The 57,671-nt window shown below is 61.8% G+C and carries 37 protein-coding genes and 1 other RNA gene (1 of these 38 running past the window's edge); 17 read left to right on the forward strand and 21 right to left on the reverse strand.

What is annotated here, in order from left to right:
- Positions 1–106: 106 nt before the first annotated feature.
- Positions 107–790 carry an NAD(P)H-dependent oxidoreductase gene (locus BN1130_RS11195; protein ID WP_084218191.1) on the reverse strand — a complete coding sequence of 228 codons (684 nt, stop codon included), beginning with the start codon at positions 788–790 and terminating at the stop codon, positions 107–109.
- 247 nt (positions 791–1,037) lie between these two features.
- On the opposite strand from BN1130_RS11195, the gene BN1130_RS11200 reads away from it, so the two are divergent.
- The gene (locus tag BN1130_RS11200; protein ID WP_033131994.1) at positions 1,038–1,934 is read left to right on the forward strand and encodes a LysR family transcriptional regulator; all 897 of its coding nucleotides are present in this window, start codon (positions 1,038–1,040) and stop codon (positions 1,932–1,934) included.
- Positions 1,935–2,407: 473 nt separating this feature from the next.
- On the opposite strand, the gene ffs is transcribed toward BN1130_RS11200, so the two are convergent.
- The 9 genes from ffs to BN1130_RS11245 all read right to left on the reverse strand — a co-directional run bounded on the left by ffs (position 2,408) and on the right by BN1130_RS11245 (position 11,813).
- Positions 2,408–2,504, reverse strand: an RNA gene (gene ffs, locus BN1130_RS21690) — signal recognition particle sRNA small type.
- Between the two features lie 109 nt (positions 2,505–2,613).
- A complete protein-coding gene (locus BN1130_RS11210; protein WP_042042107.1) occupies positions 2,614–3,402 on the reverse strand; it encodes a sulfite exporter TauE/SafE family protein in 789 nt (262 codons plus the stop codon).
- A gap of 106 nt (positions 3,403–3,508) precedes the next feature.
- Positions 3,509–4,945, reverse strand: coding sequence for an arginine-ornithine antiporter (gene arcD, locus BN1130_RS11215; RefSeq protein WP_042042108.1), 1,437 nt, complete (start codon positions 4,943–4,945; stop codon positions 3,509–3,511).
- Between the two features lie 408 nt (positions 4,946–5,353).
- A complete protein-coding gene (locus BN1130_RS11220) occupies positions 5,354–6,112 on the reverse strand; it encodes an SDR family oxidoreductase (RefSeq protein ID WP_042042109.1) in 759 nt (252 codons plus the stop codon).
- A 61-nt stretch (positions 6,113–6,173) separates the two neighbouring features.
- Positions 6,174–7,079 carry a 3-hydroxyisobutyrate dehydrogenase gene (gene mmsB, locus BN1130_RS11225; protein WP_042042110.1) on the reverse strand — a complete coding sequence of 302 codons (906 nt, stop codon included), beginning with the start codon at positions 7,077–7,079 and terminating at the stop codon, positions 6,174–6,176.
- Complete coding sequence (locus tag BN1130_RS11230; protein ID WP_042042111.1) at positions 7,076–8,212, reverse strand: enoyl-CoA hydratase/isomerase family protein; 1,137 nt, start codon at positions 8,210–8,212, stop codon at positions 7,076–7,078. Before BN1130_RS11230 ends, mmsB begins: the two co-directional genes overlap by 4 nt.
- Before the next feature lie 47 nt (positions 8,213–8,259).
- Positions 8,260–9,087 carry an enoyl-CoA hydratase gene (locus tag BN1130_RS11235; RefSeq protein WP_042042112.1) on the reverse strand — a complete coding sequence of 276 codons (828 nt, stop codon included), beginning with the start codon at positions 9,085–9,087 and terminating at the stop codon, positions 8,260–8,262.
- A gap of 40 nt (positions 9,088–9,127) precedes the next feature.
- A complete protein-coding gene (locus BN1130_RS11240) occupies positions 9,128–10,285 on the reverse strand; it encodes an acyl-CoA dehydrogenase family protein (RefSeq protein WP_042042113.1) in 1,158 nt (385 codons plus the stop codon).
- Between the two features lie 16 nt (positions 10,286–10,301).
- The gene (locus BN1130_RS11245; protein WP_042042114.1) at positions 10,302–11,813 is read right to left on the reverse strand and encodes a CoA-acylating methylmalonate-semialdehyde dehydrogenase; all 1,512 of its coding nucleotides are present in this window, start codon (positions 11,811–11,813) and stop codon (positions 10,302–10,304) included.
- 242 nt (positions 11,814–12,055) lie between these two features.
- Here BN1130_RS11245 and BN1130_RS11250 point away from each other — a divergent pair, with 242 nt between their 5' ends.
- The 8 genes from BN1130_RS11250 (at position 12,056) to BN1130_RS11285 (ending at position 24,284) form a co-directional block, all read left to right on the forward strand.
- Complete coding sequence (locus BN1130_RS11250) at positions 12,056–13,204, forward strand: isovaleryl-CoA dehydrogenase (RefSeq protein ID WP_042042115.1); 1,149 nt, start codon at positions 12,056–12,058, stop codon at positions 13,202–13,204.
- A gap of 94 nt (positions 13,205–13,298) precedes the next feature.
- The gene (locus BN1130_RS11255; protein WP_042042116.1) at positions 13,299–14,912 is read left to right on the forward strand and encodes a carboxyl transferase domain-containing protein; all 1,614 of its coding nucleotides are present in this window, start codon (positions 13,299–13,301) and stop codon (positions 14,910–14,912) included.
- A 21-nt stretch (positions 14,913–14,933) separates the two neighbouring features.
- Positions 14,934–15,776, forward strand: coding sequence for an enoyl-CoA hydratase-related protein (locus BN1130_RS11260; RefSeq protein ID WP_042042286.1), 843 nt, complete (start codon positions 14,934–14,936; stop codon positions 15,774–15,776).
- A gap of 335 nt (positions 15,777–16,111) precedes the next feature.
- Complete coding sequence (locus tag BN1130_RS11265) at positions 16,112–18,085, forward strand: acetyl/propionyl/methylcrotonyl-CoA carboxylase subunit alpha (protein WP_042042117.1); 1,974 nt, start codon at positions 16,112–16,114, stop codon at positions 18,083–18,085.
- A 76-nt stretch (positions 18,086–18,161) separates the two neighbouring features.
- Positions 18,162–19,139 (forward strand): hydroxymethylglutaryl-CoA lyase, encoded by a 978-nt coding sequence (locus tag BN1130_RS11270; RefSeq protein WP_042042118.1) that lies wholly within the window; start codon positions 18,162–18,164, stop codon positions 19,137–19,139.
- Positions 19,129–19,554, forward strand: coding sequence for a MerR family transcriptional regulator (locus tag BN1130_RS11275; RefSeq protein WP_042042119.1), 426 nt, complete (start codon positions 19,129–19,131; stop codon positions 19,552–19,554). The genes BN1130_RS11270 and BN1130_RS11275 overlap by 11 nt, the downstream gene beginning before the upstream one ends.
- Positions 19,555–19,727: 173 nt before the next feature.
- Positions 19,728–22,661, forward strand: coding sequence for a DUF748 domain-containing protein (locus BN1130_RS11280; RefSeq protein WP_042042120.1), 2,934 nt, complete (start codon positions 19,728–19,730; stop codon positions 22,659–22,661).
- Between the two features lie 1,026 nt (positions 22,662–23,687).
- The gene (locus BN1130_RS11285; protein WP_042042287.1) at positions 23,688–24,284 is read left to right on the forward strand and encodes an acetate uptake transporter; all 597 of its coding nucleotides are present in this window, start codon (positions 23,688–23,690) and stop codon (positions 24,282–24,284) included.
- A gap of 140 nt (positions 24,285–24,424) precedes the next feature.
- On the opposite strand, the gene BN1130_RS11290 is transcribed toward BN1130_RS11285, so the two are convergent.
- Positions 24,425–25,168 carry a M90 family metallopeptidase gene (locus tag BN1130_RS11290; RefSeq protein ID WP_042042288.1) on the reverse strand — a complete coding sequence of 248 codons (744 nt, stop codon included), beginning with the start codon at positions 25,166–25,168 and terminating at the stop codon, positions 24,425–24,427.
- Positions 25,169–25,299: 131 nt separating this feature from the next.
- Positions 25,300–25,758, reverse strand: a complete 459-nt coding sequence (locus tag BN1130_RS11295; RefSeq protein WP_157013983.1) for a GNAT family N-acetyltransferase — start codon at positions 25,756–25,758, stop codon at positions 25,300–25,302.
- Between the two features lie 266 nt (positions 25,759–26,024).
- Here BN1130_RS11295 and BN1130_RS11300 point away from each other — a divergent pair, with 266 nt between their 5' ends.
- A complete protein-coding gene (locus BN1130_RS11300) occupies positions 26,025–27,527 on the forward strand; it encodes an alanine/glycine:cation symporter family protein (protein ID WP_042042121.1) in 1,503 nt (500 codons plus the stop codon).
- A 76-nt stretch (positions 27,528–27,603) separates the two neighbouring features.
- On the opposite strand, the gene BN1130_RS11305 is transcribed toward BN1130_RS11300, so the two are convergent.
- The 5 genes from BN1130_RS11305 to BN1130_RS11325 all read right to left on the reverse strand — a co-directional run bounded on the left by BN1130_RS11305 (position 27,604) and on the right by BN1130_RS11325 (position 32,985).
- Positions 27,604–28,440 carry a crotonase/enoyl-CoA hydratase family protein gene (locus BN1130_RS11305; RefSeq protein ID WP_370736609.1) on the reverse strand — a complete coding sequence of 279 codons (837 nt, stop codon included), beginning with the start codon at positions 28,438–28,440 and terminating at the stop codon, positions 27,604–27,606.
- Between the two features lie 68 nt (positions 28,441–28,508).
- Positions 28,509–29,138 (reverse strand): exonuclease domain-containing protein, encoded by a 630-nt coding sequence (locus BN1130_RS11310; protein ID WP_084218192.1) that lies wholly within the window; start codon positions 29,136–29,138, stop codon positions 28,509–28,511.
- A complete protein-coding gene (locus BN1130_RS11315) occupies positions 29,135–30,952 on the reverse strand; it encodes a DUF294 nucleotidyltransferase-like domain-containing protein (RefSeq protein WP_042042123.1) in 1,818 nt (605 codons plus the stop codon). The genes BN1130_RS11310 and BN1130_RS11315 overlap by 4 nt, the downstream gene beginning before the upstream one ends.
- 42 nt (positions 30,953–30,994) lie before the next feature.
- Complete coding sequence (locus BN1130_RS11320; protein ID WP_042042124.1) at positions 30,995–32,710, reverse strand: sodium:solute symporter family protein; 1,716 nt, start codon at positions 32,708–32,710, stop codon at positions 30,995–30,997.
- An 8-nt stretch (positions 32,711–32,718) separates the two neighbouring features.
- Complete coding sequence (locus BN1130_RS11325; protein WP_042042126.1) at positions 32,719–32,985, reverse strand: DUF4212 domain-containing protein; 267 nt, start codon at positions 32,983–32,985, stop codon at positions 32,719–32,721.
- A gap of 239 nt (positions 32,986–33,224) precedes the next feature.
- Here BN1130_RS11325 and BN1130_RS11330 point away from each other — a divergent pair, with 239 nt between their 5' ends.
- From BN1130_RS11330 to BN1130_RS11355, 6 genes are all read left to right on the forward strand, one after another.
- Positions 33,225–34,817 (forward strand): ABC-F family ATPase, encoded by a 1,593-nt coding sequence (locus BN1130_RS11330; RefSeq protein WP_042042127.1) that lies wholly within the window; start codon positions 33,225–33,227, stop codon positions 34,815–34,817.
- A gap of 684 nt (positions 34,818–35,501) precedes the next feature.
- On the forward strand, positions 35,502–36,350 hold the full coding sequence (focA, locus tag BN1130_RS11335; RefSeq protein ID WP_042042128.1) for a formate transporter FocA: 849 nt from the start codon (positions 35,502–35,504) through the stop codon (positions 36,348–36,350).
- A 41-nt stretch (positions 36,351–36,391) separates the two neighbouring features.
- On the forward strand, positions 36,392–38,674 hold the full coding sequence (pflB, locus tag BN1130_RS11340) for a formate C-acetyltransferase (protein WP_042042129.1): 2,283 nt from the start codon (positions 36,392–36,394) through the stop codon (positions 38,672–38,674).
- 327 nt (positions 38,675–39,001) lie between these two features.
- Positions 39,002–39,967, forward strand: coding sequence for a tripartite tricarboxylate transporter substrate binding protein (locus BN1130_RS11345; RefSeq protein ID WP_042042130.1), 966 nt, complete (start codon positions 39,002–39,004; stop codon positions 39,965–39,967).
- A gap of 59 nt (positions 39,968–40,026) precedes the next feature.
- On the forward strand, positions 40,027–40,488 hold the full coding sequence (locus BN1130_RS11350) for a tripartite tricarboxylate transporter TctB family protein (protein ID WP_042042131.1): 462 nt from the start codon (positions 40,027–40,029) through the stop codon (positions 40,486–40,488).
- Positions 40,489–40,497: 9 nt separating this feature from the next.
- A complete protein-coding gene (locus BN1130_RS11355) occupies positions 40,498–42,027 on the forward strand; it encodes a tripartite tricarboxylate transporter permease (protein ID WP_042042132.1) in 1,530 nt (509 codons plus the stop codon).
- Between the two features lie 134 nt (positions 42,028–42,161).
- Here BN1130_RS11355 and BN1130_RS11360 read toward each other — a convergent pair whose 3' ends face one another.
- Genes BN1130_RS11360 through BN1130_RS11370 form a run of 3 tightly spaced genes read right to left on the reverse strand, consistent with a single transcriptional unit; the run spans position 42,162 to position 45,678 of the window.
- Entirely contained in the window at positions 42,162–42,827 is a 666-nt protein-coding gene (locus BN1130_RS11360) for a response regulator (RefSeq protein ID WP_042042134.1), read from the reverse strand.
- On the reverse strand, positions 42,828–44,414 hold the full coding sequence (locus BN1130_RS11365) for an ATP-binding protein (protein WP_042042136.1): 1,587 nt from the start codon (positions 44,412–44,414) through the stop codon (positions 42,828–42,830).
- Between the two features lie 43 nt (positions 44,415–44,457).
- The gene (locus tag BN1130_RS11370; protein WP_042042137.1) at positions 44,458–45,678 is read right to left on the reverse strand and encodes an ROK family transcriptional regulator; all 1,221 of its coding nucleotides are present in this window, start codon (positions 45,676–45,678) and stop codon (positions 44,458–44,460) included.
- 173 nt (positions 45,679–45,851) lie between these two features.
- Between BN1130_RS11370 and BN1130_RS11375 the strand changes: the two genes are divergently transcribed.
- Positions 45,852–46,316: a YchJ family protein gene (locus BN1130_RS11375; protein WP_084218199.1), complete on the forward strand. Its 465-nt coding sequence runs from the start codon at positions 45,852–45,854 to the stop codon at positions 46,314–46,316.
- Between the two features lie 55 nt (positions 46,317–46,371).
- Here the strand turns inward: BN1130_RS11375 and BN1130_RS11380 are convergent, their stop codons facing one another.
- Positions 46,372–57,671: the 3' portion of a retention module-containing protein gene (locus BN1130_RS11380; protein ID WP_198135266.1), read on the reverse strand. The gene runs 1,996 nt beyond the window's last position; the window shows 11,300 of its 13,296 coding nt (coding positions 1,997–13,296); its start codon lies off the right edge, out of view — the gene reads right to left on this strand; its stop codon occupies positions 46,372–46,374.

Consider the following 57,671-nt stretch of genomic DNA (forward strand, 5'->3'; position numbering starts at 1 on the left):
TGGCGGGTTGGCGGGTTGGCCAGTATTGTGGTCACTGGTGGCGACAGCTCATCGCACATCACAGGCCAAGGCAGAAGGTGAACGCCCAGCGACTGAGCGGTCACCGTCACCTCGTTGCCGACCAGCGTCCGACGTCGTCAAGGGGATGTGAGTGCCTCGTCCATCTTGCTCTCCACCTGAGGCGGGGGCTCGCCACGGGATCAAAGATGGCATCCAGATGGCCACGCAATTCTTCAATAGCGCCTGCAACATCCGGCTGCTTCATCACATCGAAGCACGAGAAGGAGGGCAACACCTCTACGCCACAGAACTTGTAGTTGGCCGTGTTGCTGACGAAGACGTCATCCACCGTTTTGCCCTCGAACAACATCTGCCCAGCATCGCCAAATGCCGCCCTCGGTGCATTCCAGGTCAGCGACAGCATGTACTGCTCGCCATGCATCTTGCCGCCAGAGCCATATTGCTTGCGCGGATCCTCGCGCGTCCTGCCATCACCCGACAGAAAACACTGCTGGAACATGCCCGCGGTAAATACCTCATCGACATACTTCTTGTAGATCCACGGCATGCCGAACCAGAAGACCGGCGATTGCAGGATGATGATGTCTGCCCACAGATGCTTGTCGACCTCGCCCTGAACGTCGTAGCCCTGCTCTATGTATGTCTCCTTCACCGCATAGCCGCGCGCTGCCATCTCTTGCTTGATGACGCCTGCCAGGGTGCTGTTCAGTTTGCCGCCGGAGATGCCTTCAAAAAACTGATGTGCGTTGATGATCAATACGTTTTTCATCGTCTTCTTTTCCTCAATAATCAATGGTCTGATGAGCCTTCTCACTTGCCTGTTGGTTTCGGCGTCGTGGGGTCCATCACACTGACCAGGGCGTCACGACACCTGAGGGAAAGAGGCCCGAGGGCATGGCAATCTTGCGGATTGGTTTTCATGGGTGCCTCCTTCACGGTGAAGGCAACTATAGGCGCCGCATTAGCGCAGAAAAATAGCTTAATCCTGCACACCATATGAAGTTATGCTTCAAGATATGAAACTCAATCAACTCGACGGCCTGATGGCCTTTTGGAAAGTCGCGGAGCATCGCGGCTTCACTGCCGCGTCTGCCGAACTGGAGGTATCGCCTTCGGCGCTGAGCCAGGCGATCAGGCAGCTGGAAGCGCGTCTCGGCGTACGCCTGCTCAATCGCACGACCCGCAGCGTGAGCCTGACGGAGGCTGGGGAGGACTATCTTGCCCGCATCGGCCCGGCACTCGGTCAGGTCATTGTGGCGGGTGAAGAGCTGAACGTCCTGCAAGGTGGGCCCACCGGCACATTACGCATCAATGCCGCACGCATTTCGACCTCAATGGTGTTGCAACCGCTGTTGGCAGGTTTCCTTCGTGAGCATCCGAACGTGAAACTTGAACTGACGAATGACGAAGGCTTCGTCGACATCGTCGAGCGGGGTTTCGATGCGGGCATTCGCATGGGAGAAGATCTGCACAAGGACATGGTCGCCCTTCCCCTTGGCGGCCCCATCACAGTCGCCATCGTCGCCTCCCCTGATTATCTCGCGCGCTTCCCCGCGCCCAGCCATCCGGACGACCTCGTGCAGCACAACTGCATCCGCTTCCGCTTCGCCGGAACAGGCGCGATCCACAAATGGGAGTTCAAGGTGAATGAGGAAATCGTCGAGTACGAGGTCAAGGGCAACCTGACCATTACGGACACCCTGTTCAGTACGGAGGCGGCACTGGAAGGCGTCGGGATCGCCTACACCTTTGAGCAGCTGGCCCTGCCACACATCAAGGCAAAGCGTCTGACGCGAGTCCTTGCACCGTTCTCGCCGACCTTTCCAGGCTTCTCTCTGTACTACCCCAGCCGGCATGATCAACCGTCCAAGTTGAAGGCATTCATCGAGTACGCGCGGCGGGCTGTCATCTGAGCAAGCCTGCTTTCAGCTGTTGCTGAAGGTGCTCAACAGCGCTCGTTCGCCCTTGTTGCTCCTGCATAGTCGCTTGGGCCGGGATACACATGTCACCGAACCGGCAGATACCAGAGAGGATCGGCCGCTTGCTCACAACAATCCAAACGCTCCCATCATAGGGGACGAAGGCTGGAACCATGGCAGAGATGATTGCTGGGTTTTACGCGAGCACGCGCACAGACAAATAACTGGGCGAGTTTGTTATGAGCTGCCAGCCTATCCCGTGTGCCGAGCGGTTTATGGATGTCCGTCGGCAACGACAGCAGGCGTGCCGATCTTCCGAGAGTCGCAAATGTCTTAGGGACTGATGTATCGGGAACTGAGCCAGAAACGCATTGCAGATGCGATCAGTCATCCACACAAAGTGGATTACCAAGAGGTCTGAAGGGGAATTGGAAGGTAACTTATTGAATTGCAGAAACAGGTGGTGGCCCCACCAGCCACATCCCGGCACTCGAGTCCCCCACCTTGGCTGCTTCCTTCCGGATCTGACCAGGTCGACGGGTTATCAATGCGAGAGGACCAATGGGACCACCGGCGCTGAGTCTACCAAAGCAGAGGGTCATTGCAACGGCTTTCTGCCCTGCCAGGGTGCGTTTGCCTGCTTTTTCGGCAACCCGCACAAAGAGTCGGCAATCTAGCTAAAAATCATGAATTTGGCGCCGACGCACAGCAGCAGCAGGGCAAATCCCATACGCAGTCGCTGGGGAGACAAACGGTGAGCCAGACGGGCGCCGAGTCGGGCGAACTGGGTACTGGTCAACACTATGCCTAACCAGGCAGGCAGATAGATGTAGCCCAGGCTCCACTCGGGTAACTGGCTATGACCCCAACCGGTATAGAGGTAACTCAGGCTGCCCGCCAGGGCGATAGGGATGCTGCCCGCCACCGAGACGGCCACCGCCTGCTTCATGGGCACGCTGTTCCAGGTGAGGTAGGGCACGGTCAAGGAGCCACCGCCGATACCGAACATGGCGGAGAGCCAGCCGATACAGGTCCCCGCGATCCCGGTGCCAAGGGGGCCGGGCAGATGGCGTTCTGCCTTGGGTTTCAGGTTCAGCCCCATCTGCAGGGCCATGATCCAAGCGAAACAACCGATGATGATGTTGAGGGTTGTGGCGCTGAGCAGATTCACCGTCAGGCCGCCCAGCCAGGCACCGACCATCATGCCCCCCGCCAGGCGACGAATGAGAGACCAGTCCACCACGCCCTTGGCATAGTGCACCCGCAGCGAGCTGAGTCCGGTGAAGATCATGGTGAGCATGGAGGTACCAAGGGCCAGGTGGGTCACTATTTCGGGGGCTATGCCCTGGGCATGAAAACTGACCACCAGCACGGGTACGATGATGAGACCGCCCCCTATGCCGAACAATCCACCCAACACACCTGCGAAGGCCCCCAGCAACAGATAACCCAGAAACAGCATCTTGCATCCTTATCAGAAGCCCTTGGCACGAGTCTGCTGACCCTGCTGGCTCGATCATCATCGGCAAAAAAGAGGTGGCCCATGGGCCACCTCGCTATTGTGCCGATTAACTCAGGGGAATGGTACCGTCCATCACCTTGTAAAACGCCAGCACCGCGAAGCCGAGCAGGGCCACCGTCATCCCCTGCTCCAGTCGGTTGAGACCACGCAGGCCGTGATGTTGGCGCGCCTTCCAGTAGATGAAGATGCCGGGGCTATAGAGCAGGGCCACCAGCAGCAGGTACTCCACCCCGGCGGCATAGACCAGCCAGCAGCCATAGAGGGTCGCCACCAGGGCCAACAACAGATCCCGCTTGCGCTGATATGGCTGCCCTTCATAGGTCTGGCCACTCAGGGCTAGTTTGAGGCCATAGGCCCCCGAGAAGACATAAGGCACCAGGGCCGCCGCCGTGGTGATGTTGACCAGCGCCAGATAGGTGCTGTTCTGGAAGTAGATGATGATGAGGAAGGCCTGCACCAGGCAGGTGGAGCACCAGAGGGAGACGCTGGGAGATCCCCGCTTGTTCTCTCGGGCAAACCAGGCCGGGAACACCCCCGTCTTGCCGGCGATGAAAGGCACCTCGGCGGCCAGCACTGTCCAGCTGAGCAGGGCCCCCATCACCGAGATGACCAGGCCGATATTGATGAGCCAGGCCCCCCAGGGCCCGACCACGGCCTCCAGTATCATGGCGGTGGAGGGATTCTTCAGGGCCGCCAACTCAGGCTGGCTCATGACCCCCAGGGAAAAGAGCGTCACCATCACGTAGAGCGTCAGGGCGCCGAGCAGGGCCAGCACAGTGGCGCGGCCCACGTCCTTGCGCTGGCGGGCCCGGGCCGAGACCACCACGGCCCCCTCGATACCGATGAAGACCCAGAGGGTCACCTTCATGGTGGATTTCACCTGATCCATCACGGACCCCAGCTCACCATTGCCCTGGCCCCAGAAGTCCAGGGTGAAGGTGTCCAGATTGAAGGCGAGCAGCACCGCGACGCAGAACACGATGAGGGGCACCATCTTGGCGATGGTGGTCACTATGTTGACCAGGGCCGCCACCTGCACCCCGCGCAGCACCAGCGCATGCACCGACCAGATGAGCAGGGACGCCAGCAGGATGGCGGTGGGGGTATTGCCATTGCCGAAGATGACATTGTCCGGGGTATCGAAGAAGTAGCTCAGGGCGCTGAACACCACGACGGCGTAGGAGACGTTGGCCAGCAGCTGGCAGATCCAGTAGCCCCAGGCGGCATTGAAGCCGATAAAATCGCCAAATCCGGCCTTGGCATAACTGAAGATGCCGCCATCGAGATCCGGGCGGCGCAGGGAGAGGCTCTGATAGACCAGGGCCAGGCAGATCATGCCAAGTCCGGTGATGGTCCAGCCCAGGGCCACGGCCCCGGCGCTGGCATGGGCGGCGATATTTTGCGGCAAACTGAACACACCGGCTCCGATCATGGAGCCAATCACCAGTGAGATGAGGGCACCCAGCCCGAGTTTCTTGTCCATCTCTATCCTGTTGCTTGTCTTGGCGGCGGTTGAGAATCCCTGCTCAATTCGACTCGCATCATGATGGAGCGACTGTCCCTGCCCCCTGAAAAAGGCGGCAACTATATTGCATGACTATACGGCTCGCAATCCTTCGCCATATCAATCGTTGGCCGCCTTGACCGGGCGCAATTTTACAGAAGTCACGGGCACGGCCTGTGAGCTGGCTCAAACTCTGCCGGATTGTCGCCACTTTCAGGGAATACCATGATCTGACCCCGGATCCTGGTGCCTTGCATAAGCACGCAAGCCAGGGTCGTCATGGTGCATCTGGGGGAAGAGCCGTGCCTCGCTCGCTGTGCGGGCCACAAAGCAGGCCACAAGGCGGGGCCTTCGCCCCGCTCTCACTGGTTTGATGATGCTGCCCCGCTACAAGCGCAGGCCACCATCGAGATCTATCATGCGCCCGGACAGGTAATCATTGCCGAGGATGAAGCGCACCGTATCGGCGAGCTGGTGCGCCTCCCCCAGGCAGGCCGCCGGAATGGCTTGCAGCATGCGTTCCATCGCCTCGGGCTTCATCGCCGCCGTCATCTCGGTGGCGAAGACCCCGGGAGCGATGCCCATCACCCGGATGCCATGGCGCGACAGCTCCCGCGCCCAGGTGACCACCAGGGCGGCGACCCCCGCCTTGCTGGCGGCATAGTTGCTCTGCCCCATGTTGCCGACCCTGGCAATGGAGGAGATGTTGATGATGACGCCCCCCTGACCATGGCGCGCCATCAGGGCGGCCCCCTCGCGGCCACACAGGAAGGTACCGGTCAGATTGACATCGATCACCGCCTGCCACTGGGCCAGGGAGAGTTTGTCGGTCAGCACCCCCTCTTTCATCTTGATGAGCAGACCATCGCGCAAGATCCCGGCGCAGTTGATAAGGCCAGCAAGGGGCCCCAGGTCATGGATGGCGGCGAAGCTTGCCTCCACCTCGGCCTCATCGGCCACGTTGCAGACATGGAGTGAACAGCGGCCACCCCGGCTCTGCAACTCGGCCTCGGTGATCTCCAGATCCGCTCGATTGACATCGATGAGTGCCAGGCTGGCCCCTTGTTCGGCCAGGGCCAGCGCAATGGCCCTGCCGAGGCCCCGTCCCGCCCCTGTCACGGCAATCAATTTATTATTCAGATCCATCAAGGCTCCTCGTTATCTCTGTGGAGGGGCCCAGTGCGGCCCGCTCCTTGGGGATGTCGTCTCAATCGGGTTCCCGATAGAGGTTGAGGATGCTGGAAAAATCGCGATCCCCCTCCCCTCGACTGGCGTGCAGATTGAACAAGTTACGCGCCAGCGCCCCCATGGGCACGGCGCTGTGGGCATGTTCGGCCAATCCCATGGCCAGTCCCAGATCCTTGACCATGAGCCGGGTCATGAAGCCGCCGCTGTAACCGCGGGATGCCGGGGCACTCTCCATCACCCCGGGCCAGGGGTTGTAGCGCTCCAGGCTCCAGTTATTGCCCGAGCTCTTGGCCATGATGCCGGAGAGCACGGCGGCATCCAGCCCCTCCTTGACCCCCAGTGCCAACGCCTCGGCGGTACCCGCCATGTGGATGGCAAGCAGCATGTTGTTGCACATCTTGGCGATTTGACCCGCGCCAAGGGGACCGGCATGAAACAGATTCTGCCCCATCAACCCAAGCACAGGGCGGGCGGATTCAAAATCCGCCACCTCGCCACCGACGATAAAGGTGAGGGTACCCGCCGCCGCCCCCACTACCCCGCCTGAAACGGGGGCATCGATGAAGCGATGGCCCAGCAAGCGGGCGGCGCCCCCCACGGCGCGGGCCGAGGCGACATCGATGGTGGAGCAGTCGATGATAAGGGTATTGGGGGCCAGGGCGGGGAGCAGGCCAGGATTGCCTCCCCCGTCACCGAGCCAGAGCCCCACCACGTGCTCCCCGGCAGGCAGCATGCTGATCACCAGCTCGCAGTCGGCTGCCGCCTCGGCGGCACTGGCGGCGCAGTGACAGCCCGCCTGCTTGGCCGCAATCAGATGATCGGGCAGCAGATCGAACACCTGTACCCGCAGCCCCCCCTTGGCCAGGTTGGCGGCCATGGGGCCGCCCATGTTGCCAAGGCCGATAAAACCTACCCCTGTCGTCATATGCTGCTGTCTCCATGAGTCGCTTGTCCCTTGAGCTCGCGCCAGAGGGGATTGCTCGCCCCCGCGCAGGCGGGCCAGCGATAGAATTCCGCGATAGCGGTCTGTTCGGCGTCTTGCCAGCGGGGCTGCTTGTCCTTGTCGATGAGCAGCGCCCTGACCCCTTCGATAAAGTCTCCCTTGAGGACGCAATTCACCGACAGGGTCAGCTCATTGGCGAAGGATCCCGCCAGTGATTGCTGACGCCCCTGCCAGTATTGGCGCCACAGCAAGGCGCGGCTCAAGGGGCTGCCGCTGCGACAACTGTCCCGCTGCTGTGCCAGCGACCCTGTCAGAGGGGCGTCGAATAGCCGATCGAGCACCCGCACCAGACTGCGGCCCAGCAAGAGGGATTCAATCTGTGCGAGATGAGGCAGCAGCAGCGGCTCGGGCAGGGGTGCTGCCGCCCCCAACGCCGCCAGCATCAACGCCAGGCTGTCATCGAGCTCCTCTGCCGGCTGCCGCCAGTCAAGCCGCAGCAATGCCTCGATCAGCTGAGGGCGAGCGGCTCTGCTCAGCGCCTCATCGGCCAGCCCCAGCCCCAGGGCGTCGGCACCATTGATACGGGCCCCGGTCAGGCCGAGCCAGAGCCCGACGCGGCCCGGCAACCGGCTCAAGAACCAGCTGGCCCCCACATCCGGATAGAGGCCTATGCTCACCTCCGGCATGGCCAGCAGGCTACACTCCGTCACCAGCCGAAAACGGGCCCCGGCAAACAGCCCCATGCCGCCCCCCATGCAGATGCCATCTGCGACGCAGATCAGCGGTTTGGGGTAGTGATGGATCAGCAGATCGAGCCGGTACTCCTGCTCGAAGAAAGCGCAGGCATAATCCGCCAGCTCAGGGTCTGTCATGCGCTGGCGCGCATGATAGAAGGCGCGAATATCCCCCCCGGCACAGAATGCCTTCTCCCCGGCCCCCTCCAACAGCACGCCACACACTGTGTCATCGTCTTGCCAATCAGCTAACTGCTGTGCCAAGGCCTGGATCATCGGCAGGCTCAAGGCATTGAGGGACGCCGGACTGTCCAGGGTCAGCACCCCCAACCGTTGGCCATCCCGGGTCGGCAGTAACGCGACCTTTACCCCATCACTCATCTCGTGCTCCTCACTCAAAGCGGCTGTGGTTGGCTTGCTTGCGGCCATCACTGCGTCTGTTTGCCTGGCTCGTGCTGGCCATGACCCTGGATGTCATCACTTCGACCGTAGTGCCAACGCGGCGCCCGCTTCTCCAGAAAGGCCGCCACCCCCTCTTGCTGGTTCGCATCCTGGAAAAGGTCGAGGAAGAGGGCGCGCTCCATGGGCAATGCTTCATCACGAGGACGGCGACGCCCCTCGTTGATGAGCCGTTTGCAGGCGCGCAGGGCGGCGGGACTTTGGCGCTCGGCATGGCTTGCCATCTGCCGGGCGGCCTCCCAGGCGCAACCCACCTTGACCACCTCTTCCACCAGGCCTATCTCGTAGGCCAGGGTGGCATCGACCTTCTCGGCACACAAAATGAGGCGTTTGGCCCAACCCGGCCCCACCAGTTCGGTCAGGCGCTGGGTGCCCCCGGCGCAGGGCAAGAGTCCCACCGACGCCTCAGGCAGCCCCATGATGGCCTGCTGCTCGGCGATGCGAATATCGCAGGCCAGCGCCACTTCCAGCCCGCCCCCCATGGCAAACCCCGTGATGGCGGCAATGCTGACCCCGTGAAAGCGAGCCAGGGCCTCGAACGCTTCGCCAAAGGCCTCGGCCACCTGTGCGGCATGCAGGCTGTCGCCGTCGGCAAACATCTTGAGATCGGCGCCGGCGCAGAAGAACCTGTCACCGGCCCCGCGGATAACCAGGGCCACTATCTCGGGTTTGCCGTCGAGCTCGGCCATCATCTGCACGAAGGCGCGCAGGCTGGCCAGGGTCCAGGTATTGGCCGGTGGGTTGTCCAGGGTGATGTAGGCCACGTGGCCATGGTATTCGAGCCGTATCCTTGTCATGGGATCATCCTTGTGTGCGGGCAACGTCATGGCATCGCCCCTATAGCAGATTCAGTGAGGGAGTGGCCAGCAGGCGACGAGCGATGATGAGTCGCATCACCTCGTTGGTTCCCTCCAGGATGCGATGGACCCGGGTATCGCGCAGATAGCGTTCGAGGGGATATTCGCGGATATAACCATAGCCGCCAAAGAGTTGCAGGGCCTCATCGCAGATCTGATAACCGATGTCGGTGGCGAAGCGCTTGGCCATGGCGCACCAGGCGCTCTTGTCCGGGCTGTTCTCGTCGAGCTTGGCCGCCGCCTGACGCACCAGCAGCCGGGCGGCTGCCAGCTCGGTCGCCATGTCGGCCAGACGAAACTGCACGCTCTGAAACTCGCCGATGGGACGGCCAAATTGCTGACGCTCGGCCACATAGGCCAGGGCATCATCCAGGGCCTGCTGGGCCGTGCCCAGGGAGCAGCTGGCGATGTTGATGCGACCGCCATCCAGGGCCTGCATGGCAAACTTGAACCCCTCCCCCTCTTCCCCCAGCCGATAGTTGGCGGGAATGCGCACCCGGTTAAAGGCCACTTCCCGGGTCGGCTGACTGTGCCAGCCCAGCTTCTCTTCGGCCTTGCCGTAGACGATGCCCTCGCTGTTTGCCGGCACCATGAAGGCGGAGATCCCCCCCGCCCCCTCACCGCCGGTGCGGGCCATCACCACCAGCACATCGGTGCTGCCCGCCCCGGAGATAAACACCTTGCTCCCCTCGATGAGGTAATCATCGCCGTCGCGCAGGGCGCGGCTCTTGAGGGCGGCGGCGTCCGAGCCCGCCCCAGGTTCGGTGAGGCAATAGGAGCCGAGCAACTCGCCACTGGCCAGACGTGGCACCCACTCCCCGGCAACCTCGGCGGGCAGCCAGCGCCCCAGCATCCAGCTCACCATGTTATGGATGGTGAGATAGGCGGTGGTAGAGGTGCAGCCCATGGCGAGGCGCTCGAAGATGAGGCTGGCGTCGAGCCGGGGCAGCCCCAGGCCGCCATATGGCTCCTGGGTATAGAGGCCGCAAAAGCCGAGCTCGGCCGCCTGTTTGATGGTCTGGATGGGAAACTCATGATCCCTGTCCCAGCGGGCGGCATTGGGCTTGAACGCCTCGTTGGCGAAGGCGGTGGCGGCATCGCAGTAGGCCTGCTGATCCTCGGTCAGATTGAAATTCATGGGCAAGAGTCCTCACTCAACGCAGGCTGATGGTCATGTTAGGGCCAGTGGGAATGTCTTCGTCAAACCAGCGCTCGGTCACCGTCTTGGTCTCGGTGTAGAAGCGCACCGCCTGTTTGCCGTAGGCGTGCAAGTCCCCATAGAAAGAGCCGCGCCAACCGGTGAAGGAGAAGAACGGCAGCGGCACCGGGATGGGCACATTGATGCCCACCTGGCCCACCGCCACCTCGTGGCGAAAGGTACGGGCCGCGGCGCCGCAACCGGTGAAGATGGAGGTGCCATTGCCATAGGGGTTGCGATTGATGAGGGCGAGCGCCTCAGCCAGGCTGTCGACCTCCATGCAGCAGAGCACAGGGCCGAAGATCTCCTCCCGATAGAGCCCCATCTGCGCCGTCACGCCGCGAAACAGTGTGGGGCCCACCCAGTTGCCGACCGGGTAACCCGCCACCTCGCACAGGGTGCCATCGAGCAGACACTCGGCCCCTTCCTGCTTGCCCGCTTCAATCAGATTCTCCACCCGCACCCTAGCCTCCGGGCTGATAAGAGGGCCATAGGCGGCTTGCGGATCGTCCCACACCCCGGGGCGCACGGCGGCGAATGCCTCGGCAAGTTCCGGGATCCAGTCGCGGGCACTGCCGACGAACACTGCCACGCTGATGGCCATGCAACGCTGACCGGCGGCGCCGACCCCGGCCCCCACCAGATTGCTCAGCACCAGCCCCTTGTTGGCATCGGGCATGATCACCATGTGATTCTTGGCGCCGACGAAGCACTGGGCGCGTTTGAGCTGTTCGGTCGCGGTGCGATAGACATGAGCCCCGACCCGGGCCGAGCCGACGAAGCTGACCGCCTTCACGTCCGGGTGGGTCAAGAGCGCATCCACCTGCTCGGCACCGCCGTGCACCACGCTGAGGATGCCCGCCGGGGCCCCCGCCTCGGTGAACAGCTCGGCCAGACGCATGGGGGTGAGCGGATCCTGTTCGGAGGGCTTGAGCACGAAGCCATTGCCGCAGGCGATGGCCAGGGGAAACATCCACAGCGGGATCATGGCCGGGAAGTTGAATGGGGTGATACCGACGCAGACCCCCAGCGGTTGCACCCAGGAGTGACCATCGACCCGCCGCGCCACATTGCCCATGGTCTCGCCCATGGTCTGGCTGGCGATGCCGCAGGCCTGTTCAACCACTTCGATACCGCGCCACACATCCCCCTTGGCATCGGCAAAGTTCTTGCCCGTCTCCTGAGCCAGCAGGGTGGCCAGCTCGTCATGATGGACTTTAAGCAGATGCTGATAGTTGAACATGACCCTGGCCCGCTCCGGCGCAGGCACATCCCGCCACAGCAGATAGGCTTGCTGGGCGCTGCGCACCGCCAGCTCAACCTCCTCTGCCGTGGCCCTGGGAGCACGGGCCAGCAGACTCTGATCCGCCGGATTGGTCACCTCTATCCACTGCTCCGTCGTCGAGGCATGGGGCCCGCCGTTGATGTAGAGCGGCAGATCCCCGTACAGGGTGGCATGGCTGGTCATGTTCTTAACTCCTTTGAGTCTGGTCAGACGACTGAGTTGCACAGGATTGAGCGGGCGGCAGCGCGGCCAGCTCCCCCACCACAAGGGATTTTACCTTAGACTAACAATTGATTTACGTTTACGCTAACGTAAACTAACTCTGGAGATGGACTGACCAGTCAGGACGACAGCAAGGTGCCCATTATTGCCTGCCGTCCCTGCACTCAGACCCCCTCCACCCTCGTGATGACAAGGAGACAGCTATGCCCCCATTGATGGATGAGACCCTGCTGGCCCTGACCGACCAGGTCGGCGCTTTCTGTCGACAAGTGATAGCGCCGCGCGCCGCCGAGATAGACAGCAGCAACCTCTTTCCCCGGGATCTCTGGCCCTTGATGGGAAGTCTCGGCCTGCATGGCATCACTGTCGGCGAGGAGTATGGCGGCGTGGGCCTGGGCTACCTGGCTCACGTGCTGGTGATGGAGCAGGTGAGCCGGGCCAGCGCCTCGGTCGGGCTCTCCTATGGCGCCCACTCCAACCTGTGCATCAACCAGATCCACCGCCACGGCACCCCCGATCAGAAGGCGCGTTACCTGCCTGATCTGGTCAGCGGCGCCAAGGTGGGCGCCCTGGCCATGAGCGAGCCAGGTGCCGGATCCGATGTGGTGAGCATGCGCCTGCTGGCCGAGGCGAGGGACAATCACTTCGTGCTGAACGGCAACAAGATGTGGATCACCAATGGCCCCGATGCCGAGACCTTTGTCATCTATGCCAAGACGGATGCCAAGGCGGGGGCCAAGGGGATATCCGCCTTCATCGTCGAGGCGGGAACCCCGGGATTTCGCACGGCCCAGAAGCTCGACAAGCTGGGCATGCGGGGCTCCAGTACCTGCGAGCTGGTGTTCGACAACTGCAACGTTCCCAAAGAGAACCTGCTCGGCCCGCTGCACGGGGGCATCAAGGTGCTGATGAGCGGTCTCGATTATGAGCGGGTGGTGCTGGCGGCGGGTCCCCTTGGCATCATGCAGGCCTGCATGGACGTGGCGTTGCCCTATGTGCGCGAGCGCAAGCAGTTCGGCCAGGCCATCGGTGAATTCCAGCTGGTGCAGGGCAAACTGGCCGACATGTACACCCGCCTGGCCAGCAGCCGGGCCCTGGTCTACTCGGTGGCCAACGCCTGCGATCAAGGGCAGACCAGCCGCAAGGATTGCGCCGCCGCCATCTTGCTTGCCGCGGAAAATGCCACCCAGATGGCACTGGATGCCATCCAGCTGCTCGGCGGCAATGGCTACATCAACGAATACCCGACCGGGCGCCTGCTGCGGGACGCCAAGCTGTACGAGATAGGTGCCGGCACCTCGGAGATCCGCCGCTGGCTCATCGGCCGCGAGCTGATGGGAGAGTCTGCATGAAGCCGTTGCACGCCCAGCTAGCACACCATAGCGCCGGTCGCTCTGTGACTCACCGGGCAGACCTTTTCCCTCACACCTTTTTAGGGGAGTCCGCATGAGCCAGATCCACTCCCAGCTCGACACCCATAGCCCCGACTATGAGGCCAACAGGGCCGCCATGCAGGCCCTGGTCGAGGATCTGCACGATCGGCTGGAGGAGATAACCCTGGGGGGCGGCGCCGTCAATCAGGCCCGCCACACCGGGCGTGGCAAGTTGCTGCCCCGCGAGCGCATCGACCGGCTGCTCGACCCCGGCTCCCCTTTCCTCGAGCTCTCCGCCCTGGCGGCCTGGGGGGTCTATGACGAAGCCGTCCCCGCCGCCGGTATCATCACCGGGCTTGGTCGCATCAACGGCAGGCTCTGCCTGCTGGTGGTCAACGACGCCACCGTCAAGGGCGGCACCTATTACCCCCTCACGGTGAAGAAACACCTGCGCGCCCAGGCCATCGCCGAGCGGTTGCGCCTCCCTTGCCTCTACCTGGTGGACTCTGGCGGCGCCTTCTTGCCGATGCAGGACGAGGTGTTTCCCGACCGGGATCATTTCGGCCGCATCTTCTACAACCAGGCTCGCCTCTCGGGCCAGGGCATCCCCCAGCTCGCCGTGGTGATGGGGCTCTGTACCGCAGGCGGCGCCTATGTGCCCGCCATGGCGGACGAATCCATCATGGTCAAACAGCAGGCCACCATCTTTCTGGCCGGCCCCCCCCTGGTCAAAGCCGCCACTGGCGAGGAGATCAGCGCCGAAGCGTTGGGGGGGGCCCTGGTCCACTGCGCCCACTCTGGCGTTGCCGATCACCTGGCCAGAGATGACGACCATGCCTTGCAACTGGCCCGCACCCTGGTCAGCAACCTGGGGGGCGACCAGCCAGCCAACCGCCCCCTCTATCGGGAGCCTGTCTATCCCATCGAGGAGCTCTATGGTCTGGTCGGTACCAGTCTGAAGCGGCCGGTGGAGGCGAGGGAGATCATCGCTCGCCTGGTCGATGGCTCGGACTTTGACGAGTTCAAGGCGCTGTACGGCACCACGCTCGTCACCGGCTTTGCCCAGATCCAGGGCATGGCCGTCGGGATCCTCGCCAACAACGGTGTGCTGCACAGCGACAGCGCCCAGAAGGGCGCCCACTTCATCCAGCTCTGCAACAGACGCGCCATCCCATTGCTGTTTCTGCAGAACATCACCGGCTTCATGGTGGGCAGCCAGGCCGAGCGCGAAGGGATCGCCAAACACGGTGCCAAGCTAGTTACTGCCGTTGCTTGCAGCCGGGTGCCCAAGCTCACCCTGATCACCGGGGGCAGCTTTGGCGCCGGCAACTACGGCATGTGTGGCCGCGCCTTTGACCCCGACTTCCTGTTCAGCTGGCCCAACAGCCGCATCTCCGTCATGGGGGGCGAACAGGCGGCTGGCGTCTTGGTGCAGGTGCGCCGCGACAAGCTCGCCGCAGCGGGAAAGCCCCTCGACGAGCAGGAGGCGCAGGCTATCCGCACCCCTGTGCTCGACCAGTATGAACGCCAGGGTCACCCCTACTACGCCAGTGCCCGGCTCTGGGACGATGGGGTCATCGACCCGGCCCAGAGCCGCACCATACTCGCACTGGCCCTGGCCGCCTGCCAGGATGCCCTGGCCCGCGCCCGAGTGACCCCCGAGCAATATGGCATCTTCCGGATGTAAGGAGCCCGTATGAAAGCAGACATGAGGTCATCCCCTGCCGCCCCCGACAACAGGGCCGCCCCGAATGCCGGATTTCGCCTGGAGCAGACTGGCCCCCTGGCTGAGCTGGTGCTCTGCCGCCCGGCACGCCATAACGCCTTTGACAAGGCGCTGATCCAGGGGCTGCTTGGCGCCTTGCGCGAGCTGGCTGGCCGCACTGAGCACACTCCCCGGGCGCTGCTGCTGCGCGCCGAGGGCAAGCACTTTTGCGCCGGCGCCGATCTCGACTGGATGCGGGATCTCTCCCATGCCGATGTTGAACACAACAGGGAGGATGCCCGCCAGCTCGCCCTGCTGATGCAAACCCTGGACGAGCTGCCCTTCCCTACCCTGGCCCTGGTGCAGGGCGCCGCCTATGGGGGGGCACTTGGTCTCATCTGTGCCTGCGACATCGCCCTGGCCAGCGACGATGCCCGCTTCTGCCTCTCCGAAGTGGGGCTCGGATTGGTGCCAGCGGTGATAAGCCCCTATGTGGTGCGCACCCTGGGGCAGCGCCAGGCACGGCGCTACATGCTCAGTGCCGAACCCTTCGATGCCATCACCGCCTGTCGGCTCAACGTGATTCATCAGCGGTTCAGCCCCGACGCCTTGCTGGAAGAGGGCCGTGCCCTGGCCCGAACGCTGTGCCAGAACGGCCCGGCGGCCATGGCCGACACCAAGGCACTGCTCGATAAGCTCGCCCATCTGCCCGCCAGTCAACACCAGGCGCTGACCGTGGATACCATTGCCCGGGTGCGGGTCGGCGCCGAGGCCCAGGAGGGGATGCAGGCTTTCTTTGACAAGCGCCCGCCCGCCTGGCGTCCCGAATGCAAGGAGAAACCATGACTGAGATAGTCCCGATTAAACGGCTGTTGATCGCCAATCGTGGCGAAAAAACCGGGGTGCGCCTACTGCCGCTTTTCACCGTCGCCGCCTCATCCCCGGAGCAGATGTCATGACAGAGATAGTCCCCATCAAACGACTGCTGATCGCCAATCGTGGCGAAAAAACCGGGGTGCGCCTACTGCCGCTTTTCACCGTCGCCGTCCCATCCCCGGAGCAGATGTCATGACAGAGATAGTCCCCATCAAACGGCTGCTGATCGCCAATCGTGGCGAAATAAACGGGGTGTGCTTACTGCCGCTTTTCACCGTCGCCGTCTCATCCCCGGAGCAGATGTCATGACAGAGATAGTCCCGATCAAACGACTGCTGATCGCCAATCGTGGCGAAATAGCGGTGCGTATCATCAAGACCGCGCGCCGCCTTGGCATTCACACCATCGCCCTCTACTCGGATGCCGACCACCAGGCCATGCCCGTGCGTGAAGCCGACGAGGCCTGGTATCTGGGTCCGGCACCTGCGCGGGAGAGCTACCTCGACGGTGCCAAGGTGCTCGCCATCGCCAGGCAGGCTGGCGCCGACGCCATCCACCCCGGCTATGGTTTTCTCTCTGAGAGCAGCGATTTCGCCCTTGCCTGCGAGGAGGCCGGGATCCGCTTCATCGGCCCCTCGGCGGCCGCCATCCTCGCCATGGGGGACAAATCCGGCGCCAAAGCGCTGATGGAAGCGGCGGGGGTGCCGGTGCTGCCCGGCTATCACGGCGCAGATCAGAGCCTGCTCGCCCTCAGAGCCCATGCCCAGAGCGTCGGCTTTCCCTTGCTCATCAAGGCCGCCAGCGGCGGCGGTGGCAAGGGGATGCGCCGGGTCGAGGCACTGGCCGATTTCGATGACGCCTTGGGGGCGGTCAAGCGGGAAGCCCTGGCGGCCTTTGGCGATGACAATGTGCTGCTCGAGCGCTACCTGGCCGGGGCAAGGCACGTCGAGGTGCAGGTATTTGCCGACAACAGCGGCTACACCCTCTCCCTCGGGGACAGGGACTGCTCGCTGCAGCGCCGTCATCAGAAGGTGATCGAGGAGGCGCCAGCCCCGGATATCCCCCCCGAGCTGCGCCGCGCCATGAGCGAAGCGGCGGTAGCCGCCGCCATGGCCATCGACTATCGCGGGGCTGGCACCATAGAGTTCCTGCTCTGCGAGGGCGCCTTCTATTTCATGGAGATGAATACCCGCCTGCAGGTTGAACACCCTGTGACCGAAGCGGTCACGGGTCTGGATCTGGTGGCCTGGCAGCTCGCCGTCGCCGAAGGACGCCCGCTGCCCCTGAGCCAACATCAGGTTCAGCTGCGCGGCCACGCGGTGGAGGCACGCCTCTACGCCGAGGACGTGGCCGCCGGTTTCCTGCCAGCGAGCGGCCCCATCCACTGGCTGCACTGGCCGACAGGGGTGCGCATCGATACCGGGGTGGCCGCGGGTGACGCCGTGAGCCCCTACTATGACCCCATGATCGCCAAGCTGGTCGCCCATGGCGAGCACCGCGCCCAGGCCCTGGCCAGATTGAGCGAGGCCCTCACGGCCCTGGAGATAGGCCCGCTGACCCACAACGGCGCCTTGCTGGCACGCCTGTGCCAGGAGCCGGACGTGCTCGGGATGCGCCACCATACCCAGTGGCCACTCCCCACCTATCCTCAACCTCTGCCCGAGCTCGCGGGGCCCCTGGCCACCCTCTGGCTCGCCCATAGTGCCGCCAGCAGTGACCCCTGGCACAAGGCAACCGGATTTCGGCTCGGACGACACCAGACCTGGACGGCAGCCGTGACCCTGGCCGGGCAGCGTCATCAACTCACCCTGCACTCATCCGAGGGAAAACTGAGCTGGCAGGGCCAGTCGATCCCCTACGTCATGGCCGAGGATCATATTCGCCTGCAGTGGCAGGGGCGCTGGCAGCGCTACCCTGTCCGAACCTTGCGCCAGGGGGATCAACGCCAACCAGGTTTCGTGCTGACCCTGGCGGGACAACAGATCCCCTTCGGCCCGGCCCAGGAGGTGGCGCAACAGGATCACCACGGGGATGAGGCAAGCGGCAGGTCCGTCACCCTGGCCCCCATGCATGGCCTGGTGGTCGCCCTGCTGATAGAGGCCGGTCAAGCGGTGAGCCGGGGGCAGCCACTGCTGGTGCTGGAGGCGATGAAGATGGAGCACCAGCTGCGCGCCCAGCAAGATGGCGTCATCGCCGAACTGCTCTGCCGCGAGGGGGATCAGGTCAGCCAGGGGGCTCCCCTGGTGCGCTTTTTGGAGAGTACAGAGGCCGCCAACTAGCCATGACAGGGCTCACAGCAGCCTTCTTGCCACCACATAGTGGTTGGCCGCAACCAGAGTCATAGAGGGGATCAGCATGACGCAGATAATGGAGCAGGATGACAGGGTCAGCCTGGTCGAGATGGGGCCAAGGGATGGCCTGCAAAACGAAGTGGTCCAGCTCACGCTGCCCCAGAAGCTGGCGCTGATCCGGCGACTCGGCGAGAGCGGCTTGCAGCGCATCGAGGTCGGCGCCTTTGTCTCCCCGAAACGGGTGCCCCAGATGGCAGACTCCGCCGCCCTGCTGGCCGCCCTGCCCCGGGGCGCCATGCCGGGCAGAGCGCCGGTTCGATATGGCGCCCTGGTGCCCAACCTGCAAGGGCTGCAGGGGGCTATCAATGCTCGGGTCGATGAGATTGGCCTGTTCACCGCCTGCACGGATGGCTTCACCCGGGCCAACATCGGCATCAGCGTGGAGGAGTCCCTGGTGCGCTTCGCCCCTCTGGTGCAGGAGGCGCGCCGCCTGGGTATCCGGGTACGCGGTTATCTCTCCACCGTCATCGCCTGCCCCTTCGATGGTCCGACCCGTCCCAAGCGGGTGGCGGCCATGGCCGAACGGCTGCTGGGTTTGGGCTGCCACGAAATATCCCTCGGGGACACCACAGGGGTCGGCACCCCAGGCACTGTGGTGCCCATGCTCGACGCCGTGCTGCGGGAGATCCCCGCCGGGCGCCTGGCGGTGCACTTTCACGATACCTATGGTCAGGCCCTGGCCAATTTGATGCCGGCCCTGGAGCGTGGCATTCGCACCATCGACAGCTCGGTGGCCGGGCTCGGCGGCTGCCCTTATGCACCGGGGGCGTCCGGTAATCTGGCCAGTGAAGAGGTGGTCTATCTGTTGCGAGGGCTGGGCATGCAGACCGGGGTGGATCTCGATAGCCTCGCCGCCACCGGCCAATGGGTGAGCGAGCTGCTTGGCCGACCCAACGCCTCCCGAGTCGGTCGCGCCCTCGCCGCCCGGCGAGAGCCGTCGGCCATGATGGACAACCACGAAGGGGGCTGCCATGCCAGATAATCACGCCGGCAGGGAGGTCACCTACAGCATCTCGGAACTGGCGCAGGAGTTTGACATCACGGCCCGCACCATTCGCTACTACGAAGATGAGGGGCTCATCTCCCCGACCCGGGAGGGCCAGAATCGCATCTACAGCCACAAGGACAAGATCCGTCTCAAGCTGACCCTGCGCGGCAAGCGCCTCGGCTTTAGCCTGGCCGAGATCCGCGAACTCTTTGACATGTATGACACCGACAGATCCAGCCGCACCCAGTTGCTCTCCATGGTTCAGCTCATCGAGTCCAAACGCGAGGCGCTGCGCCAGCAGCAAGAAGACATCCAGATGGTGCTGGCCGAGCTGGAAAGCGCCGAGCGACGCTGCGCCGGGGCCCTCGATAATCTCGGTGATCAGGGGGGATTGGGCCAGTTGGGCTGATACGCAATAAGAGACGGGGAATTGCAGGCCTGGACCAAACGGACGTTGGACCAGCCTGCCTGCGATCCCCTGCCCCGACGTGAAGAGCAGTAGGAGGCGATTGACGCTGCCTATGGCCCTTAGCCCCAAGGGCATGTTATAGCTAGCGCGTCTCGCCCCTTCAGGAGAATTCGATGGCTCTGCCTTCCCGCCGCCTTGTGCTGTCGCTCATCGCCGGCCTGCTACTGCTGCTCTTCATTGGAGTCATCGTATTGCTGTGGCAAGCCCCCGCCCTGACGGTGCGCTATCTGCCCGGCTGGTTGAAACAGGAGTATGGCCTCAACCTCACCCTGGGCAAGATCCAGGTCAATCTGCAACAACCCTCATTGACCCTGGGCCCCAGCGCCCTCACCGATGAGAACGGCAATCCCCTGCTCAGCCTGGCCGAGCTCAGCCTCAGACCCGATCTCAAGGCAAGTTGGCACCAAAAGGGCCTGGTACTCACCGAGGCGACCCTGCTCGCCCCCAAACTGGCGTTGCAGCGGCTGGCCCCCGACCCCAAACAGCCAGGCACGCCCCGCTTCAATTTGACCGATGCCCTGAGCCAGTTGCTTGCCCCCTCCCCCAGGGCCGCCAGTGAGCCACCCGGTTCTCCCCCCTTGTTCGAGATAGCCAGGCTGACGCTGCAGCAGGGCAGCCTGACTTATCGGGACAGCCGCCCCGCACAGGCCGATGGCTGGTTGCCGCCCCAAACCCTGAGCGGGCTGACGCTCACCCTGACCAATATCCGCTCGCTTCCCGATCAGAACACGCTCTACACCCTGGCCGCCAATCTCGGCAAGAGTCCGCTAAAGGCCGAGGGCAGTTTCAATTTGAGTGGCGCCAGCCAGGGCACTCTCAGCCTGGCCAAGCTGCCCCTCAAGGCTTTTGCCCCGCTCTGGGCCCCCTATCTGACGCTGGATTTGAACAAGGGTCAGGCCAGCGCCCGGGCCAGCTATCGCCTGACCCCGGGCAAGCAGGGACTGGATTGGCAACTGAGCAAGGGCAAGTTGACCCTGGATGGGTGGCAACTGACATACCCCAAGGGGGCAGAGTTTGCCCGCTTCACGCAACTGGCGCTGAGTGATATCAATCTGGATAGCCGGCAGCAACTGCTGAAAATTGGCACCCTGAACCTGCAGCAACCTGTGCTGCGCGCCGCCCTGGATGCTCAACACAACCTGGACTTGAGCAAGGTATTGGCGCCCCGGATTGCACAGACGAAGCCCAAGCCCGCCACCACCAAGGGGGGCAAGGCCGCCAAACCACAGAGCGCTCCCTGGCGCTGGCAGCTCGGCCAGATTGCGCTGCACAAAGGCAGTCTCAACCTGCTCGAATCGAGCAGCGGCAAGCCGCTAGTCCGCGAGCTGACGAGCCTCGAACTGACCCTGAGCGGACTCGATAACCGCCTGGGCAAGGCAAGCCCCCTCACCCTGAAGAGCAGCCTCAACCAGCAGGCTCAGATCGCCTTCGAGGGCAAACTGACCCCCATGCCCTTCGCCCTGGAGGGGGAGATCAAGCAGCAAGGATTGCCACTGAGCTGGGCCCAGCCCTATCTGCAGGCGCGCGCCCGCGTCAAGGTACAAGAGGGAGTGCTGTCGAGCCGGCTCAAGCTCGCCCTCGCCACCAATGACAAGGGTGACCTCACCAAGTTTGACCTTGGCGGCGGGCTCGACATCGATGGACTCAATGTGTTGAGTCGCGCCGACAACCAGCGCTTGCTGCAGATAGCCCGACTCGAGCTGACCGGACTCCACTATGAGGGATTAAGCCAGCAGGTGAAGATAGATGACATCTTGTTGCGCCAACCCTTCGCCCGCATCGAGATCAACGAGGATGGCACCACCAATGTTCAGCAGCTGATCTTGCCTGCCCCTGCGGCTGGCGAGGGCTCAGCGACTACCCATGCAGGCCCGGAGCCTCGCTTGGTCATCGATCAGATCCGTGTCCAGCAGGGCAATCTGCGCTTTGCCGATCGCAGCCTGAGCCAGGAGTTCAATGCCGATATTGCCGATCTGAACGGTCAGAGCCGCCACATCACCAATATTCCCAACCAGCGATCCGACATCGCCTTCAACGGCAAGGTCGACAAATATGCCCCCGTGACCATCAGGGGCGGCGCCAACCTGCTCATCGATGAGCCCGAACTGGACCTGGCCGTCGCCTTCAACAATCTGGAGATGACCAGCTTCAGCCCCTATTCCGGTACCTATGCGGGCTATGCCATCGACAAGGGGCAGCTCACCATGAAGCTCAACTATCGCCTGGTCGGTAACCGCCTGGAGGGCGACAACGACATCATCATCAAGAAGCTGCAACTGGGCGAGAAGATAGCCAGTGACAAGGCCAAGGATCTGCCACTGGGACTGGCTGTGGCCCTGCTCAGCGATGCCAATGGCGTCATCAGGCTCAACCTCAAGGTGAAGGGCAACCTGGATCAGCCTGATTTCAGCCTGGGGAGCATCTTCTGGAATGTGCTGGGCAACACGCTGCGCAAGGCCATCACCTCCCCCTTCTCCCTGCTTGCCTCCCTCGCGGGAGGGACGAAAGATCTCGATGAACTCTCCTTTGCGCCCGGCGAGTATGAGCTGACACAGAGCCAGCAGAGCAAGCTGGCCAAGCTCGCCGAGGCGCTCAAGGCCAGACCCCAGCTCAGCATGAATATCCGCGGCAAGGTGAATTTCAATGAGGAGCGCCCCCTGCTGCAACACCAGAAGCTGGAGCGGGTACTGGCCAGGATCACCGGCAGCCCGGTTGACCTGACCCGACTTGGCCAAGATGAGGCCATGCAGACCGCCCTGGCCCAGGCCTATCAGGAGCGCTTCAAGGAGGATGTCGCGGCCCTGTCGGACCGGCTCGGCCTGGCGGTCACCAGCATGGCGCTGCGGGATCAGGCGGTCATCTTGCTGCGGGATCAGCAGCTCATCACCGCCAAGTCACTGCGCAACCTTGCCATGGCCCGGGCCCGCAACACCAAGAGCTATCTGGTCGAGACACAAGCCATTACCCCGGATCGCCTGTTCGTGCTCGACAGCCAGGTCAAGGAGACCGACAAGACCGCCAGGGTGGTGCTCACCCTGGATGAGTGAGCTGCCCACTAGGCTGGGCAAACGCATTGGGGATGGCTCCTCTGTCTCTGCCCTTCACCCTGTGATGCCGGCAATCAGCGCGCAGGAGCGACTTGCGCGGCATCCCCGGCGGCGCCTCCGCACGGGCTCCTCCTCTCCCCGATCAGCCCCTTCTCCGGGATGGGTGTCAGGCCGTCTCTGAGCGAGGCCGTCATGCTGATGGCCAGCGTGAGCACCGCCTGCGACAGGGGCTCACACTCCCTTCAATGGGGGCTGAATAACCCCCGTTATCGCCAGCTGCGGCACCCGGCTCGTCACTGCCATCCCATCTCTGAGCCTGCCAATGTGCGGGCATGAGCCCCGTTCAAGCTGGACTCACACGGGAGGTGCCCGGCGCCGAACCGCCCCGATCCGCTGCTAAGCCGATTGAACCAGGGCTCTGTCACACTGTGTTTCAAACATGGTCATCAAGCTCTGGTTTGATGGCATATTCGTTCGAAATGCAACCATCTCTTTGTCGGCTCGTGTGGAGACAATCCTGACGACCCGGGCCAGCCAATGACCCCGGCAGCCCCAGGTGCACTGACTCGCCGGTTGTGGGAATGAGATCCCGTATCTCGAGAGAGACGACCCCACCTGGTGCCCTCACCTGCCGAGGCAAGCGATACCTGCGGCGGACACCGTACCTGGCATCTCATCAACGGTTGATGAAGAGAGTGGCCTCCTTGTGGCGGCGAGGGATGCGCTGCGGATGCTGCACTTGGCATCACATCAGCGGCGCAGAGAGATAACGGCGCCCAACTGGCCCCCTCCCCCGACCAGACCTGATGGCATCCAATCTGGTAATAAACACAAAAAAACAACCTGTTCCCTACCTTTCATTTACCAATTAACCACTGATTACCCACGATTGAACCCTGCCCTGGTCTGAGTTGTAGTTTTTTTACTATTTAACTGCCCTTTCCCCTTGCGAGGGCGTGGAGCCCTGCCTAAAATCCCGCGTCCTTTGAACAACCCCCACACATTTTTGGAGAACACCACGTGAGCGTGAGCGAAAAACTGGCCAACCCTGCCCCCCTCGGTCTGATGGGCTTCGGCATGACCACTGTCCTGCTGAACATCCACAATGCGGGTTTCTTCCCCATCAGCGCCATGATCCTGGCCATGGGCCTGTGCTATGGCGGTCTGGCCCAGATCATCGCCGGTATCATGGAGTACAAGCGTGGCAATACATTTGGCGTCACCGCCTTCATCTCCTACGGCACCTTCTGGTGGAGCCTGGTACTGCTGATGGTCCTGCCGGCAATGGGCCTGGCCGAAGCCACCCCCGCCGCCTTCATGGGTTGGTACCTGCTGATGTGGGGCATGTTCACCCTCTTCATGATGGTCGGGACAGTCAACTACCCGCGCGCCAAGCAGTTCGTGTTCGCCTCCCTGACCGTGCTGTTCTTCCTGCTGGCTGCCCACAACTTCACCGGTAGCGCACTGATCGGTCACATCGCCGGTTTCGAAGGCATCATCTGCGGTGCCAGCGCCATCTACCTGGCCATGGCGACCGTGATCAATGAGCAGTTCGGTCGCACCGTATTGCCGATTGGCGATCACAAGAAAGCCGCCACCGTGCAGCTTAAAGCCGCCGCCTAAGCGCCCGCAGGCAAGGGCCAGCCTCAGGTTGACCCTCGCCACGGCGATAAAACACAGAAGGCACCCCCAGGGGTGCCTTCTTGCTATCTGTCCCTTGCCAACCGCACGCCTCTGCGCAGTCCGCTTCTCTTGTACGCGGACTAAGGTGACGGCGAGTCCCGCTCCCCCTCGTCAGCCTCCGGCTGCCGTTGCAGGGGATCCTGGCCATAGAAGCGGGTGAACAAGCCATACACCGCCGGGAAGGCGTGATGCAGCTGCCGAGGTTGGCTGAAGAAGAGCTCGCTGCACACGGCAAAAAATTCGGCCGGATGACTGGCAGCATACGAGTCTATCAATGTCGCCTCCCCCCGCTCGCACTGGCCCTGAAGCTGGTCGAACGCCTGCTGGCAGGTGACGGCCCACTCAGATCCTGTCAAGCCCGCCGGCAAAGGGGGCGCGCCGTCGGCCTCTCCCCCCAGCATGTCGAGCTTGTGGGCAAGCTCGTGAATGATGAGGTTATAGCCATCCCAATCGCCGTCCTGCTGCAGCTCGCTCCAGGCCAGCACCAGCGGCCCCTGGGGCCAGGCCTCGCCGGCATTCTCCTCCTCCCACTCGCTCACCAGACCGAACTCGTCCTGCACCTGCTGACGGCGAGCGACGGGCTCGGGAATGATGATGATCTCATGAAAGCCCCGATACCAGTCGAGACTGAGCGCCAGAATGGGCAAGGCGCCTTGCAGTGCCAGGGCACGCCGTTGACGCTCACTCAGCTCGACACCGAGCAGGGTCCAGCTCTTGCGCTCGAGCAGGCGGCGCGCCAGAGTCACCAACTGAGCCTGCTGGGCCTCATTCAAGCCATGGAGAATAGGGATGGCAGCAAACAACCCCTGCCACTCCTCCTCCATGGGTCTGCCCGGTGATTGGGCATCTGCGACGGCCTTGCACTGACTCGGTGCACCCAACAGGGTGCAGAGCAAGCGGCTTGCCCTGATAGCTGACCACACGCTCGCCACTCAATACCTCGACCATTGGGATGTCATTGTGATAGCAGGGATTTGACGAAGCGCGTTGGCTTCTCCCGATAACCCTGCTGCTGATAGAAGTGATGGGCCCGCTCACGGTGCGGGCTGCTGGAGAGTTCAATCTGGCCACAACCGGCCTCCCGGGCCACCTGTTCGGCGGCCGCCAGCAAGGCGGCCCCCCAGCCCTGACCGCGAGCCTCCTCATCGACCACCAGCGCCGAGATCAATGCCCAGCCTGGCGCCAGATGCAGAGGCCGCAACAGATGCAGCACCAGCCCCCCCGTCACGCCGTGCAGGTTTTCACTCACCAGCACCTGTCGTCCGGGCTCCATCGCCAGCAGATCCGCCACCAGCCTGCCGGGTTCATCCCCATAGCCGAGCTGGACAAAGAGCCTCGCCATCACCTCCGCATCGGCGACCCCTGCCAGGCGTATGCCCTCACCGGGACCGATATCTTCCATCTGCTCATTCATGATTGGCCTCAAAATTGCTCTATCACTGCCAAGGCACTGTTTCAGGAGAAAATAACGCCGTTTCATCCCGTTAATCAAGCCGTGAAAAGCGCGCCACCATATCGAGTTCACAAATTGGCAACATTAACGCAAATTTCACTGGGAAGCGCCGAAGCAAGTCGATATGTTAAACGCCTCGGCCGATGCCGACAGCAGAAATGACTGAATAACAAAGATCGAGTGGGCAAAAGCCCGCCGGAAGTCTCACAACAAAGGAGTTGTTGTACATGAACGAGATCGTCAATGCCATCAATGGTGTGATTTGGAGCCCTGCGCTCATCTATCTGTGCCTCGGGGTAGGTTTCTATTTCTCCTGCCGCACCCGCTTCCTGCAACTGCGCCATATCAAGGAGATGGTGCGTTTGATGATGGACGGCAAGGCGACCGATGCCGGTGTCTCCTCCTTCCAGGCGCTGACCATGACCCTGGCAGGCCGAGTCGGGACAGGTAACATTGCAGGGGTGGCCACCGCCATCACCTTCGGTGGCCCCGGCGCCCTGTTCTGGATGTGGATGGTGGCCTTCCTGGGCGCCAGCTCCGCCTTTGTGGAGTCCACCCTGGGTCAGGTTTATAAAGAGAAGATCAACGGTGAATTCCGTGGTGGCCCCGCCTTCTATATCGAGAAGGGTCTGGGGATGAGCTGGTATGCTTGGATCTTCGCCATCGCCACCATCTTCGCCTGCGGTATCTTGCTGCCGGGCGTGCAAGCGAACTCCATCGGCTCCAGCCTGCAGACCGCCTTTGATATTGACCCCAACGTGACCGCCGCCGTGCTGGCACTGCTGCTGGGCTTCATCATCTTCGGTGGCGTCAAGCGCATCGCCCACTTTGCCTCGACGGTGGTGCCCTTCATGGCACTGGCCTACATCATTGTGGCCTGCGTCATCATCGCCCTCAATATCGGCCAACTGCCAGGTGTCATCCTGCTTATCTGGAAGAGCGCCTTCGGTCTGGATGCCGGTTTCGGTGCCATTCTGGGTCTGGCCATCATGTGGGGCGTGAAGCGCGGTGTCTATTCCAACGAAGCCGGTCAGGGTACTGGCCCCCATGCCTCGTCCGCAGCGGCCGTGAGCCACCCGGCCAAACAGGGTCTGGTTCAGGCGTTCTCCGTCTACATCGATACCCTGTTTGTCTGCTCCGCCACCGGTTTCATGCTGCTCATCACCGGCCTCTATAACGTACAAGGCCCGGATGGCGCCGCCCTTCATACGGGTATCGCCGGTATTGCCGCAGGCCCTGGCTATGTGCAGACCGCCATGGAGAGCATGATGCCCGGCTTTGGCAACATCTTCGTCGCCATCGCGCTCTTCTTCTTCGCCTTCACCACCATCGTCGCCTACTACTACATCGCCGAGACCAACATTGCCTTCATCAACCGCAAGATCAATCGCCCCTGGTTGACCTTCGTGCTGAAGATTGGCTTGATGGCCGCCACCGTGTACGGCACCGTCAAGACCGCCGACTTGGCCTGGGGACTGGGTGATATTGGCGTCGGTCTGATGGCCTGGTTGAACATCATCGCCATCCTGCTGATGCAAAAAACCGCCTTCATCTGCCTGAAGGATTACGAAAGCCAGAAGGCTCAGGGAGTCGACCCCGTCTTCCACCCCGAGAAGCTTGGCATCAAGAACGCCGACTACTGGACGGGTCGCCGCTCCGAGCACAATCTGGAGCAGGAACATAGCGGCCACGAATTCGAGCCAGACCGCGAGCCAGGTGCTAGCAAGTAAGCCCGATATTCACTCATCAAAATGGCAGCCTCGGCTGCCATTTTTCATGTTGTCTGCTGCCCGGCGTGGGCTCGGCTCAGTGCCGGTCACGGCGTGGCCCAAAGCGCAGTCGCCAGCCAAACAGCCCGTTGAGGGTGGCACGCCACTGATTGGGGCGTCCCAGGATCTGCTTCTGCAAGCGGGTCTCTTCGTTGAGCATCGTCTCGTCACTGTGCGCCCAAGCCTGACGGTAAAGGTGTTTGATCCCCGCCAGTGCATCCGGTGATTTACCCAGCAGGCTATTGGCGAAAGCACGGGCCTCGGCCAGGGGATCCTCGCAGACCCGGCTCACCAGCCCCAGCGCCTTGGCCTCGGGGGCCAGCAACTCGCGTCCGCTCATGGCAAGCTCCATGGCCGTATCGACGCCCATGAGGTTGCGCAGGGTGACGCTGCCGCTCATGTCCGGGATGATGCCCCACTTGATCTCCATCACCGAGAAGCGGCAATCCGGCGTGCTGAAACGAAAATCGGCGCCCAATGCAATCTGCAGGCCGCCACCGAAACAGACCCCCTGGGTGACGGCGATCACCGGCACCGGCAGCTGACGCCAGCCATAGGCCACCCGCTGGGCCAGATTGGTCGCCTCGTCCGCCTCGCGCTTCAAGATATCCAGCGCGGCCAGCGGCTGCTTGAGCATGGCCTTCACATCCAGCCCGGCGCAGAAGCCACGCCCCTCTCCGTGCAGGATCACGGCCCTCAGCCCAGGCATCTGCCGCAGACTCTGAAGGGTCTGAACCAGGGCCAAAAACATGGGCAAGTCCAACGCATTGAGCTTGTCTGGCCGGCTCAGCATCACCTCGGCGATGCCCTGTTCAATCTTGCAGTTCACCCGCTGCTGGCCGATGGCCGGCGACTTGGCACTGGTTATCTCCATGACGCTTCCTTGTTGGTAACTGGTCAAACCACCACCTTAAGCCTGACCGCCACAGAGCACAAGCCGCCTCAGCGGGAGTCCAGCAACAGATCGACCAGCCGCGTCCGGGCATGGGTCTGGGCCAGCAGCAGCAGGGCGCAGCCATAGGCATCTTCCAGAGCATGATGACGTGGCAAGGCGGGTAATCGGTGGCGGGCCAGACATCGCGCCAGGGTCAGGCTGTCATCGCTCACCGGACTCCCCGTGCGATGCAGGCGAGCCAGTTCAATCAGCATGGTGTCAATAAAGGGCAGATTGAGATCTCGCCCTGACAGCTGTCGGCAGGCCGCTTGCAAGAAGTCTCGTTCCAAGGCGCTGTTGTGGGCCACCAGCAGGCTGCCCTCTGCCGCCTCAAGCAGTGCCTCAAAGGCCGTCGCCAAAGAGCAGGCGCCACTCAAATCCCTGTCATGCACCCCGTGGTAGATGGCACTCTGCCCCACGCTCACCGGGGTCTGGATGAGGAAATGACGCGCCTCGGCCAGCTTGATCTCCCGGCCTACGATGGGCACCCATCCCATGCTGACGATGTGATCCCGGCTGGCATTGAGCCCGGTCAACTCCAGATCGATGGCCAGACAGCGGCTCTCGGCCAGGGTCTGTCCCGTGCGCCTGACCGCCCAGATCCCTTGCCAGCGGATCAACCAGGCGGGCCGCCTCATAGATGGCGGCAAAACCGGTAGTCGAGCAGGCGCTGGCCCTCATTGATCACCGCAAAACACTCCTTGAGCTGATGCCGCTGCAACCCGGAGAGGCTGCTGGGATCGAGGTGATTATTGATGACGCCGCTCGCCTCCCCCTGCTGACTGAGGTGAAGATCCCAGCGCAGCTGGGCCAGCAAGTCGAAGGCGTCTTGCAAATTGCGACACAACCGCCTGTCCATGGCACCGCTCGCCTCCAGCTCACGCAGGCGCTGGCGGGTGCCCACAGAGGTCACGCCGGCTTCAAGGGCATAGACCCGCACCAAGTCGGTGATCAGGCTCATCCCCCGGGTCTTGAGATCCAGACCCGGCTGTTGCTGTCCGTTCGCCTCCAGGATCAGGTTCTTGAACAGGCCGAGCGGCGCCCGGCGCTGCTGAGCCGTCTGTGCCAGCTGCATCAGGAACAGAGGGTGGCTCGCCGCCTCGGCTACCACTGTCTCGACCATGCCATCGAAGCTGGCCTGACAGCCAGCAACCCGCCGCACATCAAAAAACACGGTAGCGTTGAGCAGCGCCTCGGGGGTCGGCGCCTGGAACCAGCGGCGAAAGCGGGCGAGCCAGCCCGGCTTGTCCAGACAGAGTTCCGGGTTGGTTGCCATGATATTGCCGCTGCAATAAGGCAGACCACAACGGGCGAGGCCGTCACACACCTGATGGGCCAGCTGGCTAAAATAGTGACCAACCTCCCCCACGGCAGGCTCGGCCAGTAACAGACCATTGTCTTGATCTGCGTTCAATCCCTGATCCTGGCGAGCGAAGGAGCCAAACACGAGCCAGCAGAATGCACAGGGCGCCGGTCCCAGCGCCATCACGCTCAGGGCGATCAAGCGTTCGGTCAGGGCATCCATGACGGTCGATAATATGTGCGCCGCCTCATGGGCCGACACCCCTTGCTGCCCCAGGATCCGTGTCAATCTGGGGATCTGCTGGCTACACCGAACCAGCCCCTCAAGGTCGGATTGGCGCTCCATGTCGGTCAACAGATAGACAGGGTGCTCCTGCTGTGCCCGCACCAGATCCGTCACAGTCACCATGCCGACGACGCTTCCCTCCCCCAGCACCGGCAGATGATGCACCCGCCAACGCCCCATCTGCTGCAGTGCCTCAAAAAGATAGGCATCCCTGTCGATGGTGCTGGGATCCCGGGTCATCACCTGCGCCACCTCGGTATCGGCCGGCAATCCCAACGCCAGCACCCGGCTGCGCAGATCCCGGTCCGTGATGATGCCAAGCAGTGCCCCCGCCTCCTCCACCAACAGCGAGGAGACTCGCCGTTCACTCATCAACTGCGCCGCCGCCTGCACCGAACTCCCGGGGGGGATGGTTATCTTGTGAGGCTGCACCAGATCCCGCACCTTGAGGGTGAAATACCCCTCGGCACCCGGGCTGGGTTGCTGGTGCAGAGTGCGTGCCGCCAGACGCAGGAAGAAGTTGTCCAGCAGGGGCCAGCGCTGCCGGGACTGAGCGAACACCTCGCCATCGAGCCAGTAGACCAGGGCATCCTCTTCACAGATCAATCTGCCCCCTCGCTGCGCGGATGGCTGGTAGCCATCAAAATCCCCCTCTTGCAACTTCTCCAGCAACTGCTGCCCGTCATAACGGGCGAACAGGCCGGTGCGCACTATCATCAATCGCTGCGCCTGTGGCGGCACCGTTTCATTGGCCCGAAAATAGTAAACCGAGATGGCTCGCGCCAACTCGGTTTGGATCCCCTTCCCCAACAAGTTGAAGGGGGTGGTTCGGGCTAGAAATTGGTGTATCTCAACCAGTTCCATGTTTGCTCCGGGCGGGAGGGGCCAGGCCCCTCCCTGAGTGGATTAATGCTCGTGGGCGTCTGCGGCCCCTTTCGGGAAGCGGATGCTCTCCACTATATGCTGCACCTCTTGCGGCACTGGTTTTGTGATCAGACTCACGCCATAGGAGACCACAAAGTTGAGCACCATGCCCACAGTACCAATGCCTTCCGGCGAGATGCCGAACAGCCAGTTCTCCGGCACGTTGGCGGCCATGGGCGCGATGACGATGCCTTTGAAATAGACGATGTAACCGATGGTGAAGATCATGCCCGTCAGCATGCCGGCGATGGCCCCTTCCTTGTTCATCTTCTTGTAGAAGATGCCCATGATAATGGCGGGGAAGAAGCTGGCGGCGGCCAGACCAAAGGCAAACGCCACTACCTCGGCCACGAAGCCAGGTGGATTGATCCCCAGATACCCCGCCACCAGTATGGCCACGGCCGCGGCACCACGGGCATAGCGCAGCTCCTGCTTGTCGGTGATGTTGGGCATCAGGTTACGTTTGAGCAAGTCGTGAGAGATCGAGGTCGAGATAACCAGCAGCAGACCCGCCGCCGTGGAGAGCGCCGCGGCGATACCCCCCGCTGCCACCAGGGCAATGACCCAGTTTGGCAACTTGGCAATTTCGGGGTTGGCCAGCACTATGATGTCGCGATCCACCTTCATCTCATTGCGATCGTCATTGGAGTAGAACATGCGACCGTCGCCATTCTTGTCCTCATGGGAGATGAGACCTGTTTTCTCCCAGTTTTTGACCCACTCGGGGGCGTTGGCATATTCGGTGCCCTTGCCGTCGCTACCATTGATGGTGTCGACCATGTTGACCCGGGCGAACGCGGCCACCGCAGGCGCTGTGGTATAAAGGAAGGAGATGAACAGCAGGGCCCAACCGGCAGAAATCCGCGCGTCACGCACCTTGGGTACGGTGAAGAAGCGCACTATCACATGGGGCAGACCTGCGGTACCCACCATGAGGGCGCAGGTGATGGCAAAGACGTCCATCTTGGACTTGACCCCGTCGGTGTAAGCGGCGAAGCCCAGATCCTGCGATATGGTATCCAGCTTGTCGAGCAGATAGGTGTTGGAACCATCCACCAGGGTGGCACCGAAGCCGGTCTGAGGCAGCACATGACCCGTCATCATGATGGAGATGAAGAACGCGGGCACCATATAGGCGAAGATCAGCACGCAATACTGGGCGACCTGGGTATAGGTAATCCCCTTCATGCCACCGAGCACCGCATAGAAGAAGACCACCGCCATGCCGATCACGACCCCCGTGGTGATGTCCACTTCCAGGAAGCGAGAGAAGACCACCCCCACCCCGCGCATCTGACCCGCCACATAGGTGAAGGAAATCAGGATGGCGCACACCACGGCAACGGTCCGTGCCGTCTGTGAGTAGTAGCGATCGCCGATGAAGTCCGGCACGGTGAACTTGCCAAATTTACGCAAGTAGGGGGCCAGGCACAGCGCCAGCAGCACATAGCCACCGGTCCAACCCAGCAGATAAACGGCACCGTCGTATCCCATGAAGGAGATGAGGCCCGCCATGGAGATGAAGGAGGCAGCCGACATCCAGTCTGCCGCCGTGGCCATGCCGTTGGCGACGGGATGCACCCCGCCCCCTGCCACGTAAAACTCCTTGGTTGAACCGGCTCGGGCCCAGACAGCAATGCCGATGTAGAGTGCAAAGGTCAGGCCGACCACTATGTATGTCAGTGTTTTTAAATCCATTTCACACCTCAGTCTTCATGAACATCATATTTGCGATCCAGCTTGTTCATCTGGTGAACGTAAACGAAGATCAGGATGACAAACACATAAATGGCTCCCTGCTGAGCAAACCAGAAGCCCAGCTTGAAGCCAAACAGCTGGAACTGGTTGAGCCAGTCGGCCAAGATAATGCCGGTGCCATAAGAGACCGCAAACCACACCAAGAGCAGCTTGAGCATCAGGGAGAGATTCTCCCGCCAGTAGGCCTTGGCCTTGTCTTCACTTTCAAATGCCATTTCCCAACTCCATTTGTTAATGAAATGTTTCACCCCCAATCTAGCAGCTGTTGCTGAGCAGGAAATCACGACTTTAGTCTTAACTGACCCAATCGATGCTCAATACCACGCCTTTGCCCACCCTGTTTCTCCCCTGAGACTGAGAGGGTCATGTGGTTCGGATCACACTTCTTGCTAAAGTTTTCGCTCGAGCTGTGCCATAATGCGCGCCATTTGGCAGACAACCCGGGACACATCCTTTGTTAAGCAGCAACAACATCACCATGCAGTTCGGCGCCAAGCCGTTGTTCGAGAACATCAACGTCAAGTTTGGCGGCGGCAACCGCTACGGCCTTATCGGCGCCAACGGCTGTGGCAAGTCCACCTTTATGAAGATCCTCGGCAGCGATCTTGAGCCCACTGGCGGTAATGTGAGCCTGGATATCAACGAGCGGATCGGTAAGCTTCGCCAGGATCAGTTCGCTTACGAAGAGATGCGCGTGCTGGACGTGGTCATGATGGGCCATGGTGAGTTGTGGGCCGCCATCGCCGAGCGCGATGCCATCTACGCCAACCTCGACGCCACCGACGACGACTACATGAAGGCCGCCGAGCTGGAAGGTCTGGTCGCCGAGTATGACGGTTACACCGCCGAGGCCCGCGCGGGCGAGCTGCTGCTGGGTGCCGGCATCCCCATCGAGCTGCACAACGGCCCCATGAGCGAAGTGGCGCCGGGCTGGAAACTGCGGGTGCTGCTGGCACAGGCGCTGTTCTCCAACCCCGATATCCTGTTGCTGGATGAACCGACCAACAACCTGGACATCAACACCATTCGCTGGCTGGAGCAGGTGCTCAACGATCGTGAAAGTACCATGATCATCATCTCTCACGACCGCCACTTCCTGAACTCGGTCTGCACCCACATGGCGGATCTGGACTACGGCGAGCTGCGGGTCTACCCGGGCAACTACGACGAGTACATGACCGCGGCCACCCAGGCCCGCGAGCGTCTGATCTCCGACAACGCCAAGAAGAAGGCCCAGATTGCCGACCTGCAATCCTTCGTCTCCCGTTTCAGCGCCAACGCCTCCAAATCCAGCCAGGCGACCTCCCGCCTCAAGCAGATCGACAAGATCAAGATTGAGGAAGTGAAGGTCTCCAGCCGTCAGAACCCCTTCATCCGCTTCGAGCAGGAGAAGAAGCTGTACCGCAACATCCTGGAAGTAGAAGGGGTTGCCAAAGGCTATGGTGAGGCGCCGCTGTTCAAGGATCTCAGCATGATGCTGGAAGTGGGCGAAAAGGTCGCCATCCTGGGTACCAACGGCATCGGTAAATCCACCCTGATCAAGACCCTCATGGGCGAGCTGGCACCGGACAGCGGCACCATCAAGTGGTCCGAGAACGCCCAGATCGGCTACTACGCCCAGGATCACGCCGACGATTTCGACACCGATCTCAACGTGTTCGACTGGATGGCCCAGTGGAAACAGGCCAACGAAGACGAGCAGGCGGTACGCTCCATTCTGGGTCGTCTGCTGTTCACCCAGGACGACATCAAGAAGCCGGTCAAGGTACTCTCCGGTGGCGAGCAGGGCCGCATGCTGTTTGGCAAGCTGATGATGCAGCGTCCCAACATCCTGATCATGGATGAGCCGACCAACCACCTGGACATGGAATCTATCGAATCCTTGAACCTGGCGTTGGAAATGTATCAGGGCACCCTGATCTTCGTCTCCCATGACCGTGAGTTCGTCTCGTCGCTCGCGACCCGCATCATGGAACTGACCGAAAACGGCATCCGCGACTTCGGCGGCACCTACGAAGATTACCTGCGTACCCAAGGCGTGGTGTAACCTCACCCCGCTTTGCGATACAAAAATCCGGCGCCCAGTGCGCCGGATTTTTTATGGCCTTTTGTCGCGGTGCGGCAACTGCGCAGCTCGAAACCGCCTCCCCCCTCGCTGCCCATCGGCCCCACAGACCCGCCATCAGCAACGCTATAGAAGCGTGCCTCGCCCTGTCTGTCGCTGGTGTCTTCACCTCGACGCGCTCCTGCCCCATCAAACCTGGGACTTGATCAGCCCCATCAGAATGTTGTCGTCATGAGATCTTGTCCGGATCCGTGAGGAGGGCAACCAGCGCCCTGTAGGCGCTATGTAGCACCGAACAGGATAGTTGTCATATGTAACCGGTCTACTCTCGGCTATACTGGGTTTTCGCGCAGGATCCCATGATAAAAACCAACAGAAATCACCTCTTTAGGGGGATCCTGAAGGCCGTACTGAAAATGGGGACAGAGGCAAACGGCATAGCCAGGCTCATCCGAATTGTAATTTTATAACCTTACTAAAATCATTTAGTTATAAAAACATAATTTATATATCAGTTGAAACTACCAACCACCAGTGAAGGCCAGGGTAGCCATTCAAACTGTAGTAAAATTACATTCACAATCAGCCAATCTTGATCGGCATCAATTTTGGGGATCACCCCCTTTGTTATGATTTCCACAGGCAAAATTTGCAGGACAATGACAATTGAAAGCAGAATCCCCCTTTGACTGTCTCAAGCCCGAAGCCATAGCCGCACTGGCTGAAGACATCACCTATGCCAAGGCCACCAAGCCCGCATATAAAGTCATTCCCCTCGCCATCACCGCTGGCGCCTTCATCGCTCTCGCCTTCATCTTCTATATCACCGTCACCACTGGGGCAGGTGACATGGCCTGGGGCATGAGCAAGCTGATTGGCGGCCTCTGCTTCTCCATGGGGCTCATTCTCTGCGTCTTGCTTGGCGCCGAATTGTTCACCTCCACCACCCTGACCCTGGTGGCCAAGGCGGCCGGACGCATCAGCTGGGCGCAGCTGTTCAAGAACTGGGGCCTGGTTTACTTTGGCAACCTCATCGGCGGTCTGCTCATGGTGGCGCTCATCGTCATCTCGGCACAGTACACGGCCGACAATGGCCAGTGGGGGCTCAATGCCCTGAATGTGGCACAGCACAAGCTTCATCACAGCTTCTTCGAAGCCGTGGCGCTGGGCATCCTCTGTAACTTGATGGTCTGTCTGGCGGTGTGGATGTCGTTCGGTGCCCGCAGTGCCACCGACAAAGTCATGGTGATGTTGCTCCCGGTGGCCATGTTCGTCGCCTCAGGGTTTGAGCACAGTATCGCAAACATGTTTATGATCCCGGTTGGCATCGCTATCCACGCCCTCGCCAGCCCGGAGTTTTGGCAGGCCATCGGCCAGAACCCGGCGCAATATGCCGACCTGACCGTTTCGAACTTCGTCTTTCACAATCTGATCCCCGTGACCATTGGCAACATCATTGGTGGCGGCGTCATGGTTGGTCTGACTTACTGGTTTATCTTCCGTCGCCATCATTAAGGACGGCGACAGACACATAAATACCTTGTGAGGTAATGAAAATGGCAGAACGTAACGAGCAGTTCCAAGCAGCATGGGAAGGCTTCGCTCCTGGTGAGTGGCAGAACAGTGTCAACACCCGCGACTTCATCCAGAAGAACTACACCCCCTATGAAGGTGACGAGTCCTTCCTGGCTGGCGCGACTGAGGCGACCTCCAAGCTGTGGGACAAGGTCATGGAAGGCATCAAGATCGAGAACCGCACCCATGCGCCGGTCGATTTTGATACTGACCTGCCCTCCACCATTACCGCTCACGATGCCGGTTACATCGACCAGGGCCTGGAGCAGATCGTTGGTCTGCAGACCGACAAGCCGCTCAAGCGCGCCATCATCGCCAATGGCGGTATCAAGATGGTTGAAACTTCTTGCAAGGTGTATGGCCGCGAGCTGGACCCCATGGTCAAGAAGATCTTCACCGAATACCGCAAGACTCACAACCAGGGCGTGTTCGATGTCTACACCAAGGACATCCTGAACTGCCGTAAATCCGGCGTCATCACCGGTCTGCCCGATGCCTACGGCCGTGGCCGCATCATCGGTGACTACCGTCGTGTCGCCCTGTATGGCATCGACTTCCTGATGGCCGACAAACTGGCTCAGTTCAAGTCCCTGCAAGACGACCTGGAAAATGGCGTCAACCTGGAAGCCACCATCCGTCTGCGCGAAGAGATCTCCGATCAATACCGCGCCCTGGATCAGATGAAAGAGATGGCTGCCAAATATGGCTGCGACATCTCTGTACCGGCCAAAAACGCCAAAGAAGCGGTGCAGTGGACCTACTTCGCCTACCTGGCGGCAGTCAAGTCCCAGAACGGTGCCGCCATGTCCTTCGGTCGTACCTCCAGCTTCCTGGATGTCTACATCGAGCGTGACCTGAAGAAAGGCCTGATCACCGAGCAAGAAGCCCAGGAGCTGATGGACCACATGGTCATGAAGCTGCGCATGGTTCGCTTCCTGCGTACCCCTGAATACGATTCACTCTTCTCCGGCGACCCGATGTGGGCCACCGAGACCCTGGCGGGCATGGGCGTGGATGGCCGCACCCTGGTCACCAAAAACAGCTTCCGTATGCTGAACACCCTGTACACCATGGGCCCCTCCCCCGAGCCGAACCTGACCATACTCTGGTCCGAGAAGCTGCCGGTGGCGTTCAAGAAGTACTGTGCCAAGGTCTCCATCGAGACGTCTTCCGTCCAGTACGAGAACGACGACCTGATGCGTGCCGATTTTGACAACGATGACTATGCCATCGCCTGCTGCGTCTCCCCGATGATCGTCGGCAAGCAGATGCAGTTCTTCGGTGCCCGTGCCAACCTGGCCAAGACCATGCTGTATGCAATCAACGGCGGCATGGACGAGAAACTCAAGATCCAGATCGGCCCCAAAACCGAGATGGTGACCTCCGAGTACCTCGACTACAACGACGTGATGGACAGACTGGATCACTTCATGGACTGGCTGGCCAAGCAGTATGTCGCCGCCCTGAACATCATCCATTACATGCACGACAAGTACAGCTACGAAGCCTCGCTGATGGCGCTGCACGACCGTGACGTCTATCGCACCATGGCGTGCGGCATCGCCGGTCTGTCCGTGGCCGCCGACTCCCTGTCTGCCATCAAGTACGCCAAGGTCAAGCCGGTTCGTGACGAAGATGGCGTGGCCATCGACTTCGAGATCGACGGTGAGTACCCGCAGTTCGGTAACAACGACGCCCGCGTCGATGACATCGCCTGTGATCTGGTCGAGCGCTTCATGAAGAAAATTCAGAAGCTCAACACCTACCGCAACGCCGTGGCGACCCAGTCCGTGCTGACCATCACCTCCAACGTGGTGTACGGCAAGAAGACAGGTAACACCCCGGATGGCCGTCGCTCCGGTGCGCCGTTTGGTCCAGGTGCCAACCCGATGCACGGTCGTGACCAGAAGGGTGCCGTTGCCTCGCTGACTTCCGTGGCCAAGCTGCCGTTCGCCTACGCCAAAGATGGTATCTCCTACACCTTCTCCATCGTGCCGAACGCACTGGGCAAGGACATGGAGTCCCAGAAAGCCAACCTGGCGGGCCTGATGGATGGTTACTTCCACCATGAAGCCAACCTGGAAGGCGGTCAGCACCTGAACGTCAACGTGATGAACCGCGAGATGCTGCTCGATGCCATGGAAAACCCGGAGAAATATCCGCAGTTGACCATCCGCGTCTCCGGTTATGCCGTGCGCTTCAACTCTTTGACCAAAGAGCAGCAGCAAGACGTCATCACCCGTACCTTCACCGCCTCTCTGTAACAGAGTCGATGTGAACAAAAACCGGCGCCCAGGCGCCGGTTTTTTTATCTGTCGCTATCCAGCCGTCTCCCCTTCCATCTTTGATGCCCCAGCACCTGTGCCCTGTTCACCCATCCAGCCCCCATCCTTGCCATGGCGTGACTCGGTCGTTGCCGGGCCAGTCAGCGAGTCCAAGACCCTGGTTGATCCCGCTAGCATGGCCCCGTCACACGCTGAAAACAGAATGAACAAAATAGCCACAAGAGCCTAAATAGCCATTTCGGTCACAATCTTTTCCAATGCGCCGCCCGCCGTTAACCTTCTTGCAACAATCACAAGGAGAGCACCATGTTGCAAGGAACCTTCAAACGCACCCTGATCGGTAGCCTGCTCGCACTGAGCTTCGGCGCCCATGCCCAGATAGACGAAATCCACTTTCTGATCCCGGGTGGCGCTGGCGGTGGCTGGGATACCACGGCCCGCGGCACCGGTGAAGTGCTGACCAAATCCGGCCTGATCCATACCGTCTCTTATCAAAATATGTCTGCCGGTGGCGGTGCCAAGGCGATCGCCCACCTCATCGAGACCTCATCGCAATCCGACAAGACGCTGATGGTCAACTCCACCCCCATCATCGTCAAATCCCTCTCCAAGGAGCTGCCGCAATCTTTCCGGGATCTGACCCCGGTTGCCGCCATCATCGCCGATTATCAGGCCCTGGCCGTCAAGGCGGACTCCCCCTATCAGAACTGGGCCCAACTACTGGCCGCTTATGAAGCCGATCCTTCCAAAGTGAAGATCGCCGGTGGCTCGGCCCGTGGCAGCCTGGATCATCTGGTCGCGGCATTGACCTTCAAGAACGCAGGTGCCGATGCCAGCAAGCTGCGCTACGTCGCCTATGATGCGGGCGGCAGCGCCATGGCCGCCGTGCTGGCTGGGGAAACTCAAGCCATCTCCACCGGATTTGGCGAGGCGATGGAGGCAGTCAAATCCGGTCAGATGCGGATCCTTGGCGTCACCTCGGACAAGCGTCTGCCCGGTGCCGATCAGGTGCCGACCTTCAGTGAGCAGGGCAACCCCACCGTCTTTGCCAACTGGCGTGGTTTCTTCGCCTCCCCCAGCATCTCCCCGGAAAAGTCGGCCGAATTCGCCGTCCTGCTCAAGCAGATGTATGACAAACCGGAGTGGGAGACGGTTCGCACCCGCAACAGCTGGACCAACCTCTACAAATCGGGTCCTGAATTCACCGCCTTCCTCGACGGGCAGGAGAAGCAGATCGGCGGCCTGATGACAGAGCTCGGTTTCATCAAGTAATCCTCGTTGTCACATAACAGGCGGGCCCGGTGCCCGCCGCCCATGTTGGAGAGCACATCATGAATATCACCAAGGAGCGATTCGGAGGCCTGCTATTTTTGCTGCTCTCCGTCGCCTATGGCTACTACGCCACCAAGATCCCCGGCTACCCCGGTGACGAGTACGAACCCTTCACCGCCAGCACCCTGCCCTATGCCCTGGCCGGGCTCGGCGTGCTGCTCTCCCTGTTGCTGGTTCTCTCCCCAGGTGGCGAGCGCCTTCGCAAAGAGCCGGGTGACTGGCGCCGGGTCTTCATCCTGCTAGGACTCATGGTCATCTATGGCCTCGGGCTCACCTGGTTTGGCTTCGTGCTCTCTACCATCGCCTTCCTGACCGTGGGCATACGGGTACTGGGCGAGCCCAGCCTGCGCTACGGCCTGATGATCAGCGTTCCCTTCTCCATCGGGTTCTGGGCCCTGCTCACCAAGGGTCTCAATGTCTATCTGGAGCCGGGTCGTCTGTTCACCCTGCTCGGGTTTTAAGGAGTCATCATGTTAGACGGAATCTTGCAAGGACTCGGCACCGCTTTTCTGCCGGTCAACCTGATGATGGTGGTGCTAGGCTGCTTCGTCGGCACCTTCATCGGCATGCTGCCGGGCCTGGGCCCGGTCACCGCCATCGCCCTGATGATCCCCATCACCTACGGCCTGGATCCCTCCTCCGGCATCATCCTGATGGCCGGGGTCTATTACGGCGCCATCTTCGGAGGATCGACCTCCTCCATCCTGATCAACGCCCCCGGTTGCTCGGCGACCGTGGTGACCGCCTTTGACGGTTATCCTCTGGCCTGCAAAGGACAGGCGGGCAAGGCACTGGCCATCGCCGCCTACGCCTCCTTCACCGGCGGCACCCTGTCCGCCATCATGCTGATGGTGGCGGCCCCGCTACTGGCCAAGGTCTCCCTCTCCTTCCAGTCGGCAGACTACTTCGCGCTCATGGTATTGGGCCTCTCCGCCGTGGCGGCCTTTGCCGGCAAGGGGCAAGTACTCAAGGCACTGATCATGGCGCTGTTTGGCATCATGATCTCCACCATCGGCATAGACCGCAGCGTCGGGGTGGACAGATTCACCTTCGGGCTGCCGGACTTGCGCGACGGTTTCTCCTTCCTGCTGCTGGCCATGGCCACCTTTGCCCTGGCCGAGATCCTGATGTCGGTGCTGCGTCCGGGCAAGGACAACAGCGAGGAAGAGGCCAAGCAGATGAAAGAGCTCGGCAGCCTCAAGCTGAGTCGGGAAGAGGTGCGTGAAATCGCTCCCCCCATCATGCGCTCGTCTGTACTGGGCTTCCTCATCGGTGTCTTGCCGGGAGCCGGTGCCACCATCGCCGCCTTCATGGCCTATGGGGCAGAGCGCAACATCGCGGGCAAGAAGCATCAGGATCAATTCGGCAAGGGCAGCCTGCGCGGTCTGGCCGCCCCGGAAGCGGCCAACAATGCAGCCTCTACTGGCTCCTTCGTGCCCTTGCTGACCCTCGGCATCCCGGGATCTGGCACCACGGCCCTGATCCTGGGTGCCCTGGTCGCCTATGGCATACAGCCCGGTCCGCGCCTGTTCATGGAGCACCCGGAAGTGTTCTGGTCGGTGATCATCTCCATGTATCTGGGTAACGTGGTGCTCTTGATCCTCAACCTGCCGCTGATCCCTTACCTGGCCAGGATACTGGCGGTGCCGCGCCCGGTACTCATTCCCATGGTGCTGCTCTTCTCCCTGACCGGGGTCTATCTGGTGTCGTTCAACACCATGGATATCCATGTGATGACGTTGGTGGCGCTGGTCGCCATCGGCCTGCGCCTGCTCAACTTCCCGATGGCGCCCATGCTGCTCGGCTTCATTCTGGGCGGCATGCTGGAGGACAACCTGCGCCGTGCCCTGGTGATCAACGATGGTTCCATGAGCTTTATGTGGGAACGCCCCATTACCTTCGGCTTTACCGCCATCACAATCACCATGCTGATGATCCCGCTCTGGCAATGGTGGCAAGGCCGCAAGGAGCCCAAAGGTGAGCCGGTGACTCATTCCTGAATCGATGGCACTCTGCCGCCTCAGTACCCTACCCATAACGAGCAGAGACCTTGATAAACCAGAGTGATAACAAGCAGTAATAAAAAGAGCGCCATGATGGCGCTCTTTCTTTTCTGCTAGCGATGAGTATGGGATTAGCGGCGACGATAACGGCGCTCGGGTCGCCCGACGGTGCCATATTCGAGCTCGGGGAACGCCAGCTGCTGACCCACCAGAAACTCCAGGTAGCGACGGGCCGTGGTACGGCTCACCCCCACCCTCGCCCCTATCTCTTCGGCATTGGCCCCCTCACCGGCCAGGGCGCTCAGGATCCGCTCAAGGGTCAGGGCATCGATGCCCTTGGGCAGGGTCAGCGGGTTGGCACTGCCTGCGCTGCTGCCAAATAGGGCATCCACATCCTGCTGGCTGATATCGGCCAGACTGGCCAGGGCCTGGCTGCTCTGCCGGTATTTCTCCAGAGTGCCCTTGAGCCGCTCGAACACCACGGGTTTCAAGATGAAATCCACCACCCCCAGCCGCATCGCCTCCTGCAAGGTAGCCGCTTCCCGCGCGGCAGTGAGCAGGATGACATCCACTTCGGCCCCCTCCTGGCGCAACTGCTTGAGCAGACCCAACCCCTCGCCATCGGGCAGCCAGACATCGAGCAGCACCAGATCGGGTTTGAGCACGGCTATCTGTTCGCGGGCATCCGTTAGGGTGAGCGCCAGACCGCACAGGACGAAGCCGGGCAGCCGTTCGACGAAGCGGCGGTGGATCTCGGCGATGGCCGGGTCATCCTCCACTATCAATACCTTGATCATTCACACATCCTTGGGAATGTAACAGACAAAACAACTGCCCTGTTCGGTCGCCTCGATGACGATATCGCCCTTGAGCGCATCCAGGGTCTTGCGCACCAGGGCCAGACCTATGCCATGACCTTGTTCGGCCTTGCTGCTGACGCCGGGTTCAAATAGCCGGTCCTGCAGCTCGGGGGCCACACCGCCAGCACCATCCTCGACCTCCAGAATAAGGTCCTGACCGAGATCCGTCATCGACACCCGGATAGGGGCATAGGGTGCACCGTGGCGACGGGTCGCCTCGAAGGCGTTGTCGATGAGGTTGCCAAGCAGGGTCACCAGCTGGGAGCCCGACACCCTGGCGGGAATATCGTGCAGGCGAGAATCCGGCTCGACGATGAGCTCCAGTCCCAGCTCATGGGCCCGGTGATACTTGCCGAGCAGCAGCCCTGCCACCTTGGGTTTGGCGATCGCCGCCATCAGGAAGCTGAGCAGAGTCTGCTCTGTGCCCGCCTCACGGCCGATGAAGGCGAGCGCCTCCTCATGGGCACCGAGTTCGATAAGCCCGGCGATGGTGCCCAGCTGATTGTTGTGTTCGTGGGTCTGCACCCGCAGCAGGTCGCTGTAAGCCTGCACCTGGCTGAGCTGGGCACTCAGTTCGGCCAGCTCATCCTTGCGCCTGAAGCTCGACACGGCCCCGATGAGTTCGCCATCGCGCACCAGCGGCAGACGGTTGACGATCAGATGCTGGCCATTGAGCCAGATCTCCTCATCATATTGCGGCTTGGGATCATGGATGAGCGACAGCATGCGAGTCTCTGGCAGCAGATCGTTGATGGGGCGGCCTATGGCTCCCCTGGCCTGCTGTTCATCGAGATGCAACAGCTTGATACCATTGGGGTTGATGGAGGTGAGTCGCCCCTCGCCATCGATGGTGAGTATCCCCTCGCGCACGGTGCGCAGGGTACAGTCGAGTTCGGCATAGAGGCGCCCTATCTGTTCGGGCTCAAAGCCAAAGATGGCTTTCTTGTAGCGCCGCGCCAGCCAGCCAGCGGCCAGGCTGTTGAGCAACACGATAAGCAGGGTGATAAGGAGGCCAAAGCGCAGAAAACCGCGCAAGTCCGCGTCTATGTCGCGCACCAGATATCCGACCGAGACCACCCCGATGATCTGGCCCAGCTCATCACGGATCGGCGTCTTGCCGCGCACCGATACCCCGAGGGATCCCTTGGCATGGGAGACATAGGACTCCCCATTGACCAGGGCCCGGGTCGGATCGTCCCCCACCATCGGCTTGCCAATACGATCGGCCTGCGGATGCACCAGCCGCAGGGCGTTGCGATCGCCAATGACGATGAAGCTGGCGCCAACATCGACGCGGGTCTTCTCAACCAGCTGGTTGAGGCGAGCACTGTCTGCACGGCGCACCCCGGTGATCACCGCGGGATCCCGCGCCACCAACTGAGCCACGTCCAGGGCCTGATCGCCGACCTCACGATAACGCTGCTCCGAGACATAGTAATAGCTGGCAGTGCTGAGCAAGATCAGCTGCAACAGGCTGATACAACACAGAATAAGAAGGAAGCGTCCCTGCAGTCCCAGTTTCATGAGGGGCGCCCTGCGCCGTGCCCTCTGACCAGCATCCCCGCCATCATGACTCGTTGCCGCCGCCCCGCAGCAGATCCAGCAGCAGGCTGCCGTCGCGCAGCGCCTTGTGTACCTGCACCGAGGTCGGCTTGGTGGGATCTTCGTAGAAGTGGGTCGACTCTATCTGCAAGCGCACCAGGTAGTCTGAGGGCAACTGACTCGCCAGCGCCTGATGCAGCATGGGGAACAGCAGACGGTCGGCGCGGGTGATCTCGCCACCGAGCAGCAATTTACCCGGGTTGAGCAGGCAGATGAGATTGGAGAGCACCCGGGCGAGGCGGCCTGCGGCCTGATGCAAGATGTCCTGACACAGGCCATTGCCCGCCAGGGCCAGCTCGCACAGCTCACGAATGGTAACACTCTCGGGCAAGTCGGAGTTCGACCCGCCTATCCGCTCGCGCAGCTCGCGGTATTGAGCCTCCAGCGCCTGATTGGTGACCAGGGTGCAGGCACAGCCAAAACCACCGCAATAGCAGCGCTGGCCATAGGGTTCGAGTTGCAGGTGGCTGAGATCCCCCAGCATGGCGGATTCGCTCTCCATCAGCTGACCATTGACCACCATGCCCACCCCGATGTCGTTATGGACAAACACCAGCACGGCATCGGCGCAATTTTTGGCCGCTCCCCACTCGCGCTCGGCCTGGATCCAGGTGCGCACATCGCCGCTGACCAGCACGGGCACCGCGAATGCCTGCTGCAGGGTCGGCCCCAGGGGCCAGTTGCGCAGATCATAGAAGGGGAAGTGACGTACCATGCCGGAATGGCGCTCCACCTGACCCGGCAGGCAGAGGGCGATACAGGCCAGACGCAGGGCCCGTTTGGGCAGGAAGCTCTCTATCGCCTTGATGAGGCTGGCCAGCAGATCCCCCCGCTCGGTTTCGCTGAATTGGTGACGATGGCGCGCCAGAGAGCGGCCCGCCAGATCGAACAGCGCCATGTCCACATAGCCACGGCCCAGACGCATGGAGAGAAACTGGAAGCGACGCTCATTGATGCGCAGCAGGATCTGGCGCCGACCCCGACCGACAGAACTCTCGCCACAGGTCACCACCAGGCCGCCATCGAGCAGCTCCCGGGTGATCTTGGTGATGCTGGCGGGGGAGAGTCCGGTCAGGCGGGAGAGATCGGTGCGTGACAGCTCCTTGTGCTCCTCCAGACTGGCGTAGACCAGCCCATAGTTGAGCTGCCGGATCAAATCGATACTGCCTTTCACGATCTCATTCATAGGGTCTTTTAACGAAACGGCGAACAATGGTTAATTGTTCCATATTCTCGGCCAATCCCCAAACTGCACTGTCAGATCCCCGGCCCCGATCACTGATTATGCTGCGGTACTGGTCTGTGGCCCCCTCGCTTGGCTACAATCCCCGCACATTTGACTCAAAGACGGCCTATACCATGACCCCTTGCCCTTGCGGTTCCCCCCTCTCCTACCAGACCTGCTGCGCGCCTCTCCATCAGGGCCAGGCTGCCGCGAGCTGCGAACAGCTGATGCGCTCGCGCTACAGCGCCTTCGTGCTGGGACTGGGTGACTATCTGGTACAGAGCTGGCACCCGGACTTTCTGGGGGGGCTGACTGCCCACGAGCTGAGTCGTATGGATACCCGCTGGGCGGGGCTTGAAATAGTGACCACCCAAGCTGGCACCCCGGATGATGAGGAGGGTCAGGTCGAGTTCAAGGCCTGGTTTATTCAAGGGGGGCAGCGTCACTGTCTCCATGAGCGCTCCCGCTTCACCCGCCTGGCAGGGCGCTGGGTCTATACCGAGGGTGTCCAGTTTCCCCATGACGCGTGCCCTCTGCCCGGACGCAACGATCCCTGCCCCTGTGGCAGTGGCAAGAAACACAAGAAATGCTGTGGCTGATGGGTCTGCCCAATCCCGATAAAGAACAAGGCCGCCCGAGGGCGGCCTTGTTGCATCATGACTGGGCCAGGATGAGGTGCTGGTTATCGATGAGCGAGGTGAGGATCTCGCTCTGACTGCCGCCCCCCATGTCGAGGCTGGAGAGATCAACGCTCTTGACATCGATGGACTGGGTTACCTGACCATCCCCGGCGGGAGAGATATCCAGATGCAAGTCACTCACCCCGTTGGCACCCGCCGTCACCGATACCTGGATATGGGAGAGCAGGCTGTTGATGTCATCCCCGCTCACCCCACCCAGCATGTCGCTGAGATCCAGCTTGTCCCCTTGCTGCAGGTTGAAATCGGTGATGGTATCGACCGCTGGCTGACTGGCTGATCCCGCATCCGGCAAGGTCCAGGCGAAGGTATCGCTGCCCAGCCCCCCGGTGAGAATATCACTGCCTGCGCCGCCATAGAGGATGTCATCCCCCAGGCCACCGACCAGATGGTCATCACTGCCGCTGCCATGGAGCTCATTGCCCGCCACCGTATGGACTTCCAGAATATCCGGGGTTGAGCTGATGATGCTCCCCCCGGCGCTGGACTCGGCCTGCACGGCGATACTGTGGTCACCCACACCAAAGCCATCCAGGAACAGCGGCAAGCTGTTATCCCCGGGCAGCAGCCAGTCGCCATTGCCCAGATCCTGCCCCACCTGCTGGCCATGCTGATCCAGGACCTGGGCGCCATCCAGACCACTCAACCGGATGCTCAGCTCACCCGGCTCGGGGTTGGCGACCCAGGCACTCAGGCTGAGCGGAACCCAACCCCCCACCAGGGCCGTCACCCCATGCGTGTCGAGCTGCAAATTGGGCATATCGGCCTGGGCGGCCACGTTGATGCCGAGCTGGCCGCTATCTTCCAGAGCGCCACCGGAGCCCGTGTTACCGAGATCCGAGATAACCAGACTCAGGTTGTCGTCCCCCCAGTAGTCAGGACTCGGTTGATAGTGGACGGCGCCAGCCAGGAAGGCGTTGAGGGCATCCTGAGCCCCGGTCAGGATCAGGGTATTGCTGTTGCTACCCAGCACAGTGACCCCGGCCCCGGCCGCCGCGACCAGCAGGCCATGCTCGACCTTGAGGGTCAGCTGCATGGGCGCGGTGCCCGCATCGACATCCTTGACGCTGATGCCGCCGAGGATGATGTCGCCATCTTCACCCACGCTAACACCGCTGCCAGGCAGGGTCAGCTCGGGGGCGTCATTGACCGGCTGCACGGCGATATCCAGGGTGCTGCTGACATCCTGCCCGCCACCGCTGCCGGTGTTGCCCAGATCGTTGGTCACCATCATCAGCTGATCGGTGCCAGTGAAGTTGGCGTCCCCCAGATAGTTGATGCCACTGCTTAGCAGGGCATTGATCGCATCCTGGGAGCCCAGCAGCGTCAGGTTGCCGCTGCCATCCCCCGTCACGGTGACCCCTGTGCCATCAACCACGGTCAGGCTGCCGTTGCCCACGCTCAGGCTAACCCGGATATCACCGCCAGCGGCGTCCAGATCCTGCACCTGCAAGCCCTGGATCAGGTGGACGCTATCCTCCTCTGCCACCTGGGCCGGTGGCAGGATATTGACAGGATCATCGTTGACCGGCTGTATCTCGATGGGCAGCACATCGGTATCACTCAGGGCGCCGCCACTGCCGGTATTGCCCAGGTCATTGGTGACCATGGTCAAGGCGTCACTGCCATTGAAGTTGCTATTGCCCAGATAGTCGATGCCACCACTGAGCAAGGCATTGATCTGCGCCAGGGTGCCGCTGAGCAACAGAGAACCACTGCCGTCGCCGGTCACCGTCACTCCAGCGGCATTGAGCACCGTCAGGGAGCCGTGAGTCACCGACAGACGCACCTCTATGTTGCCACTGCCCGCGTCCACATCCTTGACCTGTAAACCCTGGATGGTGAAGGGCTTGTCCTCCTGGGCTACCTGAGGATCCCCGGGCAGCACGTTGATGGGGGCGTCGTTGACCGCATCCACCACCACCTGAATGTTGCCACTGACCTCGGGGCCGAGGGCGCCGTTGTCCAGGCTCTGGGCCGTCACCTTGAGATCCAGGGTGCCATTGGCGTCGTTGGTCACCAGTTCGATGGTGTCCAGCTTGCCGCCCGTCGTGGTCACTTGCCAGACGCCGCCGCCCAGATCCACCACAGTACCGGTCACCCCGCTCGGCAGACGGATCTCTGCCCCATCGGGAACCCCTGCTATGGTGACCCGCACCTGCTCCGGGCCGTTCTCGTGAACATTGCTGGCGCTGCCGCCGGTGGCCTGGGTGTCCTTGGTCTCCAGCCCCAGATTGAGGGTGACCACGTCCCCCTCGGTGCCGCTCGCCTTGTCCTGAATGTCGGCAATGATGACATCCCCCACCGGCTTGACGGTGACGGTGAAGCTGTCGCTGGTCTCGAGGGGGATGGTGATCCCCTTGTCAAGGGTGAAGGCGCTCAGGGTGAGCTCCACATTGCCGCTGAAGTTGGCGGGCGGGATCAGGGTCAGCTTGGAGAAGTCTGTGCCCACAGGCACCTGCCATACGCCACCGCCGTTGTTAACCGCCGGTGCCGACAAGGTGAAACCATCCGGCACCCCTTTTATCTGCAGCGCCACTATCTGTTCGGAGCCATCATTGTCGACCAGGGTCGCGCCTAGCCCGCCGAGGCCGACGCTGCCATCCTCGTTGCCGCTCACATCCTTCACCGTGAGCTGGGCCGGGTCATTGACCGGCAGCACCTCGAAGCTCGCATTGCCGCTCCAGCTGTCGCGATCCGTCCCCGTGGTGGCACTGTCCAGAATGTCGACCTTGATGCCCAGGGGTACCTGACCGCTGAAGTGCTCCTTGGGTACGAACACCAGATCCTTGAGATCATCGGGATCCGTCACCACCAGGGTATTGACCGGCTGGCCGTTGCCATCGAGGAAGTGGCCGTACTTGGCATCGACAGTCAGGGTCACCCGCTCCACCGTCTCCAGGCCGCCGTTGGCCACTGTGGGGCTGATGTCCGCGAGTTTGACCGAGAGATCGAGGTGGATCTCGGTGTCTTCCTGGTTGCTCGGCTGACCGTTCACCTCCTTCACCTGCAGGTGCAGCTCGGGCTGGCCATCGGTCCCGCCGTGGATGTCGACCTCTGGGGTGATGGAGAGGGAAACGACCTTCTCCACCGTCTTGGTGTCGCCGCTCACGGTGTCGGTATTGACCAGACGCACGTTGAAGCTCAGGTCGCTGCCAGCGTAATCCTCCGGCAGGGTCAGAGTCAGCTTGTCGAGGTCACTGAGGCCACCCGGCAGCTTGATGAGGTACTCGCCGTTGACGAAGTCGAAGGTGAGCCCCTGCACGCTCACGCCGGGAGGCAGGCCGGTGAGGACTATGCTGAGCTCGTCATCACCGATGTTTGCCGTCCCCAGGGTCACCATGCTCTTGAGCTGGGTGCCGAAGTTGACGCTGTGATCCTCCACCCCTGTGATGGGCTGGCTGTTGTCGAGATCGACGCCGGCCGCAAGCTGGCCAGAGTGGGTTGCACCTTTGAACTCGGCGCTGGCGGTGATCTCCCGATAAGCCGGTGCGCTGACATCCCCTTCGTTGTTATCGCCAAGATCGATCACCTTGGCGCTGACCTTGAAGGTGGCAGTGCCGGTGAAACCATCCGGTGAACGCAGGGAGAAGCTCCCGAGGGCGCTGTTAGGCACTGTCCAGTTGCCCTGGCCGTCGTTGATCCCGCCCACCACCACGAAACCCGGCGGCAGATCGCTGATCACCAGATAATCGATGGTTTCGACGCTGCTCGGATCCAGATCCTCGAATACAAAGACATCTTTGAGCGGGATGTCATGACCATCCGGGCTGACCAGATCCCCACCCTGCTGCACCAGGTTGCCATCGGGTTCGACCACGGCCTGGATATCCACATGCAGGGTGCCGTCTATCACCTTCTGGGCTGTGACATTGGAGTCCACATCGACCTGCGTCACCGTGACATGACTCTGGATGGTGGTGTCCCTGTCGCTGTCTTGTGGCGCCTTCACCAGCAGCTGACCGCCGCCGAGCAGGCTCTTCAGATCCGCGTCACTCAACTCCACCTTGCCGCCCGTCACGTTAAGCTGGGTCTCGGCCCCGCCCACCCGGATCCAGATCTCATAGCCGGGTTCGATGCCGGAGAGGCTGAGGTGAGTCACCTTTTCGGCGCTGTCGGTCAGGTCCGGCTGCCAATCGAGCACGGCAAACTGATCCTCCAGACCATTGCTGGTCTTGCCATAGTCACCGGCATCGATCGCGGGCTCCACCTTGATGGTGAGCGGTACGTCGAAACGCTGGTGATCCCCGTCGTTCTCGGTCACCACCACGTGGGCGATGAGGTGGATGTCGGCGGTGCTGTTGGGGGGCGGCTGGATCTGCAGGTTGCCCAGACTAGAGACGTCGACCTGATAGGTCGGCTTGCCCTGGGCGTCGAGCCCGGCAAAGGTCAGGGTGAGCTCCTTGCCGCTGCCATCGAATACCTTGGCCCCCTCCGGCAAGCCTTCCAGCACCAGGTTGAGGGATTCGGAGCCATCGCCCGTCGTCTCCCCCGACGCCAGCTTGAAGTTCAGCGGTGCCTTGCCATCTTCCCCTATGGTGATGGTGTAACCGTCATTGCTGTCCTGGGTCCAGCCGGTGCTGTCCAGATCGAAGTGAGGCTCATCCACCACCCCCACCAGATCCACATGCAGACCCTGGCTACCGGTCACCTTCTCGTTGACCACTGTCTGGGTCTGACCATTGGCATCGGTCAGGGTGGCGGTATCCTTTACCACCCCCTGGATGTTGAGATCGAAGTCGACGTTGCTGTCCTTCGGCGGCTCGAGCTTGAGCTCGCCGATGCGGGCATAGGGCACCTCGTAATAACCGTTCGCATCCAGGGTGACCGCCACGCCGCCGAGCCAGAGGGTGGCACCGGCGGGCAGACCGCTGATGCGCACGAACATCTGCTCGGAGCCATCAGCAGTATCCCCCAGATGGGCGAGCGCTATCTTGCTGCCCAGATCCAGCAGGCTGTCTTCCTTGCCCTGGATGTCGCGCACCGTCAGCTTGGCGTCATCCGCCAGCGGGTTGACGTTGATGATGAGATCGATGGGATCCCCAAGGGCTGTCTCCTTCCCGGTGACTACGGGGGTTTTCTCCGTGCTCACCGGCGTCACGACAAGCTTGATGTCACCGCTGTAGTCCTTGCCGGGCACGACTGTGATCTTGTTGATGTCCCCCGCAGAGACGATATAGAGGCCGTTCGCGTCGGGTGTGAGCACCTTGCCGTTCAGGGTCAGGCTGCCTTCGCCGGACGCCCACTTGATCTGGTAGCTCAGGGTCTCGGAGCCGTCCGTGTCGGTGAGCTTGGCCTGCACGTTGAGGGCTATGCCGGTGCTGTCCTCATCGGTGCTGTAGTGCTTATTCGTGCTGCCGTCATCCCAGAGCGGCTTGTCGGCAATGCCCTGCACCGTGATGGCCAGGTTGCCGGTCAGCACTGAGGGTTTGCTCCCCTCGGTGACGCCGACCTGCAACTGGATCGGGAAGCGAAGCGGGTTGCCGCCATCGCTCTGGCTCGAATAGTCATGATCGGGCACAAAGGTCACGCTCTTGAGTTCGAACTTGTCGTTGGTACCGGCAACGGCTTGCATCGCCGCTGGCGGCACCTGATACCAGGTCTTGCCACCCTGGGTGATGGTGGTGAGCGCAACACCGTTGAAATAGAAGGTGCCATGGGCATTGGCCGGGGCCTGGATCAGCAATTTCTCAACGAACTCGCCCCGATCGAAGTCGCCTATGTCCAGGTTCATATTGATGGGAATGCCCTGGCTTGGATCCAGCGCCCCCTCATCTTCCTGCCCGGTCGCAGCAGTCACGTTAAGGAGACCCGCCTCATCCCTTATGGTCAGGGTCAGCACCCCATCATCGGTATCCCCATCACCATCCACCAGGTGGAAGTCGACCTTCTGCACCAGGGTGTTGTTGCTGTGATCGATATCCGCCCGGGCGGTGAAGCTGTAATTCCCCTCGGCGTTGATCACCAGGGTGCCTATGGTCTGCCCTGTGCTGTCTGTGACCGCAATGGTGGTGTTGCCGCTGGCGGAAATGGAGTGTTCGACCCCGTTGATGGTGACCGATTTTATCACCGCATCGTCGGCTCCCTCGCTGGCGGTAGCCAGCAGATCGCCGCTCACTTTCGCCCCCTGGTTCAGAGTCTTGCTGTAATCGTCCGCCTCGGGCACATCGTCCCGCACGCTGACGTGACCTATCACCTCGCCGCTGAGATCCCCATCGCTGTCCAGGGCCTGCAACGGCAGCTGGATATCCAGCAGATCATTGCCCTGAGCACTGTGATCCAGATTGCCGGTCAGCTCGAAGGTATAACGGCCGGAGACATCCAGGGTCAGCTTGAAGATGAGCTTGCCGCCGCTGTCCTTGCCCAGATAGACACCAGGCTGGTTGTCGGCGCTGATGCTGACGGCCTTGCCCCCGGAGCTGAGCTGGTTGAGGGCGTTGAAGCGGGCCACATCCAGTTGCAGGGCGGCAACCCGATCGCTCCCGGCGGCGATCACCACCTGACCGACAGCCATCTCCCCTGTACCCGCAGGGCTGGTGCCCCCGTGCTGACCAGTGCCGCCATTGAGATCCGACTCATTGACGGTGACACTCCCGATGGAGCTGATCACGGGGTTGGCCGCATCTGTGATCACTGCCGTGGTGTTGCCGTTGATCACAGAGCCGTCGCTGTCGGTCACCTGGACCGGCAGGGTCAGGTTCAGCTTGTCATCGGCGCCGTGATCCAGGTTGGTGTGCACAGTGACCTGGTAATCCAGGGTCGCCGAGCTGTGGGCCGCTATGCTGCCCGGCACGCTCGGCAGGGTCACGCTCAGCACCAGGGTGCCGCTCGCGGTCACCCCCTGGAAGCTGTGACCATTGCTGCCCGGCACCTCCTGCCAGGTCAGGGTCTCACCATTGTGGGTGATGGCCTTGCCGCTGGCATCCACGACCTGACCGGAGAGAGTCAGGCGCACGTCCACCACGGGGTCGGAATCCGCCTTGATGGTCAGGGTGCCGGTGGCCTGCTGGTCATCACCGGTCTGGTTGCTCGCGGCCCCATCGAAGCGCCCTTCGGTCAGGGTCACCCCGGTGAGGCTGAGGGTCGGTTTGTCCCCTTCCGCAACGCTGATGTTGAGGGTGCCCGAGGTGGTGTCGTTGTTGCCTGATCCCTTGTCGCTGTCGACGACATTGACCTTGAACGGCAGCTCTGTGCTGCTGCCATTGGTCTGGTGTACCCCCTCGAACAGAGTCACCTTGTAGTCAAAACCGTTGCTGGCGGCGTTGTCGAGCTTGCCGCTGATCTCCACCTGCAGCACCTCGACCCGCACGCCATTGACTTCCACATAGCCCTTGAGGATCTGGTTGCCCGGGATGCTGGCATCGCCGTCCACCAGTTCGTATTTCACGCTCTGGCCCAGGGCGGTCAGGGCCGGTTGCTCGGCGATGTCGGCGAACGACACCTCGTTCACCCGATCCGAGCCTGCATCGATCTGGAACTGGCCCGTGCCGGTCAGGGGAGTGCTGCCATCGAGGTTGCCCTCGTCCAGGCTCACCCCGCTGCCCGCCACGAAACCGGGGGCATTGCCGTCCTTGATGGTCAGCGGCAACTGGGTGGAGACCCTGTCCCCATCCTTGTCCGTGAGGGTGATGGCAAGAGGCAGGTCGAGGGACTCGCTGCCCTGGTGATCCAGCTCACCACTGAAGACAACCTTGGTGGTGACGCTCCAGTTGCCGTTGTTGTCCACCAGGCTCAGCTCGGCGCGCAGCACCTCGCGGCCATCCGCGCTGGTGCCCACCAGATCCCCATTGGCATCCAGGATGAAGGTCACAGGGTTGCCGTGGCTGCTGTACTTGCCATCCAGACTGCTCTGGATCGCCGCAATATCGAACCTGAGGCTGCTCTGATCGAGGGCATCCGAGCCGTGGCTCACGGTGAAGCTCATATTGCCCACCACGGCGGCGTCGCCCTGATTGGCCTCGGTCAGGCTGGTGCCGGTCACGGCGCTGATCACCGGATTGGCCCCATCGCCGATGGCGACGCTTAAAGAAGAGGAGACGGTGTCACCATCCGAATCAGTCAAGGTGAAGCCCGCCTTGAGCAGGCTGTCCGCACTGCCCTGATCCAGCGGCTGGTTCAGGGTGAAGACGTAGTGTCCTTTCTGATCAAGCGTGAGGGTAAAGACGTTCTGGCCGTTGACGGCGCCGCTGATGCTGTTGCCGCTGATGGTGATGGCAACGGGCTGGCCACCGCTGGTGAGCCCCTGCAGGCCCGGCTGGCTGGCATCGAAACTGATGTTGGCAAGGGGATCGCTGCCGGCGGTGATATTGAGATCACCGGAGAGGGTCTGGGCCGCGCTCCAGTTGCTGTCTTCGGTCAGAGTCAGGGAGACGGGATCGACCTGGGGCAAGACGCCGTCGGTGATCTGGATGTTGAGGGTGCCGAGGTTGCTCTGGTCGCCATCAAAGTCGCTGCCCACTACCTGCAGCCCCAGGTTGACGCTGTTGCTATTGACCGGTTGATCCAGCACGCCATCGAGCGTCACATGGTACTTGCCGTCCAGATCCAGGGTCACGGTCAACACCGTCTTGCCCCCCGCATCCAGCAGGGTGATGACATTGCCGTTGACCTGATAGCTGGTCGGCTTGCCGCCGCTGGTGAGACCATCCAGGGCCGGCTGATTGGCCTCGAAGTTGAGGGACACCAGGCGGTCACTGCCCACATTGACCGGCAGTTGGCCATCCAGGCTCTGACCGGCGGCCCCTTCCTGCAGGCTGATGCCAGTGTCGATGCCAAGGCTGGGGTTGGCCGCATCGGTGATCACAGCCGTGGTATTGCCGGTGATCACAGAGCCATCGCTGTCGGTCACCTGGACCGGCAGGGTCAGGTTCAGCTTGTCGTCGGCGCCGTGATCCAGGTTGGTGTGCACAGTGACCTGGTAATCCAGGGTCGCCGAGCTGTGGGCCGCTATGCTGCCCGGCACGCTCGGCAGGGTCACGCTCAGCACCAGGGTGCCGCTCGCGGTCACCCCCTGGAAGCTGTGACCATTGCTGCCTGGCACCTCCTGCCAGGTCAGGGTCTCGCCGTTGTGGGTGATGGCTTTGCCGCTGGTATCCAGTACCTGGCCAGAGAGCGTCAGGCGCACATCCACCACGGGATCCGAGTCCGCCTTGATGGTCAGGGTGCCGGTGGCCTGCTGGTCGTCACCGGTCTGGTTGCTCGCGGCCCCATCGAAGCGCCCCTCGGCCAGGGTCACCCCGGTGAGGCTGAGGGTCGGCTTGTCCCCTTCCGCAACACTGATGTTGAGGGTGCCCGAGGTGGTGTCGTTGTTGCCTGATCCCTTGTCGCTGTCGACGACGTTGACCTTGAACGGCAGCTCGGTACTGCCGCCATTGCTCTGATGTACCCCCTCGAACAGGGTCACCTTGTAGTCAAAACCGTTGCTGGCGGCGTTATCGAGCTTGCCGCTGATTTCGACCTGCAACACCTCGACCCGTACCCCGTTCACTTCCACATAGCCCTTGAGGATCTGGTTGCCCGGGATGCCGGCATCGCCGTCCACCAGTTCGTATTTCACGCTCTGGCCCAGGGCGGTCAGGGCCGGCTGCTCGGCGATGTCGGCGAACGATACCTCGTTCACCCGATCCGAGCCTGCATCGATCTGGAACTGGCCCGTGCCGGTCAGAGGGTTGCTGCCATCGAGGTTGCCCTCGTCCAGGCTCACCCCGCTGCCCGCCACGAAGCCGGGTGCATTGCCGTCCTTGATGGTCAGCGGCAACTGGGTGGAGACCCTGTCCCCATCCTTGTCCGTGAGGGTGATGGCAAGAGGCAGGTCGAGGGACTCGCTGCCCTGGTGATCCAGCTCACCGCTCAAGGTCACCTTGGTGGTGACGCTCCAGTTGCCGTTGTTGTCCACCAGGCTCAGCTCGGCGCGCAGCACCTCGCGGCCGTCCGCGCTGGTGCCCACCAGATCCCCATTGGCATCCAGGATGAAGGTAACCGGGCTGCCGTGGCTGCTGAACTTGCCGTCCAGGCTGCTCTGGATCGCCGCAATATCGAACCTGAGGCTGCTCTGATCGAGGGCATCCGAGCCGTGGCTCACGGTGAAGCTCATATTGCCCACCACGGCGGCATCGCCCTGGTTGGCCTCGGTCAGGCTGGTGCCGGTCACGGCGCTGATCACCGGGTTGGCTCCATCGCCGATGGCAACGCTTAAAGAAGAGGAGACTTTGTCCCCATCACTGTCTGTGAGGGTGAAGCCCGCCAAAAGCCGACTGTCCGCACTGCCCTGATCCAGCGGCTGGTTCAGGGTGAAGACGTAGTGTCCTTTCTGATCAAGCGTGAGGGTAAAGACATTCTGGCCGTTGACGGCGCCGCTGATGCTGTTGCCGCTGATGGTGATGACAACGGGCTGGCCGCCGCTGGTGAGCCCCTGCAGGCCCGGCTGGCTGGCATCGAAACTGATGTTGGCAAGGGGATCGCTGCCGGCGGTGATGTTGAGATCCCCGGAGAGGGTCTGGGCCGCGCTCCAGTTGCTGTCCTCCACCAGGGTCAAGGAGACGGGGTCGACCTGGGGCAAGACGCCGTCGGTGATCTGGATGTTGAGGGTGCCGAGGTTGCTCTGGTCGCCATCAAAGTCGCTGCCCACTACCTGCAGCCCCAGGTTGACGCTGTTGCTATTGACCGGTTGATCCAGCACGCCATCGAGCGTCACATGGTACTTGCCATCCAGATCCAGGGTCACTGTCAAGACTGTCTTGCCCCCCGCATCCAGCAGGGTGATGACATTGCCGTTGACCTGATAGCTGGTCGGCTTGCCGCCGCTGGTGAGACCATCCAGGGCCGGCTGATTGGCCTCGAAGTTGAGGGACACCAGGCGATCGCTGCCCACATTGACCGGCAGCTGGCCATCCAGGGTCTGACCGGCGGCCCCTTCCTGCAGGCTGATGCCAGTGTCGATGCCAAGGCTGGGATCCATGCCGTCATTGATGGCGATCTGCAAGTCGGCCGCTGACGTCCCATCGCCATCAATCTCGACGGCACCGACCTTCAGCCCCAGGATCAGGGCATCCGAGCCCTGGTGATCGAGTGGCCCCGTCAGACTGACGTTGACCTCTCCTTTGACGTCATCGCCGTTCTGGGTGGCGCTGAGCTTGGCCTGAAGCACCTCGACCCGCTGGCCATTGCCATCCAGGTAATAGCCACTCAGGGTAAAATCATCAACGAATTCAAAGGTCAGCGGATGACCGTCGCTGTTGTACTGGCCTTGCAGCGCCG

This window comes from Aeromonas rivuli, from assembly GCF_000820045.1.
In the GTDB taxonomy this organism is placed as follows: domain Bacteria; phylum Pseudomonadota; class Gammaproteobacteria; order Enterobacterales; family Aeromonadaceae; genus Aeromonas; species Aeromonas rivuli.

What these genes read in the sequence shown, in the direction of transcription:
- BN1130_RS11195 (WP_084218191.1), bottom strand. Translation starts at nt 790, where the DNA reads ATGAAAAACGTATTGATCATCAACGCACATCAGTTTTTTGAAGGCATC.
- BN1130_RS11200 (WP_033131994.1), top strand. Translation starts at nt 1,038, where the DNA reads ATGAAACTCAATCAACTCGACGGCCTGATGGCCTTTTGGAAAGTCGCG.
- BN1130_RS11210 (WP_042042107.1), bottom strand. Translation starts at nt 3,402, where the DNA reads ATGCTGTTTCTGGGTTATCTGTTGCTGGGGGCCTTCGCAGGTGTGTTG.
- arcD (WP_042042108.1), bottom strand. Translation starts at nt 4,945, where the DNA reads ATGGACAAGAAACTCGGGCTGGGTGCCCTCATCTCACTGGTGATTGGC.
- BN1130_RS11220 (WP_042042109.1), bottom strand. Translation starts at nt 6,112, where the DNA reads ATGGATCTGAATAATAAATTGATTGCCGTGACAGGGGCGGGACGGGGC.
- mmsB (WP_042042110.1), bottom strand. Translation starts at nt 7,079, where the DNA reads ATGACGACAGGGGTAGGTTTTATCGGCCTTGGCAACATGGGCGGCCCC.
- BN1130_RS11230 (WP_042042111.1), bottom strand. Translation starts at nt 8,212, where the DNA reads ATGAGTGATGGGGTAAAGGTCGCGTTACTGCCGACCCGGGATGGCCAA.
- BN1130_RS11235 (WP_042042112.1), bottom strand. Translation starts at nt 9,087, where the DNA reads ATGACAAGGATACGGCTCGAATACCATGGCCACGTGGCCTACATCACC.
- BN1130_RS11240 (WP_042042113.1), bottom strand. Translation starts at nt 10,285, where the DNA reads ATGAATTTCAATCTGACCGAGGATCAGCAGGCCTACTGCGATGCCGCC.
- BN1130_RS11245 (WP_042042114.1), bottom strand. Translation starts at nt 11,813, where the DNA reads ATGACCAGCCATGCCACCCTGTACGGGGATCTGCCGCTCTACATCAAC.
- BN1130_RS11250 (WP_042042115.1), top strand. Translation starts at nt 12,056, where the DNA reads ATGCCCCCATTGATGGATGAGACCCTGCTGGCCCTGACCGACCAGGTC.
- BN1130_RS11255 (WP_042042116.1), top strand. Translation starts at nt 13,299, where the DNA reads ATGAGCCAGATCCACTCCCAGCTCGACACCCATAGCCCCGACTATGAG.
- BN1130_RS11260 (WP_042042286.1), top strand. Translation starts at nt 14,934, where the DNA reads ATGAGGTCATCCCCTGCCGCCCCCGACAACAGGGCCGCCCCGAATGCC.
- BN1130_RS11265 (WP_042042117.1), top strand. Translation starts at nt 16,112, where the DNA reads ATGACAGAGATAGTCCCGATCAAACGACTGCTGATCGCCAATCGTGGC.
- BN1130_RS11270 (WP_042042118.1), top strand. Translation starts at nt 18,162, where the DNA reads ATGACGCAGATAATGGAGCAGGATGACAGGGTCAGCCTGGTCGAGATG.
- BN1130_RS11275 (WP_042042119.1), top strand. Translation starts at nt 19,129, where the DNA reads ATGCCAGATAATCACGCCGGCAGGGAGGTCACCTACAGCATCTCGGAA.
- BN1130_RS11280 (WP_042042120.1), top strand. Translation starts at nt 19,728, where the DNA reads ATGGCTCTGCCTTCCCGCCGCCTTGTGCTGTCGCTCATCGCCGGCCTG.
- BN1130_RS11290 (WP_042042288.1), bottom strand. Translation starts at nt 25,168, where the DNA reads ATGGAGGAGGAGTGGCAGGGGTTGTTTGCTGCCATCCCTATTCTCCAT.
- BN1130_RS11295 (WP_157013983.1), bottom strand. Translation starts at nt 25,758, where the DNA reads ATGAATGAGCAGATGGAAGATATCGGTCCCGGTGAGGGCATACGCCTG.
- BN1130_RS11300 (WP_042042121.1), top strand. Translation starts at nt 26,025, where the DNA reads ATGAACGAGATCGTCAATGCCATCAATGGTGTGATTTGGAGCCCTGCG.
- BN1130_RS11305 (WP_370736609.1), bottom strand. Translation starts at nt 28,440, where the DNA reads ATGGAGATAACCAGTGCCAAGTCGCCGGCCATCGGCCAGCAGCGGGTG.
- BN1130_RS11310 (WP_084218192.1), bottom strand. Translation starts at nt 29,138, where the DNA reads ATGAGGCGGCCCGCCTGGTTGATCCGCTGGCAAGGGATCTGGGCGGTC.
- BN1130_RS11315 (WP_042042123.1), bottom strand. Translation starts at nt 30,952, where the DNA reads ATGGAACTGGTTGAGATACACCAATTTCTAGCCCGAACCACCCCCTTC.
- BN1130_RS11320 (WP_042042124.1), bottom strand. Translation starts at nt 32,710, where the DNA reads ATGGATTTAAAAACACTGACATACATAGTGGTCGGCCTGACCTTTGCA.
- BN1130_RS11325 (WP_042042126.1), bottom strand. Translation starts at nt 32,985, where the DNA reads ATGGCATTTGAAAGTGAAGACAAGGCCAAGGCCTACTGGCGGGAGAAT.
- pflB (WP_042042129.1), top strand. Translation starts at nt 36,392, where the DNA reads ATGGCAGAACGTAACGAGCAGTTCCAAGCAGCATGGGAAGGCTTCGCT.
- BN1130_RS11345 (WP_042042130.1), top strand. Translation starts at nt 39,002, where the DNA reads ATGTTGCAAGGAACCTTCAAACGCACCCTGATCGGTAGCCTGCTCGCA.
- BN1130_RS11350 (WP_042042131.1), top strand. Translation starts at nt 40,027, where the DNA reads ATGAATATCACCAAGGAGCGATTCGGAGGCCTGCTATTTTTGCTGCTC.
- BN1130_RS11355 (WP_042042132.1), top strand. Translation starts at nt 40,498, where the DNA reads ATGTTAGACGGAATCTTGCAAGGACTCGGCACCGCTTTTCTGCCGGTC.
- BN1130_RS11360 (WP_042042134.1), bottom strand. Translation starts at nt 42,827, where the DNA reads ATGATCAAGGTATTGATAGTGGAGGATGACCCGGCCATCGCCGAGATC.
- BN1130_RS11365 (WP_042042136.1), bottom strand. Translation starts at nt 44,414, where the DNA reads ATGAAACTGGGACTGCAGGGACGCTTCCTTCTTATTCTGTGTTGTATC.
- BN1130_RS11370 (WP_042042137.1), bottom strand. Translation starts at nt 45,678, where the DNA reads ATGAATGAGATCGTGAAAGGCAGTATCGATTTGATCCGGCAGCTCAAC.
- BN1130_RS11375 (WP_084218199.1), top strand. Translation starts at nt 45,852, where the DNA reads ATGACCCCTTGCCCTTGCGGTTCCCCCCTCTCCTACCAGACCTGCTGC.